The sequence below is a fragment of the Mycobacterium nebraskense genome (assembly GCF_002102255.1).
In the GTDB taxonomy this organism is placed as follows: domain Bacteria; phylum Actinomycetota; class Actinomycetes; order Mycobacteriales; family Mycobacteriaceae; genus Mycobacterium; species Mycobacterium nebraskense.
On the sequence record NZ_LQPH01000120.1, the window covers coordinates 1 to 45,373 of the forward strand.

The 45,373-nt window shown below is 67.1% G+C and carries 41 protein-coding genes and 1 pseudogene; 19 read left to right on the forward strand and 23 right to left on the reverse strand.

The window, feature by feature from the left end:
- Positions 1-732: 732 nt before the first annotated feature.
- A complete protein-coding gene (gene gltB / locus AWC17_RS14200) occupies positions 733-5,316 on the forward strand; it encodes a glutamate synthase large subunit (protein ID WP_046185241.1) in 4,584 nt (1,527 codons plus the stop codon).
- Positions 5,309-6,775 (forward strand): glutamate synthase subunit beta, encoded by a 1,467-nt coding sequence (locus AWC17_RS14205; protein WP_046185235.1) that lies wholly within the window; start codon positions 5,309-5,311, stop codon positions 6,773-6,775. The genes gltB and AWC17_RS14205 overlap by 8 nt, the downstream gene beginning before the upstream one ends.
- 366 nt (positions 6,776-7,141) lie before the next feature.
- Here the strand turns inward: AWC17_RS14205 and AWC17_RS14210 are convergent, their stop codons facing one another.
- Positions 7,142-7,993 (reverse strand): LLM class F420-dependent oxidoreductase, encoded by an 852-nt coding sequence (locus tag AWC17_RS14210; protein ID WP_046185236.1) that lies wholly within the window; start codon positions 7,991-7,993, stop codon positions 7,142-7,144.
- Between the two features lie 51 nt (positions 7,994-8,044).
- Here AWC17_RS14210 and AWC17_RS14215 point away from each other — a divergent pair, with 51 nt between their 5' ends.
- From AWC17_RS14215 to AWC17_RS14225, 3 genes are all read left to right on the forward strand, one after another.
- Positions 8,045-8,476: a hypothetical protein gene (locus AWC17_RS14215; protein WP_046185237.1), complete on the forward strand. Its 432-nt coding sequence runs from the start codon at positions 8,045-8,047 to the stop codon at positions 8,474-8,476.
- 75 nt (positions 8,477-8,551) lie between these two features.
- Complete coding sequence (locus AWC17_RS14220) at positions 8,552-9,559, forward strand: PHP domain-containing protein (protein ID WP_046185238.1); 1,008 nt, start codon at positions 8,552-8,554, stop codon at positions 9,557-9,559.
- Positions 9,560-9,642: 83 nt separating this feature from the next.
- Positions 9,643-9,999 carry a nuclear transport factor 2 family protein gene (locus AWC17_RS14225; RefSeq protein WP_046185239.1) on the forward strand — a complete coding sequence of 119 codons (357 nt, stop codon included), beginning with the start codon at positions 9,643-9,645 and terminating at the stop codon, positions 9,997-9,999.
- Positions 10,000-10,023: 24 nt separating this feature from the next.
- On the opposite strand, the gene dinB is transcribed toward AWC17_RS14225, so the two are convergent.
- Positions 10,024-11,229 carry a DNA polymerase IV gene (gene dinB, locus AWC17_RS14230; RefSeq protein ID WP_047324076.1) on the reverse strand — a complete coding sequence of 402 codons (1,206 nt, stop codon included), beginning with the start codon at positions 11,227-11,229 and terminating at the stop codon, positions 10,024-10,026.
- Positions 11,230-11,252: 23 nt separating this feature from the next.
- A complete protein-coding gene (locus AWC17_RS14235) occupies positions 11,253-11,879 on the reverse strand; it encodes a TetR/AcrR family transcriptional regulator (protein WP_046186767.1) in 627 nt (208 codons plus the stop codon).
- Between the two features lie 76 nt (positions 11,880-11,955).
- On the opposite strand from AWC17_RS14235, the gene AWC17_RS14240 reads away from it, so the two are divergent.
- Entirely contained in the window at positions 11,956-13,425 is a 1,470-nt protein-coding gene (locus AWC17_RS14240) for a flavin-containing monooxygenase (RefSeq protein ID WP_046186768.1), read from the forward strand.
- On the opposite strand, the gene rraA is transcribed toward AWC17_RS14240, so the two are convergent.
- The 9 genes from rraA to AWC17_RS32725 form a co-directional block, all read right to left on the reverse strand.
- Positions 13,422-13,901: a ribonuclease E activity regulator RraA gene (gene rraA / locus AWC17_RS14245; RefSeq protein ID WP_046186769.1), complete on the reverse strand. Its 480-nt coding sequence runs from the start codon at positions 13,899-13,901 to the stop codon at positions 13,422-13,424. The two genes, AWC17_RS14240 and rraA, sit on opposite strands and share 4 nt — an antisense overlap.
- A gap of 23 nt (positions 13,902-13,924) precedes the next feature.
- Positions 13,925-14,365, reverse strand: coding sequence for an Rv3852 family protein (locus tag AWC17_RS33845; RefSeq protein WP_046186770.1), 441 nt, complete (start codon positions 14,363-14,365; stop codon positions 13,925-13,927).
- A gap of 97 nt (positions 14,366-14,462) precedes the next feature.
- Entirely contained in the window at positions 14,463-14,963 is a 501-nt protein-coding gene (locus AWC17_RS14255) for a copper resistance CopC family protein (RefSeq protein ID WP_047324120.1), read from the reverse strand.
- Positions 14,960-15,619 (reverse strand): YcnI family copper-binding membrane protein, encoded by a 660-nt coding sequence (locus tag AWC17_RS14260; RefSeq protein WP_141224630.1) that lies wholly within the window; start codon positions 15,617-15,619, stop codon positions 14,960-14,962. The genes AWC17_RS14255 and AWC17_RS14260 overlap by 4 nt, the downstream gene beginning before the upstream one ends.
- Positions 15,620-15,662: 43 nt before the next feature.
- On the reverse strand, positions 15,663-16,319 hold the full coding sequence (locus AWC17_RS14265) for a DUF6474 family protein (protein ID WP_047324119.1): 657 nt from the start codon (positions 16,317-16,319) through the stop codon (positions 15,663-15,665).
- Positions 16,320-16,454: 135 nt separating this feature from the next.
- A complete protein-coding gene (locus AWC17_RS14270; RefSeq protein ID WP_046186041.1) occupies positions 16,455-16,853 on the reverse strand; it encodes a helix-turn-helix domain-containing protein in 399 nt (132 codons plus the stop codon).
- An 833-nt stretch (positions 16,854-17,686) separates the two neighbouring features.
- Entirely contained in the window at positions 17,687-18,220 is a 534-nt protein-coding gene (locus AWC17_RS14275) for a hypothetical protein (RefSeq protein ID WP_046186040.1), read from the reverse strand.
- Positions 18,221-18,415: 195 nt separating this feature from the next.
- Complete coding sequence (locus AWC17_RS14280) at positions 18,416-19,039, reverse strand: superoxide dismutase (protein ID WP_046186039.1); 624 nt, start codon at positions 19,037-19,039, stop codon at positions 18,416-18,418.
- 164 nt (positions 19,040-19,203) lie between these two features.
- Positions 19,204-19,359: a hypothetical protein gene (locus AWC17_RS32725; RefSeq protein ID WP_167385587.1), complete on the reverse strand. Its 156-nt coding sequence runs from the start codon at positions 19,357-19,359 to the stop codon at positions 19,204-19,206.
- A 455-nt stretch (positions 19,360-19,814) separates the two neighbouring features.
- On the opposite strand from AWC17_RS32725, the gene AWC17_RS14285 reads away from it, so the two are divergent.
- On the forward strand, positions 19,815-20,861 hold the full coding sequence (locus AWC17_RS14285) for a DUF4328 domain-containing protein (RefSeq protein WP_082147677.1): 1,047 nt from the start codon (positions 19,815-19,817) through the stop codon (positions 20,859-20,861).
- Entirely contained in the window at positions 20,858-21,667 is an 810-nt protein-coding gene (locus AWC17_RS14290) for a glycerophosphodiester phosphodiesterase (protein WP_046186038.1), read from the forward strand. The genes AWC17_RS14285 and AWC17_RS14290 overlap by 4 nt, the downstream gene beginning before the upstream one ends.
- Here AWC17_RS14290 and AWC17_RS14295 read toward each other — a convergent pair.
- A complete protein-coding gene (locus AWC17_RS14295) occupies positions 21,664-22,869 on the reverse strand; it encodes an LCP family protein (protein ID WP_047324118.1) in 1,206 nt (401 codons plus the stop codon). The genes AWC17_RS14290 and AWC17_RS14295 overlap by 4 nt on opposite strands.
- Before the next feature lie 45 nt (positions 22,870-22,914).
- The gene (locus tag AWC17_RS14300) at positions 22,915-23,718 is read right to left on the reverse strand and encodes a DUF2470 domain-containing protein (protein ID WP_141224631.1); all 804 of its coding nucleotides are present in this window, start codon (positions 23,716-23,718) and stop codon (positions 22,915-22,917) included.
- A 90-nt stretch (positions 23,719-23,808) separates the two neighbouring features.
- On the opposite strand from AWC17_RS14300, the gene pheA reads away from it, so the two are divergent.
- Positions 23,809-24,759, forward strand: a complete 951-nt coding sequence (gene pheA / locus AWC17_RS14305) for a prephenate dehydratase (protein ID WP_046183315.1) — start codon at positions 23,809-23,811, stop codon at positions 24,757-24,759.
- Entirely contained in the window at positions 24,756-25,442 is a 687-nt protein-coding gene (locus AWC17_RS14310) for a histidine phosphatase family protein (RefSeq protein ID WP_046183316.1), read from the forward strand. Before pheA ends, AWC17_RS14310 begins: the two co-directional genes overlap by 4 nt.
- 7 nt (positions 25,443-25,449) lie before the next feature.
- Here AWC17_RS14310 and AWC17_RS14315 read toward each other — a convergent pair whose 3' ends face one another.
- The 3 genes and pseudogenes from AWC17_RS14315 to AWC17_RS14325 all read right to left on the reverse strand — a co-directional run bounded on the left by AWC17_RS14315 (position 25,450) and on the right by AWC17_RS14325 (position 27,445).
- On the reverse strand, positions 25,450-25,641 hold the full coding sequence (locus AWC17_RS14315; protein ID WP_046183317.1) for a hypothetical protein: 192 nt from the start codon (positions 25,639-25,641) through the stop codon (positions 25,450-25,452).
- Positions 25,638-26,067, reverse strand: a pseudogene (locus AWC17_RS14320) (metallopeptidase family protein). The gene AWC17_RS14315 and the pseudogene AWC17_RS14320 overlap by 4 nt, the downstream one beginning before the upstream one ends.
- A 4-nt stretch (positions 26,068-26,071) precedes the next feature.
- Positions 26,072-27,445: a septum formation family protein gene (locus AWC17_RS14325; protein ID WP_047324115.1), complete on the reverse strand. Its 1,374-nt coding sequence runs from the start codon at positions 27,443-27,445 to the stop codon at positions 26,072-26,074.
- 111 nt (positions 27,446-27,556) lie between these two features.
- On the opposite strand from AWC17_RS14325, the gene serS reads away from it, so the two are divergent.
- Complete coding sequence (gene serS / locus AWC17_RS14330) at positions 27,557-28,816, forward strand: serine--tRNA ligase (protein WP_085164804.1); 1,260 nt, start codon at positions 27,557-27,559, stop codon at positions 28,814-28,816.
- Between the two features lie 73 nt (positions 28,817-28,889).
- On the opposite strand, the gene AWC17_RS14335 is transcribed toward serS, so the two are convergent.
- Entirely contained in the window at positions 28,890-29,639 is a 750-nt protein-coding gene (locus tag AWC17_RS14335; RefSeq protein ID WP_047324113.1) for an AraC family transcriptional regulator, read from the reverse strand.
- 55 nt (positions 29,640-29,694) lie between these two features.
- Between AWC17_RS14335 and AWC17_RS14340 the strand changes: the two genes are divergently transcribed.
- On the forward strand, positions 29,695-30,267 hold the full coding sequence (locus AWC17_RS14340; protein WP_046183322.1) for a class I SAM-dependent methyltransferase: 573 nt from the start codon (positions 29,695-29,697) through the stop codon (positions 30,265-30,267).
- Here AWC17_RS14340 and AWC17_RS14345 read toward each other — a convergent pair.
- Entirely contained in the window at positions 30,264-30,749 is a 486-nt protein-coding gene (locus tag AWC17_RS14345; protein WP_046183323.1) for a DUF2834 domain-containing protein, read from the reverse strand. The genes AWC17_RS14340 and AWC17_RS14345 overlap by 4 nt on opposite strands.
- Before the next feature lie 70 nt (positions 30,750-30,819).
- On the opposite strand from AWC17_RS14345, the gene AWC17_RS14350 reads away from it, so the two are divergent.
- The 4 genes from AWC17_RS14350 (at position 30,820) to AWC17_RS14365 (ending at position 37,908) form a co-directional block, all read left to right on the forward strand.
- Entirely contained in the window at positions 30,820-31,440 is a 621-nt protein-coding gene (locus tag AWC17_RS14350; protein ID WP_047322846.1) for a TetR/AcrR family transcriptional regulator, read from the forward strand.
- A 63-nt stretch (positions 31,441-31,503) separates the two neighbouring features.
- Positions 31,504-33,066: a phytoene desaturase family protein gene (locus tag AWC17_RS14355; RefSeq protein ID WP_047322847.1), complete on the forward strand. Its 1,563-nt coding sequence runs from the start codon at positions 31,504-31,506 to the stop codon at positions 33,064-33,066.
- 169 nt (positions 33,067-33,235) lie between these two features.
- Positions 33,236-34,678, forward strand: a complete 1,443-nt coding sequence (locus tag AWC17_RS14360; RefSeq protein WP_047322848.1) for a condensation domain-containing protein — start codon at positions 33,236-33,238, stop codon at positions 34,676-34,678.
- An 11-nt stretch (positions 34,679-34,689) separates the two neighbouring features.
- Positions 34,690-37,908: an MMPL/RND family transporter gene (locus tag AWC17_RS14365; RefSeq protein ID WP_231614191.1), complete on the forward strand. Its 3,219-nt coding sequence runs from the start codon at positions 34,690-34,692 to the stop codon at positions 37,906-37,908.
- A 6-nt stretch (positions 37,909-37,914) separates the two neighbouring features.
- On the opposite strand, the gene AWC17_RS14370 is transcribed toward AWC17_RS14365, so the two are convergent.
- Positions 37,915-39,000, reverse strand: a complete 1,086-nt coding sequence (locus AWC17_RS14370; protein ID WP_046183327.1) for a PE-PPE domain-containing protein — start codon at positions 38,998-39,000, stop codon at positions 37,915-37,917.
- 41 nt (positions 39,001-39,041) lie between these two features.
- Complete coding sequence (locus tag AWC17_RS14375) at positions 39,042-39,773, reverse strand: GAP family protein (RefSeq protein WP_047322894.1); 732 nt, start codon at positions 39,771-39,773, stop codon at positions 39,042-39,044.
- A 421-nt stretch (positions 39,774-40,194) separates the two neighbouring features.
- Here AWC17_RS14375 and AWC17_RS14380 point away from each other — a divergent pair, with 421 nt between their 5' ends.
- Positions 40,195-41,625, forward strand: a complete 1,431-nt coding sequence (locus AWC17_RS14380; RefSeq protein ID WP_047322849.1) for a condensation domain-containing protein — start codon at positions 40,195-40,197, stop codon at positions 41,623-41,625.
- On the opposite strand, the gene AWC17_RS14385 is transcribed toward AWC17_RS14380, so the two are convergent.
- On the reverse strand, positions 41,608-41,952 hold the full coding sequence (locus AWC17_RS14385) for a hypothetical protein (RefSeq protein WP_047322850.1): 345 nt from the start codon (positions 41,950-41,952) through the stop codon (positions 41,608-41,610). The two genes, AWC17_RS14380 and AWC17_RS14385, sit on opposite strands and share 18 nt — an antisense overlap.
- On the reverse strand, positions 41,949-43,499 hold the full coding sequence (locus AWC17_RS14390; protein ID WP_046183336.1) for an MBL fold metallo-hydrolase: 1,551 nt from the start codon (positions 43,497-43,499) through the stop codon (positions 41,949-41,951). Before AWC17_RS14390 ends, AWC17_RS14385 begins: the two co-directional genes overlap by 4 nt.
- A 265-nt stretch (positions 43,500-43,764) precedes the next feature.
- Here AWC17_RS14390 and AWC17_RS14395 point away from each other — a divergent pair, with 265 nt between their 5' ends.
- Both AWC17_RS14395 and AWC17_RS14400 read left to right on the forward strand, forming a co-directional pair.
- The gene (locus AWC17_RS14395) at positions 43,765-44,532 is read left to right on the forward strand and encodes a lysophospholipid acyltransferase family protein (protein WP_046183331.1); all 768 of its coding nucleotides are present in this window, start codon (positions 43,765-43,767) and stop codon (positions 44,530-44,532) included.
- A 6-nt stretch (positions 44,533-44,538) separates the two neighbouring features.
- On the forward strand, positions 44,539-45,294 hold the full coding sequence (locus AWC17_RS14400) for a lysophospholipid acyltransferase family protein (RefSeq protein ID WP_085164806.1): 756 nt from the start codon (positions 44,539-44,541) through the stop codon (positions 45,292-45,294).
- The last annotated feature ends 79 nt before the right edge of the window (positions 45,295-45,373 follow it).

Consider the following 45,373-nt stretch of genomic DNA (forward strand, 5'->3'; position numbering starts at 1 on the left):
GGCGGCACGCTCCTGGGCGGGGGGCCGGGCGGGCGCGCCGCCGGCATGCTCGACGGGGGCTGCAAACGGTCCCGCAGGAATTCGTCGCGCTCGTTCATGGGCTCCTCGGGTGCCAGGCGATCGGTCCGCGCTTAGGTGGTTCATCCAGGGCTAGTGATAAGCGCCACGGCCCAACACGGACGCCGGACGCGGACCAGTACCGGTCCAGTATCTACTCCGCGCCGCGCATCGCTACCGTGCAAACTTAGCAGCGCTTACTGCAGTATGGCCGGACCGGCTTCGGCCACCCGCTGAGCACGATCATGCGAGCTAATGCCAAGGGGGTTGGCACGCCCTCAGGCGGCGTCAGCAAACTTACCTGAGCGCGGATCCGGCGCCCTGGACCCCCAGGAGCGGCGCGGCTGTGACGAACGTTGCAGCCCTAAAACAGCACGTCGGCCGGGTTGCCGCCCGTCGGCCGGCGCGAAATTTACGGTGCTGCCAGCTGGCGGTTAGACTTGACGAAGTTGGCATGTCAGGCGGGTATTGTCATATCGTTTTACGACTTGTCGAGACCGGTCTCCAGGCCACCGTTCAGCGCTGCACGGACGCATCCCTAACAGGATCATCTCCGCCTGGGGGACAGCCTATCGAGACAAGACCGAGGGGCCTCAGCCCGCAACCTCCGGGTGCGACTCCATCGGAGCAGCTGTTAACGGCAGCTCAAACGTTCAGGTGAAGGGTCAGGTGCATATGACGCCCAAGCGCGTCGGGTTATACAACCCCGCGTTCGAGCACGACTCGTGCGGGGTAGCCATGGTCGTCGATATGCACGGCCGGCGTAGCCGCGACATCGTGGATAAGGCCATCACCGCGCTGCTCAACCTCGAACACCGCGGTGCGCAGGGCGCCGAGCCGCGCAGTGGTGACGGCGCCGGCATCCTGATTCAGGTCCCGGATGACTTCCTGCGTGCCGTCGTCGACTTTGAGCTGCCCCCCGCGGGCAGTTACGCCACCGGTATCGCCTTCTTGCCGCAGTCGTCTAAGGACGCCGCGGCCGCTTGCGACGCGGTCGAGAAAATCGCGGAAGCCGAGGGCCTGACGGTGCTGGGCTGGCGCAACGTGCCCATCGACGATTCCTCACTGGGAGCGCTTTCCCGCGACGCGATGCCCACGTTCCGGCAGGTATTCCTGGCCGGCGCATCGGACATGACGCTGGAGCGCCGCTGCTATCTGGTCCGTAAGCGTGCCGAGCACGAACTCGGCACCAAGGGCCCGGGGCAGGACGGCCCTGGCCGCGAAACCGTCTATTTCCCAAGCCTTTCCGGTCAGACAATGGTCTACAAGGGCATGCTGACCACGCCGCAGCTCAAGGCGTTTTACCTTGACCTGCAAGACGATCGGATGACCAGTGCACTGGGCATCGTGCATTCGCGGTTCTCCACCAACACCTTCCCGTCGTGGCCGCTGGCCCATCCGTTCCGTCGGGTGGCCCACAACGGCGAGATCAACACCGTCACCGGCAACGAGAACTGGATGCGGGCCCGCGAGGCGTTGATCAAGACCGAGGTCTTCGGCGCCGAAGGCGACGTCGAGAAGTTGTTCCCGATCTGTACCCCGGGTGCCTCGGACACCGCGCGTTTCGACGAGGCGCTCGAGCTGTTGCACCTGGGGGGCCGCACCCTGGCCCACGCGGTGCTGATGATGATTCCCGAGGCCTGGGAGCGCAACGAGTCGATGGACCCGGCGCGGCGCGCCTTCTACCGGTACCACGCCTCGTTGATGGAGCCGTGGGACGGCCCCGCGTCGATCACGTTCACCGACGGCACCATCGTGGGCGCCGTGCTTGACCGAAACGGCTTGCGCCCGTCCCGGATCTGGGTCACCGACGACGGCTTGGTGGTGATGGCTTCCGAGGCCGGCGTCCTGGACCTGGACCCGGCCAAGGTGGTGCGCCGGATGCGGCTGCAGCCGGGCCGGATGTTCTTGGTGGACACCACACTAGGACGCATCGTCGCCGACGAGGAGATCAAGGCCGAGCTCGCGGCCGAGCACCCGTACCAGGAATGGCTCGACCGGAACCTGGTTCCCCTCGACGATCTTCCGCAGGGCGACTACGTGCGGATGCCCCATGAGCGACTCGTCAAGCGCCAGTTGATATTCGGCTACACATATGAAGAGCTCAACCTGCTGGTGTCGCCGATGGTGCGCACCGGTGCCGAGCCGATCGGCTCGATGGGCACCGACACCCCGGTCGCGGTGCTCTCGCAGCGGCCGCGGATGCTTTACGACTACTTCCAGCAGCTCTTCGCTCAGGTGACGAACCCGCCGCTGGACGCCATCCGCGAAGAGGTGGTGACCAGCCTGCAGGGCACCACCGGCGGCGAGCGCGACCTGCTCACGCCGAACGAGAACTCCTGTCACCAGATCGCGTTGCAGCAACCGATTCTGCGCAACCGCGAGCTGGCCAAGCTGATCAACCTCAACCCCGACGACGAGGTCAACGGGCGCCCGCATGGCATGCGGTCCAAGGTGATTCGCTGCCTGTACCCGGTCGCCGAGGGCGGCGCCGGGTTGGCCGCGGCACTCGAGGACGTACGCGCACAGGCGTCGGCCGCGATCGAGGACGGCGCGCGCGTCATCATCCTGTCCGACCGTGAGTCCGACGAGCAGATGGCCCCCATTCCGTCACTCCTCGCCGTTGCCGGGGTGCACCACCACCTGGTGCGCGACCGGACGCGCACCCACGTGGGTCTGGTCGTCGAGAGCGGTGATGCCCGCGAGGTGCACCACATGGCGATGCTGGTCGGTTGCGGGGCGGCGGCGATCAACCCCTACCTGGCGTTCGAGTCGATCGAGGACATGCTCGACCGCGGCGCGATCGACGGGATCGACCGCGAGAAGGCGCTGAACAACTATGTGAAGGCCGCCGGCAAGGGCGTGCTCAAAGTGATGTCCAAGATGGGCATCTCGACGCTGGCCTCCTACACCGGCGCGCAGCTGTTCCAGGCGGTCGGTATCTCCGAGGACGTGCTCGACGAGTACTTCACCGGGCTGAGCTGCCCGATCGGCGGGATCACCCTGGAGGACATCGCCGCCGACGTCACCGCCCGCCACCGGCTGGCCTACCTGGACCGCCGGGACGAGCGCGCGCACCGCGAGCTCGAGGTGGGCGGCGAATACCAGTGGCGCCGGGAAGGTGAGTACCACCTGTTCAACCCGGAGACCGTCTTCAAGCTGCAGCACTCGACCCGCACCGGCCAATACAAGATCTTCAAGGACTACACCCGCTTGGTCGACGACCAGAGCGAGCGGATGGCCTCACTGCGCGGCCTGCTCAAGTTCCGCGGCGGTGTGCGTCCTCCGGTTCCGCTGGAAGAGGTCGAGCCCGCCAGCGAGATCGTCAAGCGCTTCTCCACCGGGGCGATGAGCTACGGCTCGATCTCGGCCGAAGCGCACGAGACGCTCGCCATCGCGATGAACCGTCTGGGCGGGCGTTCCAACAGCGGTGAAGGCGGCGAGGACGTCAAGCGTTTCGACCGCGATCCCAATGGGGACTGGCGCCGCAGCGCGATCAAGCAGGTCGCGTCCGCGCGTTTCGGCGTGACGTCGCACTACCTGACGAACTGCACCGACATCCAGATCAAGATGGCCCAGGGCGCCAAACCCGGTGAGGGCGGCCAGCTTCCGGGGCACAAGGTGTACCCGTGGGTTGCCGAGGTCCGGCATTCCACTCCCGGGGTCGGCCTGATCTCGCCGCCGCCGCACCACGACATCTACTCCATCGAGGATCTCGCTCAGCTGATCCACGACCTGAAGAACGCCAACCCGGCCGCGCGCGTGCACGTCAAGCTGGTCTCCGAGAACGGAGTGGGCACGGTTGCGGCCGGTGTTTCAAAAGCCCACGCCGATGTGGTGTTGATCTCGGGCCACGACGGTGGCACCGGCGCGACCCCGCTGACGTCGATGAAACACGCCGGCGCGCCGTGGGAGTTGGGTCTGGCCGAGACACAACAGACCCTGCTGCTCAACGGGTTACGTGACCGGATCGTGGTCCAGGTGGACGGCCAGCTCAAGACGGGCCGCGATGTGATGATCGCCGCGCTGCTCGGCGCCGAGGAATTCGGCTTCGCCACCGCGCCGCTGGTGGTGGCCGGCTGCATCATGATGAGGGTGTGCCACCTGGACACCTGCCCGGTGGGCGTGGCCACCCAGAATCCGCTGCTCCGGGAGCGGTTCGCCGGTAAGCCCGAGTTCATCGAGAACTTCTTCATGTTCATCGCCGAAGAGGTCCGGGAGTACATGGCGCAGTTGGGCTTCCGTACCCTCAACGAGGCCGTCGGCCAGGTGGGGGCACTGGACACGACGCTGGCCCGCGCGCATTGGAAGGCGCACAAGCTGGATCTGGCGCCGGTGCTGCACGAGCCCGAGTCGGCGTTCATGAACCAGGACCTGTACTGCAGCTCGCGGCAGGACCACGGCCTGGACAAGGCGCTCGACCAGCAGTTGATCGTGATGAGCCGCGAGGCGCTCGATTCCGGCAAGCCGGTGCGTTTCTCTACCACGATCAGCAACGTCAACCGCACGGTCGGCACCATGCTGGGCCACGAGGTGACGAAAGCCTATGGTGGCCAGGGGCTTCCGGATGGGACGATCGATATCACCTTCGACGGGTCCGCGGGCAACAGCTTTGGCGCCTTCGTACCGAAGGGGATCACATTGCGGGTATACGGGGACGCCAACGACTACGTCGGCAAGGGCTTGTCCGGTGGCCGGATTGTGGTGCGGCCGTCGGACAACGCCCCGCAGGACTATGTGGCCGAGGACAACATCATCGGCGGCAACGTGATCCTGTTCGGCGCGACCAGCGGGGAGGCGTTCCTGCGTGGAGTGGTCGGCGAACGGTTCGCGGTCCGCAACTCCGGTGCCCACGCCGTGGTCGAGGGCGTGGGTGACCATGGATGCGAATACATGACGGGTGGTCGGGTTGTGATCCTGGGCCGGACCGGCCGCAACTTCGCCGCAGGAATGTCAGGTGGTGTGGCTTACGTGTACGACCCGGACGAGGAATTGCCGGACAATCTCAACATCGAGATGGTCGACGTGGAGACCCTGGACTCCGACGACGCCGACTTCCTGCACGGCATCATCCAGGCGCACGTGGACGCCACCGATTCGGCGGTCGGTCAGCGGATTCTGGCCGACTGGCGCGGGCAACAACGCCACTTCGTCAAGGTGATGCCGCGCGACTACAAGAAGGTGCTGCAAGCGATCGCCGAAGCCGAGCGCGATGGCACCGATGTGGACAAGGCGATCATGGCGGCCGCGCATGGCTGATCCGAGCGGCTTCCTGAAGTACACGCACCGGGAACTGCCGAAGCGCCGGCCTGTCCCGCTGCGGTTGAAGGACTGGCACGAGGTCTATGAGGACTTCGACGAAGGTACCTTGCGCGAGCAGGCGACCCGTTGCATGGATTGCGGTATCCCGTTCTGCCACAACGGGTGTCCGTTGGGCAACCTGATCCCGGAATGGAACGACCTGGTGCGCACGGGCCGTTGGCGCGACGCGATCGAGCGGCTGCACGCCACCAACAACTTCCCGGACTTCACCGGCCGGCTGTGTCCGGCGCCGTGCGAACCGGCGTGTGTGCTTGGCATCAACCAGGATCCGGTGACGATCAAGCAGATCGAACTGGAGATCATCGACCGAGCCTTCGAGGAAGGCTTTGTGGTGCCGCTGCCCCCGGACAAGCTGACCGGAAAAAAGGTCGCGGTGGTGGGGTCGGGCCCGGCCGGTTTGGCCGCGGCTCAGCAACTGACCCGGGCCGGCCACACGGTCACCGTTTTCGAGCGGGCGGATCGCATCGGTGGGTTGCTGCGCTACGGCATCCCGGAATTCAAGATGGAAAAGCGTGTCCTCGACCGGCGCCTGGACCAGATGCGGGCCGAGGGAACCGAATTCCGCGCGAGTGTCAACGTGGGGGTCGACATCACCGCTGAACAGTTGCGCGCCGACTTCGATGCGGTGGTGCTGGCCGGTGGCGCCACCGCCGGGCGGGACCTGCCCATCCCCGGCCGGGACCTGGACGGGATCCACCAGGCGATGGAGTACCTGCCGTGGGGTAACCGGGTGCAGGAGGGCGACGACGTCCTGGGCCCCGACGGCGAGCCCCCGATCACCGCCAAAGGCAAGAAGGTCGTCATCATCGGCGGCGGTGACACCGGGGCGGACTGCCTGGGCACCGCGCACCGCCAGGGCGCGACCGTCGTGCACCAATTCGAGATCATGCCGCGCCCACCGGACTCGCGCGCCGAATCGACCCCGTGGCCGACCTACCCGCTGATGTACCGGGTGTCGTCGGCGCACGAGGAGGGCGGCGAGCGGGTGTTCTCGGTGAACACCGAGCGGTTCATCGGCGAACATGGCCGCGTGACGGCGCTCAAAGCGCACGAGGTCACCATGCAGGACGGCAAGTTCGTCAAGGTCGAGGGCTCCGACTTCGAGCTCGAGGTCGATTTGGTGTTACTGGCCATGGGATTCGTCGGCCCGGAGAAGGAGGGCCTGCTCACCGACCTCGAAGTCAAACTCACCGACCGCGGCAACGTGGCTCGCGGTGGCGACTTCGACACGTCGGTCCCCGGTGTATTCGTCGCCGGGGACATGGGTCGCGGCCAGTCGTTGATCGTCTGGGCGATAGCTGAAGGCAGGGCCGCGGCCGCGGCCGCGGACAGGTACCTGATGGGTGCGACCGCGCTGCCGGCGCCGGTCAAGCCTACGGCGGCTCCCCTTCAGTAGTCACACAAGCCACACCAGAAACAGAAGCACCAACCGTCGGCGAGTCTGCAGGCGTTTGCCAGACGGCAGGTGTCTAATAGCCCGTTGTGGGCTCCGTCACACGGGCATCAGATCGGGGCTCCGGCTGAACGGTACGATCGCAGGAGTGATCATTGTGCACATCAATCCAGTACCTCGATCACGGATGGGGCGAATAGCCTGGTCCTGGTTTCGTCACCCGGTAAAGAGCCGCGAGTTTCCCGCTAGGCACGAGCGCCTGGTAACCGCCGACGATTTGCTGATCTTCGGGGCATAACCACCCAGCCCGCGCGCCGTTGGGCGCGGCGGACGGGTTTGCTCAGCGCGACAAACGGGGGAGACCCGGGTTCATCGACCCAGCAACCCCGAATCACGGATGGCCTCGGCCATTGGTTCCAGGACAGCGGGGTCGTGCGGCGGGTTGATGTACACGATGCCCAGGTCGAGGCCTTCCGCCGCCAGGCCAGCCGCATCCTCGATGACCTGCTGGTAGTTGCGCTCCTCGTCCAGGCGCAGGTGGGCCGACAGGATGATCTCCTTCGGGTCCCGGCCGATCTTCTCGCACTCCGCGACCAGCACGTCGCGCTTGCGCGCGAACAGGTCCGGCGGACCCCCGGCGAAGTTCCAGTGCTGCGCGTAGCGCGCGGTGATCGGCAGCGTTCGTTTCTCCCCGCTGCCACCGATGCAGATCGGTGGATGGGGGCGCTGCACGCCCTTGGGCTCGTTGCGGGCGCCTTTGAGCTGGTAGTACTTGCCGTCGAAGTCGGTGGTCTCCTGGCTGAGCAGGCTGGTGAGCACCTCGCAGGCCTCCTCGAACCGATCGAAGCGTTCCCGGATGCTGCCCAGCTCGATGCCATAGGCGCCCGATTCCTCCTCGTTCCACCCGGCGCCGATCCCCAGGTCGAGTCGTCCGTTCGAGATGATGTCGAGCGCGGCGGCCATGTTGGCCAGCAGGGCGGGGTGGCGGTAGTGGATGCCGGTGACCAGGGTGCCCAGCCGCAGCCGCTTGGTCGCCTGCGCCAACGCGGTCAGCGTCGTCCAACCTTCCAGACAGGGCCCGCTGCTGTCGGAAAAGATCGGGTAGAAGTGGTCGAAGGTCCACCCGGACTCGTACACGTCGATACCGTCCGCCGTCTGCCAGACGGCCAGCATGTCCGCCCAGGTGGTGTTTTGGGGAGAAGTCTTGAAGGCGAATCGCATGCAACCGACGTTAGTTGATCTTTATGAAGCGCAACTAAACTCAATCCCGCGATGAGCTACTCCCTCGGACTCGACACCAAGGTCACCCTGCTGGCGGCGGGGCTGATCTTCTTGCTCGCGCTGGTCCTCGGGGTCTGGAAGTACCGGCAGATCATGGCCGCCGACGACCACCGCGCTCATCCCTACGTCGACATCGCGCACCGGGCGGCGTTGCTCTACTCGTTTGCGACGCTGCTGCTGGCTGTCTTTGTTGAGCTCAGCGCGTGGCCGACGTGGGTCAATTTGACCGCGGCCGGCGTGGTCGTCTTCTTCTTCGTCGGCGCCATCCTCAGCTACATCGAACACGGGGCGCGGCGCGACACCGTCAACCAGTTCGAGAATCCCGTCCGCGGCACAGCGGTGATGATGGCGTTGCTCATCGCCGGCGAGATCGGGGGCTTCAGCGTGCTGCTCGCCGGTTTCGTCGTCGGCCAACTGATGTGATCGCGGAGGTTTGGCGGTGACCTGCGGCGCCCGGCTCCGCCGCGCTTGCAGTCACCGCGTGGGCACACTGGAGACATGGACCCGGTAACCGCCTTGCGGCAGATCGCTTACTACAAGGACCGGAGCCGCCAGGATCCCAGGCGCGTGATGGCGTACCGCAACGCCGCCGACATCGTCGAGGGGCTCGACGACGCGGCGCGGGAGCGGCACGGCCAGGCCAACAGCTGGCAGTCACTGCCCGGCATCGGGCCCAAGACCGCGAAGGTCATCGACCAGGCCTGGTCCGGTCGCGAACCCGACCTCTTAGTTGAATTGCGTTCCGCCGCAGAGGATCTCGGTGGTGGCGACATCCGTGCGGCGTTGCGCGGGGATTTGCACCTGCATTCGAACTGGTCGGACGGGTCGGCGCCGATCGACGAGATGATGGCAACCGCGTCCGCGCTGGGGCACGAGTACTGCGCGCTGACCGACCACTCGCCGCGGCTGACGATCGCCAACGGGCTGTCGGCTGAGCGGTTGCGCGCCCAGCTCGACGTCATCGACAAGCTGCGTGACCAGTTCGCGCCGATGCGCATTCTCACCGGGATCGAGGTCGACATCCTCGAGGACGGCAGCCTCGACCAGGAGCCCGAGCTGCTCGAGCGGCTCGACGTCGTCGTGGCCAGCGTGCATTCGAAGCTGTCGATGGATGCGGCGGCGATGACGCGGCGCATGGTGCGCGCCGTCGGCAATCCGCACGCCGACGTGCTGGGCCACTGCACCGGGCGGCTGGTCTCCGGCAACCGGGGCATCCGGCCCCAATCCAAGTTCGACGCCGAAGCGGTCTTCACCGCCTGCCACGATCACGGCACCGCGGTGGAGATCAACTCGCGGCCGGAACGCCGAGACCCGCCGACCGGGCTGCTCAAGCTGGCGCTGGAAATCGGTTGCGTCTTCAGCATCAACACCGACGCGCATGCGCCCGGCCAGCTGGACTTCCTCGGCTACGGCGCGCAGCGCGCCGTGGACGTGGGCCTGCCCGTCGACCGGATCGTCAACACCTGGTCGGCCGACAAGCTGCTGGAGTGGACGGGCTCGAACTGAGACGCACAAGGCGAGATGCAGCCCGAACCGTTCGCATCGAAAAGCATTGGGCTACCAACCTCGCCCTTACTACAGTGCGCGCAATGGACCTCGATGCGATCGCCTTCAGTCAGCAGTGGGTACAGGCCTGGAACTCGCACGACGCGGAAGCTGTACTTCGGCACTTCCACGACGACGTGGTTTTCACCTCGCCGGTAGCCGCCAGGCTGCTGCCGGAAACGATGGGCGTGATTCTTGGCAAGCCGGCATTGCGTGACTACTGGACCCGGGCGTTGCAGAGCTTTCCCGACTTGCAGTTCGTCGTCGAAGGCGTTTACCAAGGGATCGACACCATCGTCATCACATACCGCAACCAAAACGATGCTTTGGTCAACGAGGTTCTGAGGTTCAGCGACAACCTGGTAGTCGAAGGCCATGGAACATATGTCGTTCCCGCATAAGTGAAGAAATGTTCGCCGCGCGAACTAGTCGGGTAGATGCGGCATCTCGAAGCCCGCGTCCCGGCCGACGAGCACCGCGGGCGTGAGCGCGGATTTGCCGTAACGATCACGCACCCGGTCGATCGCCGCGTCGATCGCGAGCCGGTTCTCGTCATCGCCGAAGGGCAGCGTCAGCTGCTGTGCGCCGCTGCGGTCGATTCCCGACACCGCGAAGCCGACCAGCGTCAGCCCGCGCTGCGCGATCACGGGTGCGGCCGACGCGACCAGCTGCCGCGCGGCGGTCAGGATCGGTTGCGTCGAGGACGTCGCGCAGGGCAGCGTCCGCGACCGCGTCGCGCGCCCGAAGTCGTCGAACCGCAGGCGCAGCACCACCGTGCGGCCGGTGCGCCCGGCGGCGCGCATGCGGCCGGTGATCCGGTCGACCAGGTTGACCACCACCGCGTCGATCTCGGCGGGGGACATGGTGTTGCCGGCGCGGCCGAGCGCCCGTTGCGCTCCCACGGACCGGCGGCGCACACCGGTGGTCACCCGGCGGCGGTCGATGTTGCGGGACAGCGCGAACAGCTGGCGGCCCATGGCGCCGCCCAGCAGCGAGGACAGTGTCGACTCGCTCAGCTCGGCGACGTCGGCGACGGTCACGAGTCCGTGGGCGTGGAGTTTGTCGGCGGTTTTGGCGCCCACTCCCCACAGCCGCCGCACCGGCAACGGGTGGAGGAAGGCCAGCTCCCGGTCGGGCGGCACCAGCAGTAGCCCGTCCGGCTTGGCCTCCTGGCTGGCGACCTTGGCGAGGAACTTCGTCCGGGCGATGCCGACGGTGATGGGCAGGCCGACCCGGTCACGCACGTCGCCGCGCAACCGGCCGGCGATCTGAACCGGCGTCCCGGAGACCCGGCGCAGCCCGCCGACATCGAGAAACGCCTCGTCCACCGAGAGCGGCTCCACGATCGGGGTGCAGTCGCGAAAGACCTCGAACACTGCGTCACTGGCACGGCTGTAGGCGCTCATCCGGGGCGGCACCACCACGGCATGCGGGCACAGCCGTCGCGCCTGCGCGCCGCCCATCGCGGTCCGCACGCCGTAGGCCTTGGCCTCGTAGCTGGCCGCGAGCACGACCCCACGCCCGACGATCACCGGGCGGCCGCGCAGCGTCGGGTCGTCGCGCTGTTCGACGGACGCGTAGAACGAATCCAGGTCCGCGTGCAGGATGGACGCATCGCACCGCACGAACATATGTTCGCACGGATCGGTGACGACTAGCTGGACTGGCCGTAGATGCTGGTCACCCAGATGTGGGTGAGCGTGTCGAGCAGTTGCCCGTTGGGCACCGACGGTCGCTCGTCGGCGAAAGAGGTGAGCATCACCTTTTCGTTGAGCAGGTTCAGTGCCGCGGACAGGTCGTGAGCCGGCAGCGTCACCGGCGCCGCACCGCGGGCGCGTTCGGTCTCGATCACCGCGGTGATGTGCTCCACCCACTTCTGCATGAACCGCGACCACAGGTCGCGCAGGTCCTTATTGGTGCGCGCGGCGTCGGCGGCCAGAGACACCGCGCGATGCGCCCCGAATGTCTCGACGAACACGTTGATGCCGATGCGCCACAGGGTTTTCGGGTCGGCAGGCGGATTGGCGATTATCGCCTCCAGCGCGGAGTCGGCCTCGACGATGACGCGCTCGAAGAGAGTGAGCAGCACCGCGTCTTTGGAGGGGAAATAGAAGTAGAACGTCGGCCTGGACAGGCCGGCCCCCTTGGCCAGGTCGTCGACCGAGATGTCGGCGAGTGGACGTTCCCGTAGCAACCGCTCGGCGGTGGACAGGATGGCCAGCTCACGCTCGTCGCCCGAAGGACGCGTCGAACGCCGACGGGTGGAACTGGCGGTTGTCACGCCGATTACTCTACATGGTGTTGAAAGATTCGACACTATGTTGACTAGCTCAACGCCGCGTTGATACCGTGGCCCGATGACTGAGCACCTTGACGTGATCATCGTGGGCGCCGGCATCTCGGGTATCAGCGCGGCGTGGCACCTGCAGGAACGGTGCCCGTCCAAGAGCTACGCGATCCTGGAACGCCGCGCCGACCTGGGCGGCACCTGGGACCTGTTCAAATACCCGGGCATCCGGTCGGACTCGGACATGTTCACCCTCGGGTTCCGGTTCAAGCCCTGGCGCTCGGCCAAGTCGATCGCCGACGGCGCCGACATCAAGGCCTACATCAACGAGGCCGCGGTCGAGAACAAGATCGACCGGCACATCCGCTACCGCCAGCGCGTCCTGGCCGCCGATTGGTCCGATGCCGACAATCGCTGGACCCTGACCGTCGAGTCTGACGGCCAGCAGCGGGAGCTCACCTGCTCCTTCCTGTTCGCGTGCACCGGCTACTACAACTACGACGAGGGATATTCGCCCACCTTCCCCGGCGCCGACGACTTCGGCGGTCAGATCGTCCATCCGCAGCACTGGCCGGAGGACCTTGACTACCAGGGCAAGAAGATCATCGTCATCGGTTCCGGCGCCACCGCGATCACCCTGATCCCGGCCCTGGTGAACTCGGGCTCCGGCCACGTCACGATGCTGCAGCGCTCGCCGACCTACATCGGCTCGCTGCCCGGGGTCGACCCGTTCGCCGAACGCGCCAACCGGCTGCTGCCGGACCGCTTGGCGCACATCGCGAATCGTTGGAAAGCCATCGCGTTCAGCACCTTCCAGTATCAGCTGTCGCGGAAGCGGCCGGCCTACATGCGCAAGACGTTGATGACGATGGCCAAGCGACGCCTGCCGCAGGGGTACGACGTCGAGAAGCACTTCGGGCCCCGGTACAACGTGTGGGACCAGCGGCTGTGCCTGGCGCCCGACGGCGATTTCTTCCGCACCATCCGGCACGGCAAGGCGGACGTCGTCACCGACACCATCGACCGGTTCACCAAGACGGGAATCAAGCTCACCTCGGGTGAGGAGCTGCAGGCCGACATCATCATCACCGCAACGGGATTGAACATGCAGTTGCTGGGTGGGGTGCGACCCACCCGGAACGGCGAGCCAATCGAGTTGACGTCGTTGATGACCTATAAGGGCCTGATGTTCTCCGGGGTCCCGAATTTCGCGATCACCTTCGGCTATACCAATGCGTCGTGGACCCTGAAGGCCGACCTGGTCTCCGAGTTCGTCTGCCGGTTGCTGAACTACATGGACGACAACGGTTTTGACTTCGTGGAGCCGCAGCATCCCGGCGATGACGTCGACGAGCTGCCGTTCATGGACTTCAGTCCCGGCTATTTCCAGCGGGCGATGGACATGCTGCCCAAGTCTGGGTCTCGCGCGCCGTGGCGGCTCAAGCAGAATTACTTATTCGACATGCGCACGATCCGGCGCGGCAAGGTAGCCGACGAGGGCCTGCGATTCGCGAAAAAGCGTGCGCCGGTTGCTGTTTAAGGCTTGACGACGACGATGCCGTCGTCGTCGCTGTAGGCGATTTCGCCCGGTACGAACGTTACCCCGCCGAGCGTGACCTCGATGTCGCGCTCGCCGGCGCCGGTCTTGGTGCTCTTGCGAGGGTTGGTGCCCAGCGCCTTGATGCCGAGGTCGAGACCGCGCAGTGCGGCGGCGTCGCGCACCGCCCCGTTGACGACGAGCCCGGCCCAGCCGTTCGAGTGGGCCAGCTCCGCGATGACGTCTCCGACCAGTGCCGAGTGCAGGGAGCCGCCGCCGTCGATGACCAGTACCCCGCCCGCACCTGGCTGGGAGAGCACCGATTTCAGCAGCGCGTTGTCTTCAAAGCAGCGCACCGTGCTGATGGGCCCGGCGAATTGGGGACGGCCGCCGAACTGGCGGAATTGGACGTCGCAACTGCGTACATCGGGTCCGATGTCGTCGACCAGGTCGGCGGTTGGCTGGAATGACACGGTCACGTCTGACACCGTAGCGGCCGCGGTCAGCGGCGCCGCAGCTGCCGGATCAGCAGGATCGCCAGGAGACTGACGACCAGGGCGACGATCAACGGCAGCGGGGACTGGCTCGAGGCCGCCGCCGGAACGTCGGGAGAAACCGGATTATTGGCGGCGTCCACCGTGGATTTCGCTTGTGCGGCCGCGTCTTTGGCGGCGGCAGCGAGGTCACCGTTGCTTTCGATTCGCTGCTGCACCTCAAGGGGTGGCTCGACGGCCTTTGCCGGCGGCGGGGCGGCTTTGGCGGGCGCCTTCTTCGCCGGTGCTTTCTTGGCGGGTGCCTTTTTGGCGGGTGCCTTTTTAGCCGGTGCTTTCTTGGCGGGCGCTTTCGCGGTCTTCTTGACCGCCTTGGCCGGAGGCTTCTTTTCTGGCGGCGGGGTCGGCGCGCCGTCGGGTTCGCTGTTGGGTTGATCCTGCGGGTCTGCCATGCGGCCGCTCCTTGAGCAATATTTCAGTAGTTATCTAGCCCACGCGGGTTCTTCGAACCCATCATGCCAGCACGAGTGCGGGCGCCTCGGCCGCCGGTCACGGTCTGCGCCGCGCCGCCCACAGGGCGCCCCCGGCAACGAGCACCGCCGCCACCACGACGAACGGCCAGACCGGGACGTCCCCGCCGGCGGGGGCCCCGGCGGCCGGTGGGCCCGGGGTACCGGTGCCCGGCACGGTCAGCCGAAATGACCAGGATCCGGAGACCACGTGACCATCCGCGGACGTCACCCGGTAGTTCACGGTGTAGGTCCCGGCCGGTCCCAGCGGTCGCAGGTCGATGCCGACGACCGCGCCCCGCACCGTCGGATCCCTAGTGGACCACACGTTGCCGTCGGGCCCGACGACGGTCATGGCGGCGAACGTGGTCTGCAGCTGTTCGTTGAAGGTGGCGCTCACCCGTGCGGGACCGGTCGCCAGAACCGCGTTGTCCGCCGGATCGGTGGCTACCCGCGCGGCGTGCGCCGACGCCACTTGCGCGGTCATTGTTGCGATCACCAACAGGACACCGACGCATGCGGCAATCGCCAACCGCCTCATGCCCGTCGGCGGATCAGCGCGAGGCCGATTCCCAGCGCGGCCACGACCAGCGCCGCGCCGCCCAACACCCGGGCGGTGTTGTCCGAAGATTTCGGCTGCGCCGGCGCCGTCGCCTGGTCGGCCGGTGCGGCGGACGGCGGATGGTGGCCATGGGACGCCAACGGTCCCGCGGCAAGTGTCAGCGTGGGCACCGGGTATTCCGGCTCACCGCCGCCGGGCTGCGGCGGCTGGTCCCACTTCACGACCGTGCCGTCGGAATAGGTCTGCGTCGCCGGGAAGCTGGCGGTCTCGGCGTCGGGCAGCTTCACCGATATCCGGAACAGCGCGAATTGATCCACCCCGATGCCGGCGCCCGGCGCGGCCGTCCACGTCACCGAGTGCACGCCGCCCGATGCCGCGTCACGGTCGAGCCTGGCCGTCCATCCCGGCATGCTTTCGGTGCGCGCCGAGGCCACGTCGGGCAGGCCGACACTCAGCGCGGTGGTTAGCGCGCCCGTGTTCGATTCGTTGGGGACCTGAAAGGTGACGATTGCCATCGCGCCGCGCACCGCCGTGTCGCTGCTGGCGTGGACGTGCGCCCACGCCGCCGGGAGGTATGCCGCCGAGCCGAGATAGAGGGCGCCGGCAGCGGCCACCGCGATCGGGAAGCGGGACATCCGCCGCGTGCGGATCGACAAGCCGGGCCGCCGCATTCGTTGGTCAGCTCAACCCGAGCCGGGCCATCAGGTCCGCCTCGATGCCGTCGAGCTGCGACGAGATCGCGGCGTGGGCCGCCCGGCGTCGGGCGGCCGGCATGTTCTCGGCGGCGGTGACAGCCGCCGACAGATCGGTGAGCCGCTCGGTGATGGCCGACACGAACTGCTTGGTCTCGGCATCCTTGGGCTTCTTGTCCCGCACAATCCGCAGGGACTTCTCCGCCCCGGCGATCCGGGCGGACAGCTGCGCGCCGTGGCCGGAAAACTGTCCGATCTGGGCCAACGGGATCCCGAGCTGGTCGGCGCGACGCTGATCGATCAGCGCGCGCGCCGAGACGGCGGCCCGGTAGATGAGCGGCGTGAGGATTGGCGCGAGCAGTCGGGACACCGTCAGCGCCCGGCGAATTCTCGTCGGCGAGAAGATCTTGCCCTCCCGCGCCGCTTTGAGTTCGGCCTCGGCGACTTTCAACGCGTTCCGGTCGCTGTCCCGTTGGGCTTTGATCTGCGCCCTGAGGGCTTTGGCCTCCACCCGGCGGGCGGCCTGGTAACGGCGATTCTCGTTTTTGGCGGCGAGCTTGGCCTCCAGCTTCGCGCGGGCCTTGATCGCACGGGCTTCGGCGCGACGCGTCGCGCGACTCTTTCGCTTGCGGAACAGGCCCATTCCCGGCCGCCTCCCCGGTCTCTCGTGGACTATCGCTTTCGTGCGTGCGCGATCCGTGAGCCAACCCTAATCGGAAAGGGCGGACGGGAGCCCTCCAGGTCGGGGCCGAGCGGCCGTTGTGGGTTCCGGTGTCCCCTACGCGTCCAGGTGCTCCGCGCGGCGCAGCTCGTTGACCCGCTGCATGACCTCGTGCTGGGCCTCGGGGGACAACTCGGAGGCGCGCAGCGCAAGGCGGCGCACACTGTCGTCGCGCATCGTGGCGAGGATCGACAGCTCCTTGTCGAGCTTCTCGTAGTACTCGTCGTCGGTGAAGTAGGCCGGCTTGATGCGGAAGAAGTTGGCCAATGCGGCCATGGTCGCCACCGAAGGGTTCGTGCGGTTCCCCGAACGCAACTGCGACAGGTAGGGAGCCGACATCGTGATGCCCTCCGCCTTGAGCGCCGCGATCACTTCCGCGGAGGTGTGCGGCCCGCGTCCCGGGGGACACACCGTGTCGAACAGGCGGTTCAGGCGAGCAGCGAACGTCGTGCTCATTGGATATGACCTCCACTGGGCTGTAGAAGTGAACTATTACCTAGGTGTATTTGCTGATCATGGTAGCGAGGGTTTGTGTCCCTAACTAGGTGCAAACCCCCACGGATTCGGACCAGGCGTAGCTGGGGCTTGCCGATGCCGCACTTGACGAGCGTCTAACTGATTCGCTGAGGTGTCCACTAAATCGGCGAAACTCACAGGTTATCCGCAGAATTCGGCATCGGGGCCAAGGTGGCGGGCCGACGGCGCCGGACTCGGCAAAGTATAGGATGGGAACGTGCTGGGCGGTCGCACCGCAACCGGGCAGCAATTTATGCTTGCTTAACGCCTTATTTGCTGTCGGATCCGCGCTGCGCCCGGAAAACGCCACGCCCGGACCTGTCCAAAATGCGAAATGGGGTTCGTCAGTCGTCCAGGCGGCCCCGTCCTCCCGCCAGTCCCACAGCGTCAATGCCGGGAGGGCGAGCGCCGAGGCGAAGACCATCGGGCCCGCCGACAGCGTGGCGCCCGGGAACTGGCCGAGGGTCACGGTGAGTGTCACCCCGGTCGGCACCATCCGCCATCGGTAGTGCCGGGCGGACCTCAATCGGGACCTGTCGCCGTCCTCGGCAAGAAACACCATCCCGAGGCTGACCCTTTCGACACGTGGTCGACCACCGTCCGGTTATCGAACCGCGGGTCGAAGGTCTCGCCCACCGGTCCGCTGGGACCGGTTCGCCGGCTACTCCCCTTCGCTGACGGCCTTGAGGCTAATGGCTGCATCCGTAGGTGCACCAGAAGGGCGGTCGAGTTCGGGGAGCCGTACTTTTCGATTCGAGCGATGCTGTAATTGCTTATGCCGCAAGCAGCATCGCCAGAATTGCGGTATCAGGATGGCTGATGGGGTCGACGCCGACGCGGCTCACCATGGAGGTGATCGTGCCGTCGGCTTCCGCTTCCACCCAGGCGGCCCGATGCTCGAGTCCCAGGTATGGCAATCCGGGCAGCAGGACGCATCCCGACGCCGCCCCGTTGCATTCCGGCAACGAAGGCGTGGTCTCCGAGGGCGGATGCAGCATCAGCAGCGCGGGGGGTTGATGATCGGCGAAATAGCCTGGCTGGATTGCCGATTCACCGAAGACCGTGCCCTCGGCGAGCACCAGGCCGACGGTGCCCGGCTCGGGTTCCTCGGGCAACTCCTCGCGGGCGCCAAACACCGTTGTGGTGGACAGCAATCCGGGCAACGACGCGACCCTGACCGCGACCATGAGCAATTGGGCCCACTCTTTGGTCGAATCAGGCCAACGCCCGGAGATCACGAACCCTTTCAGGGCACCACGAGCATGGAAAGGGGAAACCCCTATCGGGCGGTCAGACCCAGTTTCCATTTCGACCTCCGCGCGACGCCTCCATCCGAATAACCACACTGGTAGCTCGAATAAGTAAGCATGCCTGCGGTTTCGGTGCCGTGCAACCCGACACGGCTAGTGGCGCACATGTTCTCGGAATGCCCGATTCACGGCCGGGCAAACGACAAGGGCGCCGCGCAAGCTCGCGCGACGCCCCCGCCGATCGAGGTGCACTCAGCCGAAGATCAGCCCGCTGGTTTTCGACGTGGCGGCCGCGTACCGCTTCTGCACGTCGGGCCAGTTGACGACGTTCCAGAACGCCTTGACGTAGTCCGCCTTGACGTTCTTGTACTGCAGGTAGAACGCGTGCTCCCACATGTCGACCTGCAGCAGGGGAATGATGCCGAGCGGGACGTTGGCCTGCTGGTCGTAGAGCTGGAAGGTGAGCAGTCTGCCGCCGAGCGTGTCGTAACCCAGCACTGCCCAGCCCGACCCCTGAAGGCCATTGGCTGCCGCGCTGAACTGGGCGCGGAATTTGTCGAAGGATCCGAAGGCGTCATCGATCGCGGCGCCCAGCTCGCCGGTCGGCTTGTCGCCGCCGTCCGGCGACAGGTTCTTCCACCAGATCGAGTGGTTGACGTGGCCCCCGAGGTGGAACGCCAGGTTCTTCTCGTTGAGGAAGATCGCGGCGTGGTCGTCATTGGCGCGTGCCTCTTCGAGTTTGGCGACCGCGTCGTTCACGCCTTTGACATACGTGGCGTGGTGCTTACTGTGGTGGATCTCGTTGATCTGACCCGAGATGTGCGGTTCCAACGCTGCGTAGTCCCAGTCCAAATCGGGCAGGGTGTATTCAGCCACGGCGTTCCTTTCTTCGGTTGTCTTTTTCTTACGCTCATGCGCGAGCCTGCCACGCGGCGGCCAGCCGTAGACAACCCTGCTCCATGACTGCGCGGACCGCAAGAATGACCGCTACGGGCTCCGAAGCCGGATACCCGCTCGGCGTCGGTTCAAGACAAAACGATTCAAGACAAAACGATGAGGGCGAGCACCGCGAGCAACGCCAGTGCGATCAGCCCGGCGCGCAGTGCGGCGACGCTGTAGCTGTGATTCCACGCGGGCGAGCCGGAGTACGACTTCGAGGGGGCCGGTGAACCCGGACCGAACGAATGCGTGGCCATCAATCGCCTTTCACCCGCCCCTCACCTCGCGGTAGTGAGGTGAGTCACAAACAATTTTCGCGAAGGCGATCATAACGCTTCGCGGCGAGCTTGGAAAATAATGCGCTGAGCTGCGGGTTGACGACACCCGCGGGAGGGGCGTGCCGAAAGCCCAGACCTGCGTCAGCCGCCGTGTGGCGCAGGCTGCCCTGCGGATGCTTAGCAAGGCAATCCATTTCGCTCAACCACCGTTCTGGGCTGTCAATGGATGGCTCGACTCCGCGGTGTTATCCACATGTGCAACCGCGGCTAGCCGGTAGGGCTGTAGTAACGCTTCCCTTACCCAATAACCACGTGTGGATAAACCTGTGGAAACTGTGGATAGTCGTGGTAGCTGAGGAGATAGCCGACCGGCTCGACTCCGGCCATTGCTGAGCGTCCCGCGGCCCGCATCGTCGCACGGTTAGGCTAGTCCGGTGATCCAGGTGTGCTCCCAATGCGGCACTCGGTGGAACGTGCGCGAGCGGCGACGCGAGTGGTGTCCCCGTTGCAGCGGGGCCCTGATGGCGCCCCTGGCGGATGCCCCGGCGCCCGACCCGCGGTGGAGCGCACACAACCCGGTGGCGCCGAGCCGGCCGTCCAGGGCTCCGGGCTGGCAGCGCACCCCGCCGCGGCTACCGCCGGGCTTTCGCTGGATAGCGGTGCGTCCCGGCGCCGCGCCGCCCACTCGGCGTGGACGGCGCCCACTCGGCCCCACCCCGCGCTATGCGGTGATGCCCCGCTGGGGGTTGGCCGACCGCATCGAGCAAACGCCCGCGGCAGCTGAGAAACCCACGCACGCAGGCCCATCGGCACCGATGATTCGCACCACCCTGTTCGTGAGCGTGCTCGTCCTCGGCATCGCCGCCCTGGTCTACGTCGTGCGATACGTGCTGCTGGTCATCAACCGGAACACCTTGTTGAACTCTTGGGTCGCCGGCGCGGCGGACTGGCTCGGCATCCTGGCCAGCGTGGCCGCGATCGCGGCGGTGCTCACCTCTGGGGTGATGCTGATCCGTTGGCTCATTGCGCGGCGCGCCGCCGTGTTCGCGCATCACGGCCTGCCAGAGCCGCGGTCCACCCGAGCGTTGTGGGCCGGGTGTGCTGTGCCGCTGGCCAATCTGCTGTGGGCGCCGGTCTACGTCATAGAGCTGGCGATCCTGGAAGAGCACTACGCCCGGATACGCAGACCCATCGTCCAGTGGTGGATCGCCTGGGTCGCCAGCTACCTGGTGTCGGTCTTCGCCATGGTCACCAGCTTCGCCACCGACGCCCAGGGCATCGCCAACAACACGCTCACGATGGTTTTTGCGTACCTGCTCGCGGCGCTCGCTGTGGCCGCCGCCGCACAAGTCTTCGAGGGGTTCGAGCGGAAACCGGTCGAACGGCCCGCGCACCGCTGGGTTGTGGTCTCCGGCGATCCGGCGCCAACAACAGGCCCGGTTGAGCTGGAGGGGCGGGAAGCGGCAGCATTAGGCGTATGACGTCGGCCGAGGAGGTGCTCGCCGGGCATCCCTTTGTGGTAGCCCACCGCGGAGCGTCGGCCGCGCGGCCCGAACACACCCTGGCCGCCTACGATCTTGCCCTCAAACAGGGCGCCGACGGCGTGGAATGCGACGTGCGCCTGACCCGCGACGGCCACCTGGTGTGCGTGCACGACCGCCGGCTCGACCGGACGTCGACCGGGGCAGGCTTGGTCAGCACCATGACCCTCGCCGAGCTGCGCGAGCTCGAGTACGGAGCGTGGCACGACAGCTGGCGTGAAGACGGCACGCACGGTGACACCAGTTTGTTGACGCTGGACGCGCTGGTTTCTCTCGTGCTGGACTGGCACCGGCCTGTGAAACTCTTCATCGAGACCAAGCACCCGGTCCGGTACGGCTCGTTGGTGGAGACCAAGCTTCTCGCGCTGTTGCACCGGTTCGGCATCGCCGCGCCCGCCTCCGCCGACCGGTCCCGCGCGGTGGTGATGTCGTTTTCGGCGGCCGCGGTCTGGCGGATCCGTCGAGCCGCTCCGCTCCTGCCGACGGTGCTCCTCGGCAAAACCGCGCGCTACCTGACCAGCGGCGCGGCCACCGCTGTCGGCGCCACCGCCGTCGGGCCATCGCTGCCGACGTTGAAGGAATATCCCCAACTCGCGGATCGCGCGATCGCCCAGGGCCGGGCCGTGTACTGCTGGAACGTCGACGAGTACGAAGACCTCGACTTCTGCCGCGACGTCGGGGTGGCCTGGCTTGCCACCCACCACCCGGGCCGCACGAAGGCGTATCTGCAGAACGGCCGCGGTTAGTCCGGCGGAGCGGTGGGCACGGGCGCATCGGAGGCCAGTGCCTCGAACAACCGGCTGGCCTCGTCGTGGTTCCACACCACCACCGACCCGGCGTCGCCGCTGGTGAACTGCCCGATCGGGACGGTCATGGTGTTGGGGGAGCCGTGCAATCCCCAGCCGAGGCGGGCCAGATCCCAAACGTGGTCGCCGCGGTCAACGGTCAGGGCGTCGGCGACCGCGCGCGGCACCGAGTACCAGCGCCAGGGATTGAGCCACACCGCCGGGCTGGCGGCGGCGTGCAGCAGCGCCGCCACGAACTGCCGCTGATTGACCATCCGGTCCAGATCCGCCCGGGGGGTATCCCGCGTCCTAACGTACCCCAGGGCGTTGCGGCCGTTGAGTTTCTGGCAGCCGGCCGGCAGGTCGATCCCGGCCAAGGGGTCGGCCAGCGGCGTCGTCGGGCACACCGTCACCCCGCCGAGCGCGTCCACCACGTCGGCGAATCCGCCGAATCCGATCTCGGCGTAATGGTCGAGGCGCAGCCCGGTGGCCTGCTCCACCGTCTGGGCCAGCAGGGCCGCCCCGCCCATCGAAAATGCGGCGTTGATCTTGTCCTTGCCGTGGCCGGGGATCGGGACGTAGGAGTCACGCGGTATCGACACCATCGTCACCCGCCCGCCGGACCACAGCTCGGGCAGGTGTACCAGCAGGATGGTGTCGGTCCGGCTGCTGCCGATGTCGCCGCCGGTGGCCAGGTCCTCCTGCTGTTCGGGGCTGAGCCCTTGGCGGCTGTCGGAGCCGACGAGCAACCAGTTGGTCCCGCGGCCGTGCCCGGGGCGTCCCGGGTAGTCGGTCAGAATCTCGTCGCGGTGCAATCTGCTGTCGAACCAGACGGCCCCGCAGACGGCGCCGATGCCGGCCAGCAGGAAGGCGATCACCATGGCCGAAACCATCGCGCGGAACCAGCGGCGCCAGCCGCGTCTGCGGCGCGCGCCCGGTGCGGTGGGCCGCGGCGGGGGGTCGTTCGCTTGACGGGGGGGTGGCGTCGGCGGGACCCGGCGCGGCGGCTCGCCGACGCGAGGCGGTGCAGGCGGTGGCGGCGGTGGCGTCCGCCGCAGCGGCGTGGTCTGTTCGGCCGGTGTCGGTGGGCGAGCCCCGCGGCGAATCACCTGGGACGGCTCGGTGCGCGGCTCGGGCCGGTGCGGTGGTCGATCGCCGTTCACCTGGTTAACGTACGCGGTAGGCGCGGCCCGACACGACGGGTTCGACTACTGGCGGGCGCGCAGGCCATTGATGAACGGGCAACCCATCAGCACCCGGATGGCCTGGCTCAACCCGGTCATGTCGTCCACCGGCTTGTGGAACGGCAGCCGGACATCGTGGTCGCGGTCCGCGCCCTCGACGCGGAAGCGCACGCCATAGCGGTCGAGGCCGAGCGGGCGCACCTGCCCGCGGCGCAACGGCGCGGGCAGCCGGGATACCAGCCGCGCGACCACATCGCTGTGGACGGTGTCCAAATGCCACAGCAGGTTCGACTCGATCTCGCAGAACGGGTCGGGCCGGGCCGCGAGGAGATCCGCCACGCTGACGGGCTCGGCGCCGGTGGCGTCGGTGACGACGACGGATGCGATCTCCAGCCGGAACAGTGTGTACCGCGCTTCCTGCCCGTCCGACGGCGCGCTGCGCGGGGTGTCGACTTGAAGCAGCGCGGGGTGCGGCCACTCGGCGGCGATCAGGTCGACCGTCTCGGCGATCTTGGCCGGGCGGAATTCCTGCAGGCGCCCGCGTACCCACACCAGCGAGCGCACCGGCTCCCGCAGTGGAAGCGGGGCATAGTCGGTCAACTCCAGGAGCGCTTGCGAACCGGCGATGGTGCCGTCCGGCTGGCCGTCACGCTCACTCGGGAGCGCCAGCGCGAAGGATCCGTCGGGCAGCAGGTGATGCACCGGCGTCACGACCGGATCCTGGCGCGCGTGCACGGTTTCCAGCGCCAAGAGCGCGCCACCGGCACGGACGCACGCGCTGCGGATGCGTTCGGCCGTCGTCGGGGAGGGGCAGGTAAGCGGTAACACCATTCTCCTTAAATTAGGTAAGCCTAAGTTAACTTAGATGGCGGAGTGCCGCAAGAGCCGTTTGGCGGCGCTCGCCGCTAGGGTTGGGGCGTGGTCCGCATCGCTTATCTCGGTCCGGAAGGGACCTTCACCGAGGCGGCGCTGTTGCAGATCACGGCTGCCGGTCTGATTCCAGATCAGGGACCAGACGAGGTCCGGCGGCTGCCCGTCGAAAGCACCGCCGCGGCGCTGGACGCCGTTCGCGATGGCGGTGCCGAATACGCATGCGTCCCGATCGAGAACTCGATCGACGGGTCTGTGACGCCCACGCTCGACAGCTTGGCCATCGGTTCGCCCCTGCAAGTGTTCGCCGAAACAACCCTGGACGTCGCGTTCAGCATCGTCGTCAAACCCGGCCGAACCGCCGCCGATGTGCGCACCCTGGCGGCGTTTCCCGTGGCCGCCGCGCAGGTGCGGCATTGGGTGGCCGCCGAGCTGCCCGACGCCGAGCTGCGGCCGGCGTACTCCAACGCCGACGCGGCGCGGCAGGTGGCCGAGGGGCAAGCCGACGCCGCGGTGACTTCGCCGCTGGCCGCCACCCATTGGGGGCTGGCCGCGCTGGCCGACGGCGTGATCGACGAACCCAACGCCCGCACCCGGTTCCTCCTGGTCGGCCCGCCTGGCCCGCCGCCGGATCGCACCGGTGCCGACCGGACGGCGGTGGTGCTGCGTATCGACAACGCGCCCGGTGCGCTGTTGGGGGCGCTGACCGAATTCGGCATCCGCGGCATCGACCTGACCCGAATCGAATCCCGGCCGACCCGGACCGCGCTGGGCACCTACGTGTTCTTCGCCGACTGCGTCGGCCACATCGACGACGACGCCGTCGCCGAGGCACTTAAAGCGCTGCACCGTCGTTGTGCCGATGTGCGATACCTGGGATCTTGGCCGACGGGCTCGCCCGCCGGGGTGCTGCCGCCGCCGGCCGATGAGGCGGCCCGCTGGCTGGCGCGGCTACGTCAAGGCAAACCGGAAACCGAGGCCGGAGGCATCGAGCCATGACTGGCCGCCTGGTGTTACTGCGACACGGCCAGTCGTACGGCAACGTCGAACGCAGGCTGGACACCCGCCCGCCCGGGGCGGAGCTGACGCCGCTGGGCCGCGACCAGGCCCGCGGCTTCGCCCGCGGTGCGGGACGGCCCGCGCTACTGGCTCACTCGGTGGCGATTCGCGCATCGCAGACGGCCGGGGTCATCGGCGCCGAGCTCGAGATGGCCGCCATCGAAATGCCCGGCATTCACGAGGTCCAAGTCGGGGGGCTGGAAAACCGCAACGACGACGACGCCGTTGCGGAATTCAACGCGATCTACGAACGATGGCATCACGGTGATCTCGACGTCCCGCTGCCCGGTGGGGAATCCGGCAACGACGTGTTGGACCGCTACGTACCGCCGCTCACCGACCTGCGCCTGCGCTACCTCGACGACCACGACTGGACCGGCGACATCGTCGTCGTCAGCCATGGCGCGGCGATCCGACTGGCCGCCGCCATGCTGGCCGGTGTGGAGGCCACCTTTGCGCTGGACAACCATCTCGACAACGCCGAATCTGTGGTGCTGGCACCCATCACCGACGGGCGGTGGAGCTGCGTGCGGTGGGGGACCCTGGCGCCACCGTTCTACCCCGAGGCCGACGCCACTCCCGTCGCGGACGCGGTGCACTCGAGCGCCGACCCGATGGGCTGACGGCCGATCAAACGGCCAGCGCGACCGATTCGGAGCATCCGCAGCCGACCGCGTCGCAGTCGACGACGAAGGCGTGCGGCAACAACTCGGGGCTGAAGCAATCCGGCTCCGTGCATTCCGAGCGGCGCAGTGAATGGCGAATGATGGTGCCGTGACAGTGATCTAAGCCTGCCCGGCAGTCGCGGCAGTCAGCACTCATAACCCGTTCATAGCACCGGCCGCGGACAAATCCGGGATGCCGCGCCCATAAACTGCGGCGCGGCTGACAGGTTGTTCAGGCCCAGCCCAGTTCTTCCAGCCGGTCGTCATCGATGCCGAAGTGGTGGGCGACCTCGTGGATCACCGTGATCGCCACTTCCTCGACGACGTCGTCGTCGGATTCGCAGACGTCCAGCAGCGCCTCGCGGTAGATGGTGATGGCGTCGGGCAGGGATCCGGCGTAGTCCGAGTCGCGCTCGGTCAGGGCGACCCCTTCGTACAGCCCGAGCAGTTCGCCGTCCTCGGGGTGGCGGTCGTCGACCAGAACGACGACGTTGTCCATCGCCGCCGCCAGCTCGGGCGGGATCAGGTCGAGCGCGTCGGAAACGAGTTCGTCGAACCGCTGCGGATCCATCCGCGCGGGCACTCCGTTATCCCCCGGCTGGTGCCGCGGCGGGCGGTGCCTCCGGCGCCGGGTTGGGCGGCGGTGGTGGCGCTCCGCCGTCCGCGGGGGGCGGAGGCTGCGGCGGCGCACCGGCGTCCGCGGGCGGCGGCGCCTGGGGAGCCGGGGTGTCCGATGCCGGCGCCTGCGGCTGCGTCACCACCGGCTGCTGGCCCGGGAGGTGCTGATTGTTTGGCGGGATCTCCGGGGGAGCGCCGGCCTGGTTCGGCGGAGCCTGAGCCGGTACCTGGAGCGGTATCGGCGGCAGCGTCAGCCGCTCTTCGGGAATGTCGGGTGGCGGCACCGGCGGCTGGCCGTTGATCAGCAGCTGGCCCTTGGCGCTGTTGACCAGGGTGGCCCAGCCGCCGTTGCCCAGCGTCGCGCCGATGCTGCAGGCCACCTCGCGGCTGCCGGCGGTCCAGCTGGCCAGCGGCACAGTGGGGTAGATCAGCGTCAGGGTGGTGGTGCGCAACTTGACCGGCGCCAGGTAGGTGTCGGTCATCTTGGTGCACAGATCTTTGATGTACCCGTCCTGGTCGGGCTCCGCCGGCAGCGCGCCGGGGAACTTCTCGGCCAGGTTGACCGTGCCGGTCACCTCCATCGCGTGCGGCGCCGCGCACTCGACCGGAGCGTCGATCGGCTGGTTGGTGGTCGAGTCGATGCCCAGGCAGGTGCCGGCCGGCCAGACCTTGGACTGGTCGACGTCGGCGACCTTGCCCTTGAAGGCCTGTTGCTGGTTGTTGGTGCCGGGCAGCTGCAGTCCGCACAGCATGCGGCGCTCGCCGGACTGGCGCCAGGCCCGGTCACCGGGCCACAGCAGGCTGACGGTGAACTTGCTGTTGGGATCGAACTTGGGGCCCAGGTAGTTGCGCACGGCGGACTCGCATTGCTCCTGGGTGATCTGCTGAATGCGAGCGGGTGACGGGGGAGCGGCGTTGGGCCCGTACTCGGAGCCCGGGAACGTCCGCATGTCGACAGACTCGGCGACTTCGAACTTGTGGTCGTCGACGCAGTTGACGATCTTCGCCGACTCCGGGGTGGTATCCGGCCACGTCAGGCAGTCGCCGCTGGCGGCTTTGTTGAAGGCGGCGTCGCTCTTGCTTCCGGTGGTGGGAACCGGGTTTCCGTTGAGGTAGCCGGACAACCGCCCCGGCCCGGTGCCGCCGACCGGCAGCGCGGTGACCAGCCCGGCGATCAGCAATGCGCCCAGCGCGGTCAGGAGCAGGGCGCGCCGAGTTGCCTGCGCCTGCAGACTGCGCGGCCACCGGAAGCCGGCTTGCGGCTGTTCCGGCCCTGCGGTGTGGGCGTCGGCCTCCAGGGCTTCCGGAAGGTCCGTCTCGGGCGCTTGCGACATCGGCTCCATTCTGACAGGAGCACCTGTGGTGCGTGACAAAAGTTACTGATGTGAGTCCTGGGATGAATTCGGTGGGATGCTCTGCGATCCGGCCGGGGCCGAAAAAGTAGTGTCAGGGCCGTGATCGACCTGAAGCTGCTCCGGGAAGACCCCGACGCCGTGCGCCGCTCCCAACTCGACCGTGGCGAGGACCCGGCGCTGGTCGACGCTTTACTGGTGGCCGATGCCGCCCGCCGGGCGGCGATCTCGTCGGCCGATGCGCTGCGCGCGGAACAGAAATCCGCCAGCAAGAGCGTCGGCGCCGCGTCGCCCGAGGAGCGCCCGGCCAAGCTGGCGCGCGCCAAGGAGTTGGCCGAGCAGGTAAAGGCCGCGGAAAGCGGGCAGGCCGAGGCCGAGGCGGCGTTCACCGCGGCGCACATGGCGATCTCCAACGTCATCATCGACGGGGTTCCGGCCGGCGGGGAGGACGACTACCGCGTCCTCGACGTGGTGGGCGAACCCGCGCGACTGGAAAACCCGAAGGACCACCTCGAGCTCGGCGAATCCCTGGGGCTCATCGACATGCAGCGCGGCGCCAAGGTGTCCGGCTCGCGCTTCTACTTCCTGACCGGGCGGGGCGCGCTGCTGCAGCTGGGACTGCTGCAGCTGGCCCTGCGGCTGGCCGTCGACAACGGCTTCATTCCGATGATTCCGCCGGTGCTGGTGCGCCCGGAGGTGATGGCGGGCACCGGGTTCCTGGGCGCCCACGCCGACGAGATCTACCGGGTGGAGGCCGACGACCTCTATCTGGTCGGCACCTCCGAGGTGCCGCTGGCCGGCTACCACGCCGACGAGATCCTGGACCTGTCCGGTGGCCCGCTGCGCTACGCGGGCTGGTCGTCGTGCTTCCGGCGCGAGGCCGGTAGCTACGGCAAGGACACCCGCGGCATCATCCGGGTGCACCAATTCGACAAGGTCGAGGGGTTCGTCTACTGCACGCCCGCCGAGGCCGAGGCCGAACACGAACGGCTTTTGGGCTGGCAACGTGAGATGCTGGCCCGCATCGGCGTGCCCTATCGGGTGATCGATGTCGCCGCAGGCGATCTCGGGTCGTCGGCCGCCCGCAAGTTCGACTGCGAGGCATGGGTTCCCACCCAGGGGGCCTACCGCGAGCTGACGTCGACGTCCAACTGCACCACCTTTCAGGCGCGCCGGCTGGCGACGCGATACCGCGACGACAACGGCAAACCGCAGACCGCGGCCACGCTCAACGGCACGCTGGGCACCACCCGGTGGCTGGTGGCGATCCTGGAGAACCACCAACAGTCCGACGGCAGCGTGCGGGTGCCCGGCGCGCTGGTGCCGTTTGTCGGCACCGAGCTGCTCGAGCCCGTCGGCTAGTGGCGATCGCAAGCGCGGCGTAGCCGGGCGCTGGGGTACCTCCCGCTTGCGGGGGACGGGTCGCCACCATTGGCTAAAGCGCCTTCGCGGCCAGCCGGCCCGGGGTGTGCCCGAAAGCCCGCCGGTAGGTGTCGATGAAGGCACTTGGTGTGGCCCAACCACATTCGGCCGCCACCGACGTGACGTCGCGGTGCTCGGCGAGCAGCACCAGGGCGTGTTGCAGCCGGAGCTGGGTGCGCCATTGCGGAAAGGTCATTGCCAGCTCGTCGCGGAACAGGCGGCTCAGTGTGCGCTGGCTGACGCCGACCCGGTGGCCGATCTGCAGCAAGGTCAGCGGCTCGCGCAGGTTGTCGGCGATCATCGCGCATGCTTGCCCCAGCCGGCCGTCGACGGGTGTGGGAATCCACAGTGGCTCGCCGCTGCTGGTCGTCTGCAACTGATCGTGCAGCACGGCCAGCATCCGGTGGTGTGAGTCGGTGTCGGTCCCGTCGGTCTGCGAACACGCGATGATGAGTTCGCGCATCAATGGGTTGACCGCCAGCACGGCCGGTGCCGCGGGGCCGTGAGCGTAACGGCTGGGGTCCAGCGCGACGCCGTGAAACTGCGTGTGGCCGTGGAACTTATGTTCATGCCAGCAGCCCGCCGGTATCCAGATCGCGCGATTCGCCGGGGTGATCCAGGTCCCCGCCGGGGTGGTGACCGAGACCGCGCCCGAGGACGGATAGACGATCTGGTGCAGGGCATGCCGGTGCCGCTCGATCCGGGCTCCCGGCGGCAGCGCCTGCGACGACGTCGCCCGCCCGTGATGGCTGATTCCCGACATACCACGGCAGAATATCGGAAGCCCGCAGCCCGTGCGTCGGCCTAGCGTGATTGCTATGGCGATGAATTTTCTGCACCGGCGCTGGTGCAGCTCGGCGGGCTGGGAAAAAGCGGTGGCCGATCGGCTGTTGCCCTGGGCGTTGGACGGGGTCGAATTGGGCGCCCGGACTTTGGAAATCGGCCCCGGATACGGGGCCACGCTTCGCGCGCTCGTCGAGCGCACCGCCTCGCTCACCGCCGTCGAAGTCGACGCCGCGATGGCCGATCGCTTGCAGCGTCGCTACGGCGAGCGGGCCCGCGTCATCCACGGCGACGGCACCGATACCGGGTTGCCCGCCGGCCACTTCACGTCGGTGGTGTGCTTCACGATGCTGCACCACGTTCCCAGCGCCGAGTTGCAGGACCGGCTGTTCGCCGAGGCGTTCCGGGTGCTGCAACCGGGTGGGGTTTTCGCCGGTAGCGACGGCGTCCCGTCCCTGTCATTCCGGCTGCTGCACGTCGCCGACACCTACAACCCGATCACACCGAAGGACCTCCCGCGGCGGCTGCACGCCGCGGGATTCACCGACATCCGCATCGATGCCCACCGCGGTCGACAGCGGTGGCGGGCCACCAAACCGGTTGCCTAGGCGTCCACCGTCTGGCGCGTCTGTTCGTGGCGGCGCTGCCGCTCCATGGTGGCGAAGTAGAAGGCGAACGCGAACGCGAAGCTGGTGAAAAGGCTGGAGACGAAGTACAGCCACGGGTGCTTGAGCCCGCGGCGGTAGCCGTCCACGATCGTAAACAGCGGCAGCAGAATCACATTCGCGATCGTGTAGTCCTGGCTGGCGGAGTCCGCCGCCGGGTTGGTGAACATCAGCTTGATGTATTCGGCCCAGCTGCCGTGTTCGCCCCATAGCGGGTTGCTGGATCCGTGCGAATACTGCTCGACGTAGGTGATGTTGAAGTACCAGCCCAGGGCGACCGAAGCGATGCCGACGACGTAGTACAGGCATTCCAGCGGGGAAAACAACGGCCCGCCGGCCGGCCGGGCGAAGACCTTCGAGTTCGAGGCGACGATCCAGCCGATGACACTGAGCCCGAGAACTGCATGCACAAGAAGCGAGACCATGGCGGCAGTCTCACCCCAGACCCAAAGTTTTGTCAATACTGACAAAAGATTGGTGCGGTACCTTACTTGCATGGTCAGGCCGGCGCAGACGGTGCGCAGCGAGCGCACGCGGGAGGCGTTGATCCAGGCCGCCTTGGTGCGATTCCTGGCCCAGGGAGTCGAGGAGACCTCGGCCGAGCAGATCGCGGTGGACGCCGGGGTCTCGCTGCGAACGTTCTATCGCCACTTCAAGTCCAAGCACGATCTGTTGTTTGCCGACTACACCGGCCTCAACTGGTTTCGTGCCGCACTGGACGCCCGGCCGGCCGACGAGCTGATCATCGATTCGGTGCAATCGGCCATCTTCTCGTTCCCCTATGACGTTGAGGCGGTGACGAAGATAGCCGCTCTGCGGGGCGGCGAACTCGACCCCGGCCGCATCGTCCGGCACATGCAGGAAGTCCAGGCCGACTTCGCCGGGGTCATCCAGGCGCAGCTGCACCGACGTAGCTGTACGGCGAGCGGGACGCTGGACGGGAGGCTGCGTGCCGCGGTGATCGCGCGCTGCATCGCGGCGGGTGTTTTCGGAGCGATGGAGTTCTGGATGCTGGGCGACGATCGCTCGCTGGGCGAGCTGGCGCGGATGTGCCACGCGGCGCTGGAGACGCTCCGCGCGGGCATCATCGACGCCTGGGACACGGACTCCCGATAATAGTTTCGTCATAATTGACAAAACTTCGCGGCCGTGCCAGCCTCCATTGCTGGAGGGCAGGACATGACACGGTATGACGCGATAGTTATCGGTGCGGGGCACAACGGCCTGGCAGCGGCGGTGCTGCTGCAGAAGGCGGGTCTGCGGACAGTGTGCCTGGATTCCAAGCTCTATGCCGGTGGGATGGCTTCCACGGTGGAGCTTTTCGACGGGTACCGGTTCGAGATCGCCGGCTCGGTGCAGTTCCCCACGTCGATGGTGGTCGTCGAGGAGCTCGGTCTGGACACCCTGCCGACGATCGACCTGGACGTGATGTCGGTGGCGGTGCGCGGCGTCGGCGACGATCCGCTGATCCAGTACAGCGACCCCATCAAGTTGTTCACCCACCTCAACGAGGTGCACGGGGCGGACGCGGTCAACGGGATGGCGGGGCTGATGGCCTGGAGCCAAGCGCCGACGCGGGCCTTGGGCCGGTTCGAGGCGGGAACGCAGCCCAAGACCTATGACGAGATGTATGCCTGTGCGACAAACGAATTCGAACGCTCTTCCATCGATGACATGTTGTTCGGCTCGGTCACCGACGTGTTGGACCGCTACCTTCCGGACCGCGAGAAGCACGGCGCGCTGCGCGGCTCGATGACGGTGCTGGCCGTCAACACCCTCTATCGCGGGCCCGCCACGCCGGGCAGCGCGGCCGCGCTGGCCTTCGGGTTGGGCGTGCCCGACGGGGACACCATGCAGATGAAGAAGCTGCGCGGCGGCATCGGGGCGCTCACCTCGCACCTGTGCCAACTGCTGGAAAGCCACGGCGGCGAAGTCCGGCTGCGGACCAAGGTGACCGAGATCGTTGTCACCGACGGGCGGGTGAGCGGGGTGCGCACCGAGGGTGGCGACACGTTGACCGCGCCGATCGTCGTCTCCGGCATCGCGCCCGACATCACCGTCAACGAACTGATCGACCCGGCCCTGCTGCCCGGCGATATTCGGGAGCGATACGCCGGGACCGACCACCGCGGCAGCTACCTGCAGATGCACTTCGCGCTGGAGGAAGCGCCGGAGTTCGCCGCGCCCTACGAGGCGCTCAACGAGCCGGCGATGCAGGCATCGATAGGCCTGTTCTGCACGCCGGAAGAAGTCCAGCAGCAGTGGGAGGAAGCTCGGCGCGGAATCGTCCCGGCCGACCCGACGGTCGTGTTGCAGATCCCCACGCAGAACGACCCGGACCTGGCGCCCGCGGGCAAGCACGCCGCCTCGGCGTTCGCGTTGTGGTTCCCGATCGAGGGCGGCGCCGACTACGGCGACGCGAAAGTCGAAATGGGCCAGCGGGTGATCGACAAGATCACCCGGATGGCGCCGAACTTCGAACGCAGCATCATCCGGCACACCACCTTCACGCCCAAGCACATGGGCGTGATGTTCGGCGCCCCCGGGGGCGACTACTGCCACGGACTGCTGAACCCCGACCAGATCGGGCCGAACCGGCCCGGCCCAAGGGGCTTTCGCGGTCAGCCGATCCCGATCGAGGGCCTGTACCTGGGCAGCGCGGGCTGCCACGGCGGTCCGGGCATCACATTCATCCCCGGCTACAACGCGGCCCGGCAGGCCCTCGCCGAGCGCACGGCCTAGCGATTCGACCCGCCGCGCGGGTCGGCACGTCGTACCGCGCGGTCCACGCCGACGCGGGCTAGGCTACCCAGGAACCTCGGCACCACCGGTGTTTGGCGGATCCCCCCGGATGAGCAGTGAGCTGCCTTTCTCCACGCACCGCCGTCGGTGCTACGTACGGGAGGTAGCAGTGCGGATCGGACCCTTGAATGTCTCAACGGTCAACGAGTGGGCGCCCGCGCCCGGCACATTGTTCTCGTGGCATCCGTCGCCCGCCGCCCGTGCCGAGGCGCTCGAGGCGCCGGCGAGCGCCGTGCCGCCCAGCTACGTCCAGGCCCGGCACCTTCGGAGCCTGCGCGAACAGGCCGCCCGGGGGCTGGACCACTCCCGGCTGCTGATCGCTTCCGTCGAGGTGTCGGGCCGGTGCGATCTGCGGGCCATGACCTACGTCATCAACGCGCACCTTCGCCGGCACGAGACCTACCGCAGTTGGTTCGAGTACCGAGACGCCGACCACATCGTGCGCCACACCATCGCCGACCCGGCGAACATCGAGTTCGTCCTGACCGAACACGGCGAGCGGACCGGCGCGCAGCTGCAGGACCACATCGTGGCCACCCCCGACGCGCTGCAGTGGGATTGCTTCAGCTTCGGGGTGATTCAGCGCCCGGACCGGTTCACCTTCTACGCCAGCATCGACCACCTGCACGCCGACGGGCAGTTCGTCGGGATGGGGCTCATGGAGTTCCAGACCATGTACGCCGAGCTGATCGGGGGAAACCCGCCGGTCGAACTGCCGCCGGCCGGCAGCTATGCCGACTACTGCGTCCGGCAGCGTGAGCACACCTCGGCGCTGACCGTCGACTCCCCGGAGGTACGTGCCTGGATCGACTTCGCCGAACTGAACGACGGGACGTTCCCCGCGTTCCCGCTGCCCCTCGGCGATCAATCCGAGTCCTATGACGGCGACTTGCTGGGCATGACGCTGCTGGACGAGCAACAAACCCACCGATTCGAAACCGCCTGCGTCGCAGCCGGCGCCCGCTTCGTCGGAGGCATGTTCGCGTGCCTCGCTCTGGCGATGCACGAGTTGACCGGTGCCGAAACCTATTTCGGCATCACCCCGAAAGACACCCGCAGCGCGCAAGCCGACTTCACGACGCAGGGTTGGTTCACCGGCCAGATCCCGATCACCGTTCCCGTGGCGGGATTGTCCTTCAACGACATCGCGCGAAGCGCCCAGGCGTCCTTCGATTCCGGTGCGGAGCTCGCGCGGGTGCCATTCGAGCGGGTGGTGGAGTTGGTGCCATCGCTGCGCAGGCCCCCACCGCTGTTCGCATTGGTCAATTTCTTTGACGCACAAGCCAGTCCGCTATCGATGATGACCAAATTATTCGAGGGCCTTGCCGTCGGTGCGCACAGTGACGGCAGGGTCACCTACCCGCTGAGCACGATGGTCGGGCGGTTCGACGAGACGGCGGCCAGCGTATTGTTCCCCAACCAACCCGCGGCCCGAAATTCCGTTACCCGATACCTGGGTGCCATAAAATCCGTGTGCGTCCGCATCGCCGACGGCGGGGCGGCGGAGCGTGCACGTAACGTTGCCGACCTCGACCGGCAGGTGGCGTACTGACGCTGAAAAGAATGCGGTTCGGAATGTCATTGGCGAAGACGGGCCAGGACGACCAAGTGGGCGTCTTCCCCCGGCTCGGGCGCCTGATCGGGCGAAGGCCGTGGCTGGTGATCGGGTTTTGGATCGCGCTCGCGGGCATCCTTTCGCTGACGGCGCCGTCGCTGGAAGAGATCTCGCAGCAACACCCGGTAGCCATCCTGCCGGCCGACGCACCGGTGTTGGCCGCGACGCGGAACATGAACGCCGCGTTCGGTGAAGCCGGGTTGCAGAGCATCGCGGTGGTGGTGCTCAGCGACACCAACGGACTGAGCCCGGCCGACGAAGGCACCTACCGGAAACTGGTCGAAGCCCTGCACCGGGACACCCGAAGCGTGGCGATGCTGCAGGATTTCGTCACCACACCGCCACTGCGTGAACTGATGACCAGCAAGGATCACCAGGCCTGGATGCTGCCCATCGGCCTGCCCGGCGATCTGGGCTCGCCGCAATCCAAACAGGCGTACGCGCGGGTGGCCGACACCGTGAAGCAGACCGTGGCGGGATCCACGCTGACGGCCAACCTCACCGGGCCCGCGTCCACCGTCGCCGACCTGAACCTCACCGGCCGGCGGGACAGAACGCGGATCGAGCTGGCGATCGTCGTTCTGTTGCTCGTCATCCTGCTGGTCATCTACCGGAACCCGGTCACGATGGTGCTGCCGCTGCTGACGATCGGCATGTCCGCGGTGGTGGCCCAGCGGTTGGTGGCCCTGGTCGGATCGGCCGGCCTGGGCATCGCCAACCAGACCGTCATCTTCATGAGTGGGATGATGGTCGGCGCCGGAACGGATTACGCCGTCTTCCTGATCAGCCGCTACCACGACTATGTGCGACAGGGCGTGGACTCGGATCAGGCCGTCATCACGGCGTTGGCATCCATCGGCAAGGTGATCGCGGCGTCGGCGGCCACCGTGGCGGTCACGTTTCTCGGGATGATCTTCACCCAGTTGGGAATTCTGCGGACCGTCGGACCGGTGCTGGGCATCTCGGTGGCCGTCGTCTTCTTCGCCGCGATCACCCTGCTGCCGGCCCTCCTGGTGCTCGCCGGGCGCCGCGGCTGGATCGCGCCGCGCGGCGATCTCAGCCGCCGCTTCTGGCGGCGTTCGGGCGTGAACATCGTGCGCCGGCCCAAGACTCACCTGCTGGCCAGCGCGCTGGTGCTGGTGATTCTGGCTGGGTGCGCGGGACTGGCCCGCTACAACTACGACGACCGCAAGGCCCTGCCGGGCAACGTCGAGAGTTCGGTCGGCTATGCCGCGCTGGACAAGCATTTCTCGACCAACCTGATCATCCCCGAGTACCTGTTCATCCAGTCGCCGCAGGACTTGCGCACGGCGAAGGCCCTCGCCGACCTCGAGCAGATGGCGCAGCGGGTCAGTCAGGTGCCGGGCGTCGCGATGGTCAGGGGGATCACCCGGCCGACCGGGCAGTCCCTGGAGCAGGCCAAGACGTCATGGCAGGTCGGCGAAGTCGGCGACAAGCTGGATGCGGGCTCCAGGCAAATCGTCGACCACACCGGCGATCTCGATCGGCTGGCGGGCGGCGCCAACCTGATGGCGGGCAAGCTCGGCGACGTGCGGACCCAGGTCAATCAGGCCGTGTCCGCGGTCGGCGGCATGGTCGACGCCCTGGCGACGCTGCAGAACATCTTCGGCGGGAACCGGGCGCTGGCCGAACTCGAGGGCGCCGAACGTCTCGTCAACGGCATGCGGTCGCTTGGCGATGCCATCGGCGCCAACGCCAATTTCGTTGCGAACAACTCTGATTGGGCCAACCCCGTGCTGGGCGCGCTCGACAACAGCCCGATGTGCGGCGCCGAGCCCGCCTGCGTCAATGCGCGTGAGGAACTGCGGCGGATGGTGACGGCGCGTGACGACGGAACGCTGGGCAAGATATCGGAGTTGGCCCGCCAGCTGCGGGCGACGCAGGCCGTGCAGACACTCGCGTCAACGGTCTCCGGGCTGCGCCGGGCCTTGTCCACCGTCATCGGCGCGATGGGTTCCTTGGGGATGGGGAGCCCGGGCGGCATGCGGGCGAAAATCACCTTCTTGCAGCAGGGGACCAACACTCTCGCCGATGGCAGCCGGCAATTGGCCGACGGTGTGCAGCAATTGGTGGACCAGGTCAAGAAGATGGGTTTCGGGCTGGGCGAGGCGTCCGCATTCTTGCTGTCCATGAAGAAGGAGGCGACGACCCCGGCGATGGCGGGGTTTTACATTCCCGCGCAGGCGTTGTCGTATGCCACCGGTGAGGGTGGCAGGCCCGTGGCGCTGCCGGGCGGCGTGCAGGACCTGTTGGGTGGGATGAATGCCGACCAGCTGAAAAGGCTTGCCGGCGCCTTTGTTTCCCCCGACGGGCACGCGATGCGGTACCTCATCCAGACCGATCTCAATCCGTTCAGCACCGCCGCGATGGACCAGGTCGACGCGATCAGGGCCGCCGCGCAAGGCGCCCAACCGAATACGACGCTGGCCGACGCCAAGATATCGGTGGTGGGGCTGCCCGTCGTGATCAAGGCGACGCGCGACTATTCCGATCACGATCTGCGGTTCATCATCACGATGACCATCTGCGTGGTGTTGCTGATTCTGATCGCATTGCTGCGCGCGGTCGTTGCGCCGCTGTACCTGATCGGAACGGTGATCGTCTCGTACATGTCGGCGCTCGGTATCGGCGTCATCATGTTCCAATTCATCCTCGGCGAAGAAATGCATTGGAGCGTGCCCGGATTGACGTTTGTCATCTTGGTCGCGGTGGGCGCCGATTACAACATGCTGCTCATTTCCCGGCTACGGGACGAATCCGCATTGGGAATGCGCTCCGGCGTCATTCGGACCGTGTCCTCGACCGGCGGGGTGATCACCGCGGCGGGCCTGATCATGGCCGCGTCGATGTACGGCCTGGTGTTCGCCAGCCTGTCCACGGTGATTCAGGCCGGTTTCGTTCTCGGGACCGGCCTGCTGCTGGATACGTTTTTGCTGCGGACGGTGACGGTGCCCGCGATCGCCGTGCTGGTCGGCCAGGCGAACTGGTGGCGGCCGTCGGGCTGGGCGGCCGCGACTCGATGGCCGCTGCGGCGGCACCGCGGCCCGGTCAAACGCAAGCCGCTGCTGCCCGACGAAGCGAAGGCACCGGCGTGGACGGCCGAACAACTGGTCGGCTTTTCGCCGCGGGACGGGCTGAGGCTCTAGCCGCTGCTACTTTTTGGCTTTGACTACCGCGCGGACGACTTTCGGCAACAGACCGCCCTTGCCGAGTCTGGGACCCGGCGCGACGACTCGGGCCAGGTTGGCGACCGCCAGCGAGTTGGTGGCCAGGTTGAGGCCGGCGCCGGCACCCCGGACGGGCCAGGACACGGCGGAGATGACCGTGGGAATGTGGGTGATGCCGTTGATGATCTGGACGGGGTTGTGCGCCGGTCCCGGGTCGTAGGCCCTGTCGACCATCGGGCGCAGCACCGCGTCGATCGGGCCCACCGCCTCGGCGGGCATGCCCGCCCCGTCGACCAGTGCCCGGGCCAGCGGCAGCTCAGAGTTCCGGATGAAATACGTCGTCGAGGTGCCGCCCAGGCTGTTGGTCGTCCTCGTGATGTCCCAGGGCGCGACGCGAGACGGGTCGGAGAATGCCGTGGCGCTGTGGCCGTAATACCCTCCCGCGGCAATCGCGTTCAGGTCGGCCAGCAGATTTCCGGGATGGTTGGGCGGGTCGGAGAAGGGGTCGTACTGGCCCACGATGTTGATCGTGTCGTACTGGCTCTCCACCGGAGCGGGGACGGTGTAGTCGATGATCGGCACGTGCGTCCCGGGCCCGAACGCCTTGTAGAGCAGGTTGTTCGGGTTGCCGGCTTTGATGAACGTGAGCTGCCCCGGTGGCGGCGCGGTCGGATCGTGCGCCAGGCGCGCCTGCTCGCGGTCGAGCGCCAGCGAGCCCTGGGACAGTCCGGCCACCGAGATGGGCCCGTCGGTGGTCCGGATCGCGGCATCGAGATTGTTCGCCCCGGTGTTCACCGAGCTGTTGACGGTCGGCGAGTTCAGGCCGGTGACCGGCCAGAAGCTGCCGGGATAGGGCACCACACGCCGGACGGCCGCGGGACTGTAGTAGTTCGCGTCGATCTGCGGTTGCATCGCGGGATCGAAGTGATACAGCGACCTCAGTGGCCCGTACGGGGACGGCGCCGTGCCAGGCACTATCAGAGCGGTGTCGGCGGCGGCGATACTCTCATCGAGAATCGTTGCGCACGTGAGCATTCCAACGGCGACGGCCCCGGCGAGTAGCTTGTTCACGAACTCCCCTCCGGCCTGTCGAAAGAGCTATAGCAGGGATGCTACCCCGCGCTGAGGGTGGTCACCCCGAGGACGAGCATGAAGCATCCCCCGGCCGCCACCAACACGGCGATGTCGCGGTGGCCGCGGGATCGCAGCCAGCTTTGCAGCGCGGCCATGAAGGCGCGCGTCTTCTGCGGCGCTGCCAGGTAGCCGATCAGCGGGATCTCGGCCACGGTGAACGCGACCAGGTTGAAGGCCACCAGCGCCTGAACCTGTGCGGCCGGTGCGGCGTGCGAGGCAAGAATGGCGGCCATCGAGCCCAGGTAATTCGCGGACGGCAACGCGGCCCCCATCCCGCTAACCGCTGCGACACTTAGCGAGTCACCTCGCAAAAAGGTGCGTGCGCGGTCTGCCAGGTGCTGCCGGCGCGGCGCCGTCCGTTCCAGCAGTGCAACGCCACCACTGCCACCGCCGCCGACCGCCCCGTCCGCCGGTGCGGGGCGGACCATCCTGCGCAGCGACACATTGGTGGCCAGGACAGCGGCGATCAGCAACGCGACGAACCCGGACGCGATCTGGACCTGCGCCACGCTGAAGTGGCCGACGACCGGCGCGGCCCTGAGGATGAAAAGCACTACCAGACCCGCGCCGACACCCATGATGAAGCCACCGCACAAAAACACCAGCAGCTGCAAAAGAGGGCGCCGCCTGCTGAGCAGCAGGACCACCACACCGAGCCGTATCGGTTCGAAGATCACCGAGCCGGCCAGAACCAGCACGGTGATCCACATGCTGGGCAACCGTACCGCACCCCGCCCGGCTCCGCGCTGAAACTCGCCGGCCAAGCCGGCCATCGGATTTGGTGTCTTCCGTAAGGCGGCCGTAATTCAGACGTGACGCGCCCACGGGGTTTCACTGCGCGCCCGGCGTGCATAGCGGTTATGCTGATGATTCCCGCAGTACCACTTTTCGGCTGGAGAAGTCCTTGGGCGGCAGCTGGACCTGTTGGTTCGGTGCTCGCCATTGTGGGTGTTCGCCAAGGGATTTCGTGGGAGCGCGTGAACACGCCCGGCCGCGGGGTAGCTGCGGGCGCACTGGCGGGCTCGGCTCCGTGGCGACAGCGCGGACGGTAGGTCGCTTGGAAGCATCGCTTGGCGGGCCGCTCAGCTTCAGCTATGCCGAGCCGAATAGCGCGGAGGTGCAGGGTATTCAGTGTTTGGCATAACAACTCTCCGAGGCTGGACACCGCAAGCGGGCCCCGTTACCTGTTGGCATGCTTCACCCGCAGCGAAGGCCAAAGCGGCGGAAGCGCCGGTCAGTCCGGTACCCCCCAGCTACCAGCAAACGCAACATCTTCGGCGCTACAGCGATCACGCGGCGCGGGGTCTGGATATGTCGCGCTTGATGATCTTCACCTGGGAGATTCCGGGCCGGTGCGACATCCGCGCCATGAACTACGCGATCAACGCGCACATTCGCCGGCACGACACCTATCACAGCTGGTTCGAGTACCGCGATGCCCGACACATCGTTCGCCACACCATCGCGGACCCGGGCGATATCGAATTCGTCCCGATCAAGCATGGGCAGCTGACGCCGAAGGAGTTGCGAGATCACATATCGACCCCGCAGCCGCTGCAGTGGGATTGTTTCTTCTTCGGGGTCGTGCAAAGCGGCAACCATTTCACCTTTTACGCGAGCATCGCTCACCTGTGTGTCGATCCGATGATCGTCGGCGTTCTGTTCACGGAGATCCACATGATGTACGCCGCCCTGGTCGGCGGCGCCGCACCCGTCGAACTCCCGGAGGCCGGCCGGTACGGCGACTACTGCGTCCGCCAGCGGGAGGAGCTGGCCGCTTTGACGGTGGACTCCCCCGAGGTGCGCGCATGGATAGAGTTCGCCGCCGACAACGGCGGAACGCTGCCGTACTTCCCGCTGCCCCTCGGCGACCTCACGGTGCCCTATGCCGGCAGGCTCGTCACCGAAACGCTGTTGGACGAGCGGCAGACGGAACGGTTCGAGCGAGCCTGCGTCGGCGCGGACGCCCGTTTCAGCGGCGGGGTGTTCGGCTGCGCGGGCCTCACGCAGCGCGAACTGACCGGTGCCGACACTTTTTCCGTGGTAACCACCACCGATACACGCAGGACGCCGACGGAGTTGATGACGACGGGCTGGTTCACCGGCTTGGTTCCGGTCACGGTGGGCGTCGACGCGGGGCTGTTCGACGCCGCGGCGCGCTCCGCGCAGACGTCGTTCGATTCGGGCATCGAGCTGGCGACCGTACCGTTCGACCGAGTGCTGGAGCTGGCGCCTCCGGAGGCGGGCCTGGACAGGCCACGGCCCGGCAACTTCGTGATGTCGTTCCTGGACGCCAGCATCGCCCCCTTGTCGTCTGTCGCCAACTCCGACTTGAACTTTCGGATCTACGACGAGGGTAGGGTCTCCCATCAGGTTTCGCTGTGGGTGATTCGGCTCCAGCACGAGACCAAGGTGACGGTGCTGTTTCCCGATAACCCGGTCGCCCGCGAATCGGTGGGCCGGTACATCCAGGCCATGAAGTCGGCCTACGTCCGGGTCGCCGACGGCCGACAGAGCCAGGCATTTGCGCACTCGCGCGCGCCGCTAACCGCGCTGACTTAGCAGCTCATCCAGTAGTGCGGTGAACTCATCCGGTCGCGCCGGTGTGCAGGCCGGGCTGGGCCGAATGCCGGGCACGTCGAGCGTGATCAACGTCGACTTCAACGGCCGGCTCACGTCCAGCGGCAGCCAGCGACGGAGGTCGGAGCTGCCCCAGATCCGGAATCGTTGCGTGAACAGGCCCAACCCCTCGGCCTTGTAGCCGCGAATCGAGCTCAGTGCAATGACTTTGGACGTGCCGGAAGGAAAGTGATAGCGCCGCAGCGTGATTGCGGCGCGGTCCAGCTGAACCAGGCCGTCGTCGTAAGATTGGCCTTGGCCGTCGGTCATGCTCGTGAACTTCGCAGTTGGTGACCCCGCGCCGTCAGGCAGTGCCCGTCATCCAATCGCCACTGCCAGCCATGCAGGTTGCAGGTCAACGTATTACCCTCCACCACGCCGAATCTCGACAGGTCGGCCTTCAGGTGGGGGCAGCGACGCTGAATCTCCCAGCCCTCCAGCGTGACTGACGACGAATCGTCATGCGTCTCGGCGAACCAGCCGTCGGCGTAGGCGATCCGTTCGTCGGTCAAGCACTTGAAGAACGTATACAGGTATTCGTTGTAGCCGCCGACGCGCCAGGCCCTGAATCGGGTGGACAAGAAGATGGTGTTGACCCAATCCGGTTCCCGGTCGCGCAGCACGGTGCGGACCAACTCAGGTGCGATGGCGAACCCGTAGCGGACCTTCTCATCCGGAATTCGTTCGCGCACCACGCGTTTCGGGAAGTCCAGGATCACGGTCTCCGGGCCGATCACGAGTTCGACGGGGTAGCCGATTCCGTCGCAGATCTCGTCGCTCTGCGACATGATCGGTTCGAACAGGGCGCGCAACTGCTCCAGCAAGGGTTCCCCGGCGGCGGGGGCCCAGCTCGCCCGCTCCGCGGCCAGGACGGGCGCCATCCGCTCGGCGTAGTCGGCGATGTAGGCCTGCTTCCCGGTGGTGAAGATCGCCTCGACCTGGTCGTCGGGAAGCGGATGGCTGAGCGAATTCAAGGTGGTGCCGGTGAGGTCCGCGGTCGAGCCGGGGACCATCAGCAGACCGCCGTGGTTCCCGTGGGTGCGCATCTGGTCGAGGAACACGATCTGGTCCGGAAAGATGTTGGCCGCATCGCCGCGGTCGTCGTTGAGGTGACGCAGCTCCGGGTCCAGGAAGCACGGCGGCCCGGCCGACGGGATGACCCACGTCGCGCCCACCTGGGCGATGTACTGGCGGGCGCGGTCCATCTGCCGCTGCCGCTTCTGGACACCGAACGACTCCTTGGCGCGCGCGGGCATGTCGTAGACCATCGGGTACCAGATCGCGCCGGAGTACTGCAGCATATGCACGTCGATGTGTCCGAAAGCTGTCGCCAGGACGTCCAGATCGACCGGCCGGGCGTCGTTCATGTTGAAAGCCGTTGTCACGCCGTCGGAAACCACCAGTGCCGAGTCACCGAGCGGGCCGTCGGCCGGTGCCCGCAGGGCGATGATCATGACATCGAGGTCGCCCTTCGGGCCGCTGACCCGGTGCTTGACCGAGTTGCTGGTCTCGAAGAACCGGTAGAAACCGAGCTCTTGCAACGCGTTTCGCAGGTCCGGCACCGGGAAGTCGGGCAGCAGCACCACCGCGTCCTTGTTGACGTGCTCGGCCAGATTCCTGGCGTCGAAGTGATCCTTGTGCAGGTGCGACACGTACAGGTAGTCGCAGTCGCCCAGCCTGTCCCAGTCCAGCGCGCTGTTGTCCGGGAACGGGAACCAGGACGCGAAGTACGCGGGATTGACCCAGGGGTCGCAAAGGATGCTGCCCGCGGGGGTCTCGATCAGAAATCCGGCGTGACCTACGCTCGTGACCTGCACAAACACCTTCCTGGAGGCCGCTCAAAGGCCGTTGCGGCCCGCGGCCGGATAACGGCTTTTCAGCACCCGAGCTTAGCGCGAGGCAGCATCTTCGGCCTGCCACCACCGCGGCAGCAGTCGGTGCGTCCCGGTGTCCGGCTCGACGCCGCAGGCGGCAAAGGATTCCGCATCCCAACCCGGCCGGGAAGAAATTCCAGCCCAGCACCGGAGTCCCCCTTCTCGGCACTTCGGTGACTCACAGCCGGGAGCATTAGGCTGAACAGCTGTGGAACCGGTATACGGGACTGTCATTCAACTTGCCCGCTTGGTATGGCGCTTACAAGGTCTCAAGATCACGGTCACGGGCGTCGAAAACCTGCCCAAGAGCGGTGGTGCGGTCATCGCCATCAACCACACCGGCTACCTCGACTTCACGTTCGCGGGTCTGCCCGCCTACCAGCAGGGTCTGGGTCGCAAGGTGCGGTTCATGGCCAAGCAGGAGGTGTTCGACCACGGGATCACCGGCCCGATCATGCGCAGCCTGCGGCACATCTCCGTGAACCGGCAGGACGGGGCCGCCTCCTATGAGGAAGCGGTCAGGAATCTCAAGGACGGGGAGCTGGTCGGCGTCTATCCGGAAGCCACGATCAGCCGCAGCTTCGAGATCAAGGAATTCAAGTCGGGTGCCGCCCGGATGGCGGTCGAGGCCGGGGTGCCGATCGTTCCGGTGATCGTCTGGGGCGCGCAGCGGGTCTGGACCAAGGGGCACCCCAAGAAGCTGTTGCGCCCGAAGGTGCCCATCATTGTGCTCGTCGGCGAACCGATCGAACCCACGCTGGGCGTCGAGGAATTGAAGGGGCTGCTGCACTCGCGGATGCAACACCTGCTGGAGCGGGCCCAGGAAATGTATGGGCCGCATCCGGCCGGTGAGTTCTGGGTGCCGCGCCGGCTGGGCGGCAGTGCCCCGTCCCTGGCCGAAGCCGCCCGGATGGACGCCGAGGAGGCGGCCGCTCGCGCGGCGCGCCGGGCTGGATCCGCGGGAGCGCCGGAGTAGCGATCGATGGTGGAGCCGGTCTTTCGCACGCTCGAGGTCCTGGCCCGGCTGGCGGTTGCGGCCACCGACACCCGGATCTCCTACGGCGGCGAGGAGAACATTCCCGACTCCGGTGGCGCCGTGATCGCGATCAACCACACCAGCTATGTCGACTTTCTGCCCGCCGCGCTGGCCGTGCATCGCCGGCAGCGCCGGCTCAGGTTCATGATCAAGGCCGAAATGCAGCAGGTGAAGATCGTCAACTTCCTGATCAAGCACACCCGGACCATTCCGGTGGACCGCGGTGCGGGGGCGGGCGCCTACGCGCTGGCCGTGCAGCGGCTCCGCGAGGGCGAACTGGTCGGGGTGTATCCGGAGGCCACGATCAGCCGCAGCTTCGAGCTCAAGGAGTTCAAAACGGGCGCCGCCCGCATGGCCATCGACGCGGACGTCCCGATGATCCCCGTGATCGTGTGGGGAGCGCACCGGATCTGGACCAAAGACCACCCGCGCACACTGGGCCGCACCAAGGTGCCGATTAGTGTGCAGGTGGGCGCGCCGGTGCGGGCGGCCGAAGACATCGCGCGGACCGACGCTGCGCTGCGCGAGTCGATGACCACGCTGCTACACCAGGTGCAACAGCGTTACCCGCACGAACCCGGGGCGTACTGGACGCCGCGCCGGCTGGGCGGTGGGGCACCGACCATGGCGGAGGCTGCTCGCATGGAGGCAGACGAGGCCGCGGCGCGGGCCGCCGGCCGTAGTGGACGGCCGTCGCGGTAGGCGAAGGAGAATCTCAATGACGTTGTCAAGCCGCCGCAGTAGTGGTTGCGGGTTGGTAGACAGCGTGGTCGCGCAGCAT

Coding starts and splice junctions, on each gene's coding strand:
- AWC17_RS14310 (WP_046183316.1), top strand. CDS start 24,756: ATGACTGGCCGCCTGGTGTTACTGCGACACGGCCAGTCGTACGGCAAC.
- AWC17_RS14270 (WP_046186041.1), bottom strand. CDS start 16,853: ATGAGCACGACGTTCGCTGCTCGCCTGAACCGCCTGTTCGACACGGTG.
- AWC17_RS14365 (WP_231614191.1), top strand. CDS start 34,690: ATGCGGTTCGGAATGTCATTGGCGAAGACGGGCCAGGACGACCAAGTG.
- AWC17_RS14205 (WP_046185235.1), top strand. CDS start 5,309: ATGGCTGATCCGAGCGGCTTCCTGAAGTACACGCACCGGGAACTGCCG.
- AWC17_RS14260 (WP_141224630.1), bottom strand. CDS start 15,619: ATGTCCCGCTTCCCGATCGCGGTGGCCGCTGCCGGCGCCCTCTATCTC.
- AWC17_RS14215 (WP_046185237.1), top strand. CDS start 8,045: ATGAGCTACTCCCTCGGACTCGACACCAAGGTCACCCTGCTGGCGGCG.
- AWC17_RS14240 (WP_046186768.1), top strand. CDS start 11,956: ATGACTGAGCACCTTGACGTGATCATCGTGGGCGCCGGCATCTCGGGT.
- AWC17_RS14385 (WP_047322850.1), bottom strand. CDS start 41,952: ATGACCGACGGCCAAGGCCAATCTTACGACGACGGCCTGGTTCAGCTG.
- AWC17_RS14210 (WP_046185236.1), bottom strand. CDS start 7,993: ATGCGATTCGCCTTCAAGACTTCTCCCCAAAACACCACCTGGGCGGAC.
- AWC17_RS14255 (WP_047324120.1), bottom strand. CDS start 14,963: ATGAGGCGGTTGGCGATTGCCGCATGCGTCGGTGTCCTGTTGGTGATC.
- AWC17_RS14350 (WP_047322846.1), top strand. CDS start 30,820: ATGGTCAGGCCGGCGCAGACGGTGCGCAGCGAGCGCACGCGGGAGGCG.
- dinB (WP_047324076.1), bottom strand. CDS start 11,229: ATGTTCGTGCGGTGCGATGCGTCCATCCTGCACGCGGACCTGGATTCG.
- AWC17_RS14375 (WP_047322894.1), bottom strand. CDS start 39,773: ATGTGGATCACCGTGCTGGTTCTGGCCGGCTCGGTGATCTTCGAACCG.
- AWC17_RS14220 (WP_046185238.1), top strand. CDS start 8,552: ATGGACCCGGTAACCGCCTTGCGGCAGATCGCTTACTACAAGGACCGG.
- AWC17_RS33845 (WP_046186770.1), bottom strand. CDS start 14,365: ATGGCAGACCCGCAGGATCAACCCAACAGCGAACCCGACGGCGCGCCG.
- AWC17_RS14340 (WP_046183322.1), top strand. CDS start 29,695: ATGGCGATGAATTTTCTGCACCGGCGCTGGTGCAGCTCGGCGGGCTGG.
- AWC17_RS14325 (WP_047324115.1), bottom strand. CDS start 27,445: ATGGAGCCGATGTCGCAAGCGCCCGAGACGGACCTTCCGGAAGCCCTG.
- AWC17_RS14335 (WP_047324113.1), bottom strand. CDS start 29,639: ATGTCGGGAATCAGCCATCACGGGCGGGCGACGTCGTCGCAGGCGCTG.
- AWC17_RS14355 (WP_047322847.1), top strand. CDS start 31,504: ATGACACGGTATGACGCGATAGTTATCGGTGCGGGGCACAACGGCCTG.
- AWC17_RS14290 (WP_046186038.1), top strand. CDS start 20,858: ATGACGTCGGCCGAGGAGGTGCTCGCCGGGCATCCCTTTGTGGTAGCC.
- AWC17_RS14265 (WP_047324119.1), bottom strand. CDS start 16,319: ATGGGCCTGTTCCGCAAGCGAAAGAGTCGCGCGACGCGTCGCGCCGAA.
- AWC17_RS14275 (WP_046186040.1), bottom strand. CDS start 18,220: ATGGAAACTGGGTCTGACCGCCCGATAGGGGTTTCCCCTTTCCATGCT.
- gltB (WP_046185241.1), top strand. CDS start 733: ATGACGCCCAAGCGCGTCGGGTTATACAACCCCGCGTTCGAGCACGAC.
- AWC17_RS14400 (WP_085164806.1), top strand. CDS start 44,539: ATGGTGGAGCCGGTCTTTCGCACGCTCGAGGTCCTGGCCCGGCTGGCG.
- AWC17_RS14315 (WP_046183317.1), bottom strand. CDS start 25,641: ATGAGTGCTGACTGCCGCGACTGCCGGGCAGGCTTAGATCACTGTCAC.
- AWC17_RS32725 (WP_167385587.1), bottom strand. CDS start 19,359: ATGGCCACGCATTCGTTCGGTCCGGGTTCACCGGCCCCCTCGAAGTCG.
- AWC17_RS14345 (WP_046183323.1), bottom strand. CDS start 30,749: ATGGTCTCGCTTCTTGTGCATGCAGTTCTCGGGCTCAGTGTCATCGGC.
- AWC17_RS14225 (WP_046185239.1), top strand. CDS start 9,643: ATGGACCTCGATGCGATCGCCTTCAGTCAGCAGTGGGTACAGGCCTGG.